A 57671-nucleotide genomic window follows, 5' to 3' on the forward strand; every position below is an offset into this window, starting at 1 on the left:
CAACCCGACCTTACCGGCGAACTGTCGATGACCACCGCAAAGCAGCTCGCTCGCTACAGCGCTGTTGAGGGCGCGCTCGCGAGCGGCTTCGCTACCGCCGAGCTACACCACCTGTGGGGACGCGACCCCGCTTACATCAAAATAGGGGTTGTCCTGATGCCAAGGCGCGCGATTGACTGCTCCTGCCTCGCGCACCATCCAGTTATCGGTAATCAGGGCAACCGATTCTGCGCGCATCGTCTCGCCTGCCAAACGCGCTGCAGGTGAATTAAATATGAAATTCTTCATGTGTTCATTTTCGCGCCAGATCCACATGTCAGCGCAATACGTTCCCGGCTTTGTATCCTTTGAATAATCAAGATACATCGGCCCTGGATTTGCGCGGCCAAAGTTCACCGCTCTACGCACCTCGTCGAGCCAGTCCTTTGAGAAGACATTTCGTAGTACCACTACGCCATCTTCTTCATAAGCTCTGATCTGTTGGTCTGACAACATGACTGCCACCCTCGGTTCATTTTCTGGTGCCATAGGAGTAGCGTATGGCGCTGTGCGACGAGAACACATTTCTCTTGACGCTGAGGTTAGGTTTAACTTAACCATCTGCTATGGCTATCGCTGTTCCGTCACTGAATTGGCTTCGGGTTTTCGAAGCTGCTGCGCGCAGCGAAAGCTTCGCGCGAGCCGCCGAAGATCTGAACATGTCGACTCCGTCTGTCAGCCAACAGATCAGGGCATTAGAGGAGCGCCTGGGGCGGGCGTTGTTCGAGAGACATGCGAGATCTGTCGTACTAACAGACGCGGGTGTGGCCTATCTACCTTTGGTACAGCAGGCGCTGCAGTCTGTTGAAAACGCTACCCTTGGGCTGTTTGGCGCAAATCCAACCCAGCAAGTCTTCATTCAATCCGTGCAGATTTTCGCCCAGGGTCTCCTTGCTCCACGATTAGCCTTGTTTATTGAGAAATATGACAACGTTGCGGTCACGTTGAATACTGGCTTCCGTCGTCTTGATTCTTCCGCCTACTTTAATGACCTGGAAATCGTTTTTGGGAGACAGAGGACGCATGGTTTAGACAGTGATGTGTTGGTGGGCGAGGAATTGTACCCGGTCGCTCGACCAGATATTGCCGATTTGATCAACACTCCGAAAGACCTTCTGAATTTCCGTCTTATTGAAGTTGCTCCCGAGCGGGCCGGTTGGCACTTTCTGTTTGATCATTACAAACTTCACGCTGAGACACCGAAGTTCGTCTATACCGACGATACGTCGACCGCGATGGTGATGGCCCAAGGAGGGATGGGAATTGCAATTGCCCGCGCGCCGGCTAGCAACGAGGCCATGAAGAGCGGGGGACTCGTTCCATGTTTGGGCGGCGACGCCATACACGGCCCTGAATTTTTCCACCTGGTGTATCGAGATTGCACAACACTACGGCCTGCCGCCCGCCTCTTCCGAGATTGGCTACTAAATTGGTGCTCTGAGCTCAGGCGTGCCACGCCTACAACTTGACTCGATCGCCAATAGGCCTGAATCGTCGAAAATCCTTAGTCCTACAGATAGCGCTCGCTCCTGAGGAAGGGTTCAAGCTGGGCGCCGGGCATCTCGGGTGAGGTTTTCACTGCGACCAGGCCGCGGAGCTTGGATGGACGCTGACCAAGAAGTGCCGCGTGCCGCCCAGGTCAGCTCTTCTGTAACCATTTCTTTGCCCGGCTCAAGCGCTCTCTGTTGCTCGAAACATTGCTCCGGGTTTTTAGCAGCACATCGGGCGGCGCCCGTACAAGGTATACCTCTGGAAATCAGATCGCCCCCGATTCCCCTCTACATCCTGCTCATGTGGTGGAATCGGCCGGAGACAAAACATCCTATTGCCAGATCGCCAAGCAAGAGGTATACCTATATCGCCCAACCAATTAACCCAATCACGGGGGAACTCGATGAAATTCACCAAAATTCTCGCAGCAATCGTTGCAACCGCCGCGCTCTTTTCGGCATCCGTTGGGAGCCACGCGGATGCGCTCACCGACCGAGCTAAGAGCGGTCAGCCGATAAGGATCGGATTCGCTCACGAGATCCCTTGGGCATACCCCGGAGATAAGAACGAGCCGTTAGGCTTTGCCAATACTCTTGCTGTCGGCGTTTTGAAATCCATGGGATATACCAACATCCAACCCGTCGTAACTGATTGGGGCGGCTTGATCCCCGGCCTTCAAGCAGACCGCTTCGACATCATAACAGGCGGTATGTATATTACTGGCAAACGTTGCAAAAACGTCGCCTTCGCGGAGCCAATGGGCAAATTTGGAAACGCTTTTATCGTTAAGAAAGGCAACCCTCTGGGGATCCATAACTATAAGGACATCAAGGACAAGGGCGCGACGATGGTGACCGTCGCCGGTTACGTCAACGTTGACGAGGCGCTCAAGGAAGGAGTTCCTGAGAACAAGATAATGCAAGTGCCAAGCAACACTGAACTACTCGCCGCCGTACGCGCGGGTCGTGCGGACGTTGGTGCTGGAACCTACTTCGATATGAGAAACTTTGTGGAAAGTGCCCCGAACGAGATTGAGGCAACCGACTCCGCATCGCTGCCCGATTGGACGAACAACTGGGTGGCGATTGCTTTCAAGAAGGAAGACAATGATTTCCTGAAGGCTTACAATGAGGCGCAGGCAAAATATCTTGGCACACCTGAGATGCTTGAGGCAGTAGGGAAATTTCAATACACGAAGGCTCAGCTTCCGGGTGATACGAAAACCGATTGGATTTGCTCAAACCGATAATAGATTTGAAGCCGACGGGTCGCAATCTGCGGCTCGTCGGCGCGCTGTCGCACACTTTTGTAGCACTGGCAGATTAGTTCTCGTTCGTAGAGCTCGTCGCGACGATTCATCCGTTGGGTTCGGATAGGCTTCGTCCATACGTTTGGGAGCTTTATACATACCGATGTGCCAAAACTGATGGTTCGGTGGCGCCGCATTATGGATCTGCAGGTCAAGCGGCATAGTTCCTTTCTCGAGCCCCAGAGGACGTCGGCTTCGGTTTTGAGCTTTTCGACCAGCTCGGCGACAGACTTGACTTTGATGCCAGCCTTGCGGTCAGACGGTTCCTCGGTCGTCAGAAGCTTCAGGCGCGACGCGGTGGACACGCTGAAAGCGGCCGGGCTCTATTCTTCGCCTTCATGATGTTCGGCAGCGAAGCGTAATCCGGTTCGTTGAGGCAAAGTCGGTCGTGACGACCGCCGGAAGCTTGATCTCGATGGTCCGGAGACCGCCGTCGACTTCCCGGGTCATGGTCGCCTTGTCGGCACCGATTTCTATCTTGCAAGCAACCCTGGGCCCAGCCGAGAAGGGCCGCGAGCATCTGGCCGGTCTGGTTGGCATCGTCGTCGATCACCTGCTTGGCGACGATGATACCGCCCGGCTGTTCGGCCTCTGCCACACCCGTCAGGATCTTGGCGACAACGAGCGGCTCGACCCTATCTTCGGTTTCGACGAGAACCGCGCGGTCGGCACCCATGGCGAGTGCGGTGCGCAGCGTCTCCTCAGCCTTGGCCGTGCCGATGGAGACGACCACGACTTCGGTCACCTTGCCGGCTTCCTTGAACCGCAGCGGTTCCTCGACAGAGAATTTCGTCGAAGGGGTTCATCGACATTTTGAGGTTGGCAAGCTTTAACGCGCGAAGCATCCGGCTTCATGCGCATCTTGATGTTGTAATCAAACCCACGCTTACGGGTACGAGGATTTAAACGGCAGCCCCAAATGTAGTCTGTTCGGATCAACCTTCGGCGCGGAAGCAAGTTACCTCAAGCCATGGCAGGATTGCTCAAACTGCTTCGAAGCACATGGCGATCCCCATGCCGCCGCCGATGCAAAGGGTGGCGAGACCCTTCTTGGCGCCGCGGCGACGCATCTCGAAGACCAGCGTGTTGAAGACGCGGGCGCCCGAGGCGCCGATCGGATGGCCGATGGCGATGGCGCCGCCATTGACGTTGACGATCGAGGGATCCCAGCCCATGTCCTTGTTGACGGCGCAGGCCTGCGCGGCGAAGGCCTCGTTGGCCTCGACAAGGTCGAGGTCGCCTGCCGACCAGCCGGCCCTTTCCAATGCCTTGCGCGAGGCGGGGATGGGTCCGGTGCCCATGATCGCCGGATCGACGCCGGCGGTTGCCCAAGACGCGATCCGCGCCAGCGGGGTGATGCCGCGTCTGGCGGCTTCCGCTTCGCTCATCAGCAGCGCACCGGCGGCGCCGTCATTGATGCCGGAAGCGTTGGCGGCGGTCACTGTGCCGTCCTTGTCGAAGGCCGGCTTCAGCTTGGTCATGGCATCGATGGTGGCGCCGTGACGGATGTATTCGTCCTGGTCGACAATGGTGTCGCCCTTCTTGCCCTTGATGGTGAAGGCGACGATCTCGTCCTTGAACTTGCCGGCCTTCTGCGCGGCCTCGGCCTTGTTCTGGGAGGCCAGCGCGAACTGGTCCTGGTCATCGCGGGTGATCTGGAACTGGCGGGCGACGTTCTCGGCCGTGTTGCCCATGTGGTAGCCGTTGAAGGCGTCCCACAGCCCGTCCTTGATCATGGTGTCGATCATCTTGTAGTCGCCCATCTTGACGCCGGCGCGCAGGTGCTCGGCGTGCGGCGACAGCGACATCGATTCCTGGCCGCCGGCGATGATCACCTTGGCGTCGCCGGTGGCGATCTGCTGCATGCCGAGCGCGATGGCCCGAAGGCCCGAGCCGCAAACCTGGTTGAGGCCCCAGGCGGTGGTTTCCTTGGGCAAGCCGGCTAGGATCGAGGCCTGGCGGGCCGGGTTCTGGCCTTGCGCCGCGGTCAGCACCTGGCCGAGGATAACCTCGTCGACCTCGGCCGCCTCGACGCCGGCACGCGACAGCAATTCCTTGATGACGACGGCGCCGAGTTCATGCGCGGGCGTGGCGGCGAAAGCGCCGTTGAAGGAGCCTACGGCCGTGCGCGCGGCGCTGGCAATGACGATGGATGGGGTGCTCATAACAGCTGCTCCGTTGATGGTTGGACCGACAAGGTTACGACCTTTGGCTCAAACAATGCTCCCGGTCAGTTGACGATGGTGGCTTCGGTTGCCGCGCGCAGCACGCTGTCGGTCACGCCATCGGCGAGCTCCACCAGTTTGAGGCCGCCGTCGACGACGTCGAGCACGCCAAGATTGGTGATGATCCGGTCCACCACGCCTTTGCCCGTGAGCGGAAGCGTGCAGGCCTTTAGCACCTTGGACTCACCGGCCTTGTTAGTGTGGTCCATGACCGCGACGACCCGCTTCACACCAGCGACCAGATCCATGGCGCCGCCCATGCCCTTGACCAGCTTGCCGGGGATCATCCAGTTAGCGAGGTCACCGTTCTCAGCGACTTCCATCGCGCCGAGGATCGCCATGGCGATCTTGCCGCCGCGGATCATCGCAAAGCTTTGCGCTGAATCGAAGAAGGCCGAGTGCGGCAGGGCCGTCACGGTCTGCTTGCCGGCATTGATCAGATCGGCGTCGATCTTGTCTTCGGTCGGGAACGGACCGATGCCGAGCAGGCCGTTCTCCGACTGCAACGTGACATGCACACTGTCGGGTATATAGTTGGCGACCAGCGTCGGAATGCCAATGCCGAGATTTACGTAGGTGCCGTCTTGAAGTTCGCGGGCAGCCCGTGCTGCCATCTGGTTCCTATCCCAAGCCATCTTGTCTCCCCTGCCTTCACGCTGCCGCGCGCGTGGTGCGCTGTTCGATGCGTTTTTCGTGCTCGCCCTGGATCAGGCGATGCACGTAGATTCCCGGCAGGTGGATCTGATCGGGATCGAGGCTACCGGCCGGCACAATCTCCTCGACTTCGGCCACGCAAATCCTGCCGCATGTCGCAGCCGGTGGGTTGAAGTTGCGGGCTGTCTTGCGGAAGACGAGATTGCCAGTCGTGTCACCCTTCCACGCTTTGACGATCGACAGGTCGGCGACGATGCCGGTCTCCAGCACATAGGTCTCGCCGTTGAAGGTCCTTACCTCCTTGCCGTCGGCAACGACCGTGCCAATCCCGGTCTTGGTGTAGAAGCCGGCAATGCCCGCCCCGCCGGCGCGCATGCGCTCGGCGAGCGTGCCTTGTGGATTGAACTCGAGCTCCAGTTCGCCGCTCAGATACTGACGCATGAACTCGGCGTTCTCACCAACGTAGGACGAGATCATCTTCTTGATCTGCTTGGTTTTGAGAAGCACACCCAGACCGAAGTCATCGACTCCGCAGTTGTTGGACGCAATCGTCAGATGCTTGGTACCGGCTTCACGTATTGCGGCGATCAATAGCTCTGGAATACCGCAAAGGCCGAAGCCGCCAGCAGCGATAAACATGCCGTCAAACAGCAACCCGTCGAAGGCGGACCCAGCATGACTATAAATTTTATTCACCTTCAAACCTCCAGCAATTGGTACTTGAAATCGGGTTCGCTTCGCCTCGCAGCTTCGAACTTCAGTGACAAAATGCAGGCCTGTCGTCCGAAGTCATAGATCCCTCCGATCCGCAGCATCGCGGCGGCGTGACGCGAGCAGGATTCATGGCGGGTTTTTCCTGGCTGTCTGGGACACCTTGATCAGCAAAAGTTCTAATTTGCTTGATCTCCGACTTAACCCACCTGCTCGCCGATTAAGCCTCCGAGCGAGGCAAGTCGCGAGAGGTGAAAATTTGCGTCCCCGAACAGCGTATCCAGCATCGTCACATGCCTGAAATAGTGTCCAATGCTGTGCTCCATCGTCATTCCAATACCACCGTGCAATTGGATCGATTGATGGCCGATGGCCTTTGCGGACCGACCAATCTGCACTTTTGCAGCCGAGATCGCCCGTTCCCGTGCTGTTGCATCCTTCTCTCCAGCCATCACCGCGGCATAGATCGCCATCGAACGTGATTGCTCCAGATCGACGAGCATGTCGACCGCCTTGTGCTGCAGCACCTGGAAACCGCCAATTTTCTTGCCGAATTGCTCGCGCGTCTTCAGGTAGTCGAGTGTGATCGCTTGCATTTTTTCGAACGCACCAAGCGCTTCAGCACATATTGCTGCGACAGCCTCGTCCGCTACTCGCAACAGGATCGGCAATCCCCCCGCCGGGTCTCCGATCACGTCAGCCGAGTCAACCCGCACATTCTCAAGCGTTATGTCAGCTGCGCGCGATCCGCTGTGGGTGGGATAGCCGCGGCGACCAAGTCCCGTTACGTCAGCGTCGAGCAGGAAAAGGCCGATGCCTTCCTTTTGTCGTGAGTCCCCGGACGTGCGCGCCGTTACAATGAGCTTATCGGCAGTGTCCCCGTGAAGCACGAGCGCCTTCATCCCATTCAGGATCCATTCGTCCCCAATCCTCTGTGCCTGGGTCTCAACATCGAAAAGATCATAGCGCGACTGGGGCTCCATGTAGCCGAGGGACATTTTCGCCTGACCCTGAGCGATGGCTGAAATGAGTTCCGATTTCTGCACTTCACTGGCGCCGTGCCGAAGAATCCCGCCCGCAAGCACCACAGTCGAAAAATACGGTTCCTGAGCCAAAGCCCCGCCGAGCGCTTCCATGACGATCATCGTGTCGACTGCGCCACCTCCGAAGCCACCATATTCCTCGGGAAATGGTAGCGCGAGAAGTCCAAGATCGGCATAGTTTGCCCACATGGACTCGCTGTAGCCCTGCTCTTCAGCCTGATATCGGCCGCGATCCGCGAAACCATATTTGTCGTGCATCAATCGTTCGATGCTGTCTTTCAACAGCCGTTGCTCTTCCGTTAGATCAAAATTCACTGCCGATCTCCTTTACCGACGCGAAATACCTATAGTCCTTAAGGCCTAGAGACCGAGGATCATCTTCGCGATGATGTTCTTTTGAATTTCACTTGAACCAGAATAGATCGTTGCGGCGCGACTATAGAAATACAACGGGGCGATCGTCTTAGCCCACTCGGGCCCCACCGATTGCCCGTCTTCGGCACCGACTTGTTCGTCGGTCAGATCTGGAAGGGCGTGGGGGCCGACTACATCCATCAGAAGCAATGTAGCCGCCTGCTCAATCTCGGATCCCTTGAGCTTGAGGATGGAGCCGGCGGGATCTTGGGTGCCGTTCTGTTGCGTTGAAACCGACACAGCCCGCAGCTGCGTTATTTCGAAGGCCTTCATTTCGACTTCGACGGCAGCCACCTTCTCGCGGAATGCCTCGTTATCGATCAACCGCTTCCCACCCAGGTAGCATTGCGCAGCAAGATGCTTCGCGCGCAGCACGCGTTCCTTGATGAGGCCTAGGCCTGCATCGACGAAACGTTCGTTGCCGAGCAAAAACTTGGCATAAGTCCAGCCCTTGTTCTCTTCGCCGATGAGGTTCTCGACGGGAACGCGAACATCGGAGAAGAAAACCTCGTTGACCTCATTGCCACCGTCAATCAGCTTGATCGGCCGCACCTCGACGCCAGGTGTCTTCATGTCGATCAGGAGAAATGAGATGCCGTCCTGTTTCTTCACATCCGGATTCGTTCTGACCAGGCAGAAGATCCAGTCCGCATACTGTGCGCCTGTTGTCCAGATTTTCTGACCATTGACAACATAATGATCGCCATCGCGCACAGCCCGGGTCTTCAGGGAAGCGAGATCGGATCCCGCGCCAGGCTCAGAGAATCCCTGGCACCACCAATCCTCAGCGTTGATAATACGCGGCAGGAAGTGCAGTTTTTGCGCCTCATTGCCAAAGGTGTAGATGACCGGCCCGACCAGGGTAACACCATAGCCAAACGCCAACCGTGCAGCGGGGAAGGCCTGCAGCTCTTCCTCATAGATATATTGTTGGAGCGGAGACCACCCAGTACCGCCATACTCCTTCGGCCAGCTTGGCACGCCGCTCTTGTGGAGAGCACGCGTCCCCTCGGCAATTTCGTCTCTAGATAGGTGCCGGCCTTCGGCTAGTTTGCGGCGAGTTTCAGGTGAGATGTTGTCACGAAGAAGCTGACGCATCTCTTCCCGAAACTTGCTCTCATCTTCTGTAAACGCGAGATCCATTGATCCCTCCATGAGCTTTAAGTACGACAACAAGGCCTGTCGCAATCTGGCAACATTAACGGTCGGAGCGCCTGCCTGCGGCGCCGGCGCATTCAGGTGGAGAGGGCTAGATGCCCTTCCACACAGGCTTGCGTTTCTCAACGAAAGCCCTGGCGCCTTCCGATTGATCCTCCGAATTGAAACATTTCTGAACCGATGCCAAAGAGCGGCTGTACTCAAACGCGGCCTGCTCGGGGATATTTTCGGTCCGACGCATCATGTCTTTGATGGCAGCAAAAACGAGCGGCGGTCCGTCCGCCAAAAGGGTTGCCAGTTCACGTGCCCGTGGCATCAAGTCCTCGATCGGGAGCACTTCGTTGACCAATCCCCAACGCTGGGCCTCGAGAGCATCCATCCTGCGTCCGGTAAACATGAATTCCAGCGCGACGTTGCGGGGAACCCGGCGCGGTAGACCAACGACGGCCAGGTTAGGCACGACGCCAACGTTGATTTCGGGGAGTGCAAAGTAGGCGTGTTCCGCAGCCAGAATGATGTCCGCTGACAACGCAGCTTCTAACCCACCACCAATGCAAATCCCATTGACCGCGCAAATCACGGGTTTGTTGAGATTGGGTAGCTCGGTCGCCCCCGCCCAACCTCCTACTCCGTGATCCGAGTCCGCCGCCTCACCATCCGCGGCAGCCTTAAGGTCCCATCCTGCACAAAAGAATTTCTCTCCCGTGCCGGTGAGAATAGCGATCTTCAGATCGGCGCTATCGCGAAATTCTCGGAACGTTTCTCCCATCAAACGCGAGGTGGCAGCGTCGATGGCATTCGCCTTCGGTCGGTCCAATACGATCTCTAGAACGCCGCCTCGTTGTTCAATCTTCAGAGGTCCTGACATCTTCACTCCTCTCCCCTCAATCTAATAAGGCTGTCAACCGCGATTGCGCCGAGACCTTCTGCCCGAACAATGATCGGATTGATCTCGAGCTCGAAAATTCCTGCCGCAGGCTCTCGGATCAGTTCGGCGACGGACATAACGGCTGAGACCAAAGCATCCACGTCGGCGACTGGGCGCCGCCGATAGCCGGACAACAGACGGAATGACCGCAGCGTTTTCAGCGCACTGAGGACGTCCTTTTTCGAAAAAGGCGGAAGCAACACCACCGAATCTTCAAGCAGTTCGGCAAGTACGCCGCCTGCACCAATCAAAACGACCGGGCCGAACGCATCGTCAACGTTGACGCCGACGATGAACTCGGCAATGCCGTCGCGGACCATCTCCTCGACCAGGATTTTTTCGGTAATCGTGCCAAGTCGGGCCGCTTCCTTTTCGGCCTTTTCGACGTTGTCGACGTTTAGGGCGACGCCATTTAGCTCGGTTTTATGCTGAATGGATTGAGAGGATACCTTCATTACGACCGGAAAGCCGATTGTCTCAGCCGTTCGAGATGCATCCTTCGCAAAAACCTCGGCGGTTCGCGGCGTCTTTATGCCGGCCGACGACAGGATTTGCTTTGCGTCGAACTCATTCAAATTGCGTATTGAGCCCCTGAGGGCACGCCGATCGAGACGCGGCGGCTTGAAGTTCGCCCATGAGGCTCCCATTTCCGCAGCGATTTCGAATGCTCTGAAAGTCTCTGACATGCCTTGCATGGGGGCAACGCAAGATTTCAAGGCCATCTCGGCAATAAATCCTGGCGTGGATTCAGGCATCGTGCTTGCGATGAAAGCCTTGGCTCCCGTCTTCCGCGCGGCAGCCAGGAAGGCTCTTATCGGAAGCTCTTCCTTGTGCGCTTGTGCTTCAAGGTTTGGGTGATCCAGGAAGAAACCATAGAGGTCGGCATCGCCATCTTGAAAGGCAGAAAACATTTGGCAAAGCTTTTCCTGATCGTGCCAAATGAAGGTCTGGAAATCCAAAGGGTTGCCGAGGGTTACGTGATCGCCGAGGATTTTGCTCAGTTCGTCCCTGATCTCGGTTTTGATTGGCGGCAATTGCACATCGACCTTCTCGAGCAGATCGGACGCGATGGCCATGTCACCACCTGACCCCCCGCAGATCGCCAAGCGGTTTCCGGCGAACGGGCCGTGCACATGAAGTAGCTTCAGTGTTTCAACGAATTCGGCGATGCTATCACACCGGCCCACACCGATTCTCTGAAAAAGCGCATCCAGATACCGTTCGGTGCCCGCCATCGCGCCCGTATGACTTAAAGCAATGCTGCGGGCAGTCTCCGTACGACCGGGTTTGAGGATCAGGATCGGAACCCGCCTCTCCTGCGCAGCGCACGCCAGATCTCTCAGGTCAGACGGATCGCCCATGGACTCAAGGTACATACCGATAGCCGATACTCTCGGGTCCTCAAGAGCCGCATAAGCGAGATCGACAGATGTCACCGACGATTGATTGCCGACCGAAAAGATCTTTCCGATCGGCAAATGCCGATTGGAAAATAGCACGTCGCAAGCGACCGTCCCGGATTGAGAAATCACGCACACGCCTCGGCCCACAGATCGAGCGACAGCAGGATCCGGAAACAGCGAGATACGGTCGAAGAAGTTGACAAACCCGAGGCAGTTGGGACCCAGGAAGGGAAAATCTCCAGCAGCCTCCAGCAGCCTGGTGTTAAAGTCGGCCCCGCCTTCCCCCGAGCGCTCTGCGAACCCGGACGCCAGGCAAACTGCCCCGCCTGCGCCGAGCTCTCGTAGCAGTCGCACTGCATCAATGGTCGCTTCGCGGTTGATTCCGAGGAATGTGCAGTCAGGTACCGTGGGCAAAGCTTCGAGCGATGGCCAGAAACCCTCCACGCCCGTAGCGGCTTTTTCCGGATGAACCCTGAATATTAAACCTTGAAAGCCGAAATCCCGGCAGTTGTGCTCCACGAGATCGGCCCAGCGCCCACCCAAGATGGCGACCGACTTGGGTGACATGAGCCGCGTCAGATCTTTTCTCATCGGTACCTCCCGCTGCCGACTCTCTAGGCGCGAGCTGGCTTCTCTCCGATGGAACGTCCCGCCGCCTCGGGCGTCGGAAGCGTCGCGTGCGCCTCAAGAAGCGGTTTGAGCTTCTCCATGATCCCGGGCAGCGGCGGCACCGACCGTTTCTCCTTCAAGGAAACGTGCAGCATCACGCTCTCGTATGTCGACAACACCATATCGTCGGAAGCCCTATGTAACGACATGAAACAATGTATCCTCTTGCCGTCCGATGGAAGCAGTTGGGCCTTGACATCCAGGGCGTCGCCAAGCTTTGCCTCAGCAAGCAGCCGGACATGACTTTCGACGGTATAGTAGCTATGGCCGCCCTTTACATACTCAATGTCGACTCCACACTGCTGGAGCAGCACATCGGCAGCGTCAGCAAAGCACTGCGTGTACCGGTATTCCGTCATGTGGCCATTGTAGTCGATCCAGGCAGCTGGTACTCTCACGTCGAGAAGCCGCAAAGCCTGGTTGCGTGAAGCGCTATCGATCTTGGGAGCGATCTTCCAAAGGTGGGTTTCGAAATCAGCCAAAAGCTTTCCGGCGCCCCAGCCGCGGCCCTCATCTCCCACTTTCAATGCCTGCAAAATTCCGACCAGGTTCTGGTCGCGGATTCGCTCGAGGTCTCGTATGCCGTGCTGGCCTGACTGGGCGTCGGACTGGCTCGCGATCTTCTCTACGAGTTCGGGATTGAGATCAACAACGTTCGTTAGCTTGGTCCAGGGCCACTCGAGGCAGGGACCGTACTTGGAAAGGTAGTCGCGCATGCCAGCCTCACCGCCAGCAACGCGGTAGGTCTCGAACAGGCCCATCTGCGCCCAGCGCAAGCCGAACGAGTATCGAATGACGTTGTCGAGCGTTTCGGTGTCGCAGATGTCGTCCTTGATCAACCAGAGGGCTTCACGCCACAATGCCTCCATGAGCCGGTCGGCCACGAAAGCGTCAATCTCTTTGTTGATGATCAACCCGGTCATGCCGATAGTGGTCAACTTGGCTTTGGCATCTTCAAGCGCTGCCCGCTTCGTTTGGTTACCGCCAACGAGCTCTACAAGTGGCAGCAAGTAGACCGGGTTAAACGGGTGTGCGACGAACATCCGCTCTGGATGTTTCATGTCCCTCTGAAGATCGGTAGCCATGAGCCCAGAGGTCGAAGACCCAATCAACGCTTCTGGGTCGGCGGAGCGATCGATCTGGGCGATCACGCTACGCTTGAGGTCGAGTCGCTCGGGTACGCTTTCCTGGACCCAATCGGTGCCCTTAACAGCCTCCTCGAGTGAGGGGCAGAAGGTCAATGCTCCCCTCTTGGGAAGCGGTGCGTTCGTCAGAAGCGAGTAAGCATATTCAGCATTTGCAATTACTTCGCCAACGAGGCGTTTAGCGTCGGGATGGGGATCGTAAACATTGACGTCGATCCCGGCCAGAATGAAGCGAGCGATCCATCCGCCGCCAATGACACCGCCGCCAATGCTGGCCGCCTTCTTGATTTGGACCATTGAAGTTTCCTCTTTCTCAGTTAGATGGCGTGATCGTTCCGGACGATCACTTCAGCAGGCTGCGAAATCCTGCGAAGTGAGGTTTGATGTCCAACCAGATTACCGCTTCGTGAGTTTGAGTTTACGGCGAACTTCCTCCGGACCGATGATCCGGGCGCCCATATTTTCGACGACATTGACAGCCCGCTCGACCAACTGGCCGTTGGTCGCAAACTCACCCTTTCCAACGTAGAGATTGTCTTCAAGGCCGACACGAACATTTCCGCCAGCTAGGACAGCGGCCGCGGGGTATGCCAACGCGTCACGGCCGATCGCGAACGCGGAAAAGGTCCAATGCGACGGGATCGTGTTCACCATTGCCATCAAAGTGCTGAGGTCGTTCGGCGCGCCCCATGGGATGCCCATGCAAAGCTGAACGAGGACGGGATCTTCGATCAGACCTTCCTCGACAAGCTGCTTGGCAAACCACAAGTGTCCGGTATCGAAGACTTCGATTTCGGGGCGAACACCGAAATCGGTCATCATCTTAGCCATTGCGCGAAGTGTCGATGGCGGATTAGCCATTACATAATCGCCGAGGTTGAAGTTCATTGTGCCATTATCAAGCGTGCAAATTTCGGGTGCGCACTCTAGAATGTGCGCAAACCTTTCCGAGGCACCAACGAAGTCACTGTTTGGCGCGACTGGAAACGGTTTCTCAACACTACCGAAGATAAGGTCGCCACCCATACCAGCCGTGATATTCAAAACAACGTCCGTGTCCGCTTGACGGATCCGATCGGTGACTTCCTTATAAAGATCGTTTCGACGAGAAGGTGCACCAGTTTCGGGATCGCGAACATGGATGTGAACCACTGCAGCGCCTGCCTTGGCAGCTTCGATGGAGGCATCTGCAATTTCTTTCGGCGAACGTGGTACATGTCGGGACTTCGATGCGGTGTCGGCCGCACCGGTTACAGCACAAGTAATGAAAACCTCGCGGTTCATGGTCAGGGGCATTGCTCTTCTCCTTGTATGGTCGTGGGGGTATCGCCAATGCTCCGCATCGCCGCGCACCAAACCCGCCAGATGTTCGGTTGTTAAAATTCAGTAGCGTTGGTTTGGCCGTCGATTGCGACGGACTGCCCGGAGATTATTCGTCCGTGAGGACTGCACAAAAACAAGATCATACTGGCGATCTCTTGGACACTCACCAGCCTCCTCATGGACGTTTGATTGAGTACCGCCTGCCTAATTTCTTCAACCGGCACCCCGCGAGACTGGGCAGCCATCACATTAACTCTTTCCGCTCGGGGGGAATCGACATTGCCGGGGCAGATCGCATTTACATTGATGTTCACTGGCCCGAGTTCCCTTGCCAGGACTTCGGTGAGTCCGATAACTCCGTTTTTTGCCGCGCAATAAGGGGATCGAAGCGGGAAAGGAAACAGGCCTGCCACGGAAGACATATTGATGATTGATCCACCTCCGGCGCCCTTGATCAGTGGAATCGCCGATCTCGCGCAATAAAATGAACCATCCAAATTTACGGCGAGGGTGCTCCTCCATTCATCGTCACGCAGAGATTCCACTGGCTTTGCCGGTCCAGAGACTCCCGCATTGTTCACTAGGACGTCGAGGCCATCCAAGTGGCGCTGAACTTCTTCGAAAAGCTGAACCACGGCCTGGGAGCTCGAAACGTCAGCCGCTACCGCCTGCAGTCCGGCCTCTGCTTGAACGCGCTCAATCGCGTCGGGATCGACGTCGCAGACGAGCACCTTTGCTCCTTCGGCAGCAAACCTCTCCGCTACCGCCCTTCCGATACCAGAGGCGCCGGCAGTGACGAGGACGCGCTTATTCTCAAGTTCCAGATCCATGCAGATCAATCCTCCGCCTTAGGAAAATTCGTTCGGCGCCTGGCTCTTCCCGGGCGGGTCGACCTGACGGCGATGATATTGTCTCGATTACATAATACCTATTATATTTCAACGGAGCCTCAGTCAAGGGCGGACGGCATTATCGGAGTTCGGCTTTGGTAGCCGCTAGGGAAGCCGAACTCCGAGATCGGGTCTCGCACCTCTGGTGCCCGTAGATATCCCCTTGATTTGGCTAACCAGTTTGTGCCGTTTCCTTTGCGGTCGGACCTTTTTGCGCTTTCCATATCGAGGATAAAGTCACACAAGGGACGCTGAATTTTCGAGAGCAGAAAATAGAATTCTCTGACCTGCATCATGCAAACTCGGCTGCGCCGCCTAACGCACGATGTTACGGGCGACTGGCGTCCCTTAATTCCGCGCCTGGAGGATACGCCTCTTAGTGTGATGTGCGACGTTTAGAGTTCGCCTCCGCATGGCCGCCCGTCCATATGTCGCTTGGCGTCCTGTATTTCGGCCCAGCTCGCAATCAAGGGAGTTGAACAATGGCGGACCCCTCATGGTTTTATATTATATATTGACCATTATCTCACAATGGCGGAGATTATGGCGCTCTAGGCATGCGCTTCGGTCGCGCGGATGCCGCAGGGAACGTTGAAAACAGATTGGATCGGTTCATAGAGATATGCCAAAGATTATCGATGTTGAGCAAACCCGGCTTCGCATTGCTAGGGCAGCATGCAAGGCAATAGCACAAAAGGGCATCTCGGGTGTAACCATGATCGACATTGCCAATGCCGCCAACGTGACGACGGGAATGATAACTCATTACTTCGGCGGGAAGGCGGACATCATCGCAGCGGCAATGCGAATTCCTTTCCTCAATATAGAACGCAACCTTGCTCGATTGCTAGAAAAAGGGGAGACTGACCTTGCAACGCTGCTTGACGTCGCGATTCCAGCATCAAAGTCTCATTTCGAGGACAGCCTGATTTGGGTGAATTTCTGGGGCGTGATTGCAACCGATCCTGAGTTTCGAAAACTTAACGTGGCACTGCACCGGGAGGGTGGCAATATATACGCTCAACTCATGCGAGCCAGCTGGCCAGAGAGTAAAGATTGGCCGGCTGAGGTTTTCGAAACCGCGCTTCGGTCCATCGTAACATTCATTTTCGGGCTAACTGCGGGCGGTGTCACCAATCGAGCCGTCTGGACGGCTGCTGTTCAGCGCTCTCAACTGCAAACTCATCTGCGGCTGGTACGCCAGTCGGCACGACTGGAAACACTTCAGCAGCGCGGCGACGCCCATGGCTTGATAGCTCCAGACGCTCACGTCTCTGCGAAAACAGATACCCGACAGGCGTCCGAAATCCGACGGATCTGATAAACGCCAGAAGTAATAAAGACGCGGACCGCGGCAATGCCGCTCTGCAGGCGTGCTGCGTCCAGTTGACGCTAGGCTTTGCATCGTTCGGCTAATCCTCTTCCATCCGTAACTAACCCTGACACGTTGCTGCAGGAGCCGCCGTGCAAGGCGGATGACGCATTCTGGAATGCAAGCGGACCTGCCCCGTTGCGCCTCTCTTGTTGACTCTTATTTTCTAATGTGCATTATATCATAGGGCCTTGAAAAAAATAACCAGTCGGTCCGAGAGTGATTTGTAGACCCAGCTATGTACGACTGAAGAGTGCCGTACCGAGCGGCCTCGCGCCGGCTACCAGTCGGGATGAGAGTGGTCTCACAAGTGGGAGGTGGTAAAGAAATCCAATGAAGCCAAGTTCAACATCGGACGGCCAGCCGATTTTGGAGGTTCGCAAGCTCCGCAAGTCATTCGGCCCGCTCGAGGTACTCAAGGGCGTAGAACTCTGTGCCTCTAAAGGAGATATCCTTACGTTGATCGGCAGCTCCGGGTCGGGTAAGAGCACCCTGATCCGCTGCATCAACTTCCTCGAGGAACCATCTCAAGGGGAGATAGTCCTGGACGGCGTCGTCTTTCCAGCCATTCCAGGTCGGCGGAGAACCCGAAAGCAAAACGCCGATCTGGTCATGCTGCGGCGAAAAGTTGGCATGGTCTTTCAATCCTTCAATCTGTGGCCGCATCGTAGTGCCATCGAAAACGTAATGGAGGGCCCACTTCAGGTACTCGGCGTAACTAAGAAAGAAGCGCACGAACGTGCACGGGCTTACCTGGATAAGGTGGGGCTCAGCGACCGACGCAGTCACTATCCAAGCCAACTTTCCGGTGGGCAGCAGCAGCGGGTCGCGATCGCCAGAGCACTCGCGATGGAGCCAGAAATTCTTCTCTTTGATGAACCGACCTCGGCGCTCGATCCAGAGCTGGTAGGCGAGGTCCTGCGCGTCATGCAGCGTCTCGCTGTCGAAGGTCGGACAATGGTCATTGTTACACACGAGATGCAATTCGCCCTCGAAGTGTCAACTGAAGTTATTTATCTTTTGGGAGGAACCATCGAAGAAAGAGGCAAGCCTAACGACGTCCTTAGACAGCCTAAATCGGAGGCGCTCGCCTCCTTCCTACAAAGATATCGATCATAATGAGCGATAAGAAGAGAGGGAACTGGTTATCATGATCAGCAAAGTCACGGCTATACTGTTCGCAACCGCCGCAAGCGCAATAAGTCTATCTCCCGCACATGCACAAGAGGCTATTAAGATCGGCATCGACGCTTCTTACAAACCAAATGCCTGGGTGAGCCCCAATGGTGAATTGACGGGGTTTGAAGTCGATCTCACGAAGGCGGTATGTGCCGAAATCAAGGAAAATTGTGAGATTTCCAACGTCCCTTGGGATGGCATCTGGACCGCGCTCGACACGAGCACGATCGACATGGTGGGCACGACCGTAACCGTTTCGAAAACTCGTCTCGAGAAATACGACGCATCGCGCGTTATTTACAAAGTCGGATACGCGTTTCTGGTGCCCGCCGACGCTGATATTTCCGGCGGCATTCCATCACTGAAAGGTAAGTCGATCGGCACCATCGTCGGCACTGAACCGTACTACGTGTACATCAAGGCTATGCTTGGCGACGACACCGACATCCGCGGCTACGACAGTCCCGACGCTGCGGTACTCGACCTCGATGCGGGCCGCATTGCAGCATTCATGAATGACGGCCAGCAGCTTCAGTATCAGTTCATCAGCACCGGCAAGTATAAACTGGTCGAGAAGCCGAACTTCGACTCCAAGTTTGTCGGAGCCGGCCGTGCCTGGTTTTTCAGAAAGGGTTCCAAGGAGCTCGTCGACAAGTTCAACAAAGGCCTCGACGCGGTGATTGCCTCTGGCAAGCTCGACGAAATCGGTATGAAGTACCTCAATACAAAGTTTACGACTCCATGAAGAACGTGAACAGGAGGGTGAAGTGCGATGATTGAGATCGTTGCACCTTACTTTACCTTTTGGCTGAAGGGCGCAGCGCTAACCCTAGGGTTGGCCGCTGTGTCCTTCCCTATCTGCGTAGCGATCGGACTGGTCGTGGCATTCGCAAGCTTCTCTCCGGTCCGTACAATTTCGACGTTGGCGGCCGCGTTTATCAATCTATTCCGTGGCTTGCCCGAAATTATCGTGATCTTCATTGTCTTCTATGGTTCTACGATTTCACTTGTAGCTCTTGGCAGCAAGCTCGGCCTGGCGGTGGGAGGCATCAACCCAGCGGTCGCAGCGATGTTTGCGATGTCTGTTCAATCTGGATCCTACGCAGCTGTTATCTTCAAGGATTGGATGAGCACCATGCCAAGAGGCTATACCGAAGCGGGGCTCGCTATCGGAATGACGCGCTTTCAGATCCGTCGTCGAATAGTCGTGCCGCTCGTCCTCAGATCCGCGACCCCCGCTCTAGGAAACCTGTTCCTGGTGATGTTGAAGATTTCCGCACTCGCATCGCTCATCGGGGTGCAGGAGCTTAGTCGTTCTACAACGGTAATTGCAGGTTCTACGCGGGAACCCTTGTTCTGCTATATGATCGCCGCGGCGATGTATCTCGCTATCTCCGCGGTGTCGGGTATGGTTCAGCATGGCTTTGAAGCGGCCATCGAAAGGTCTCGCTAATGCTCAATTTAGCGATATTACAAACTCCGTCCTTTTGGTGGACCGTTTTAAACGGGCTTATAACTACCGTTGCGCTGACCGCGCTCAGCATGATTTTTGGTTTCCTGATTGGAGGAGCGCTCGCCACCTTGCACGAATATGGGAGAGCCTCGCTGCGTCTTGCCGCGAAAACCTACATCTTTATTTTTCGCGGCGTGCCACTGCTAATCCTGCTGTTCTTGGTCTATTACGGTATGCCACGAATAGCATGGTTGCGCGGCGGGTTGCTTTGGGAGTTGATTCTTAGCTCACCTTTTCGAACGGCCGTTTTCGTACTCAGCATTAACAATGCTGCCTATCTTGCGGAGATGATCCGCGGCGGTCTCAAAATGGTCCCTCGCGGATTACTTGAGGCAGCGCTGGCTATTGGAATGACGGGGAAACGCGCGTTCTTTCGCGTTCACGCTCCACTGGCGCTTAGGTCTGTCCTGGGGAACCTCGGTAACGAAACCGTCGCCGTGGTCAAGGCGTCGGCGATCACAAGTGCAATCACCGTCCATGACTTAATGGGTGGTCCCACCATATTAGGCAAGGTATATCTTGACCCGCTCACGCCCCTGCTTGTAGTCGGCATGATTTACGTCGTAATTGTCCAGATCATCGACCACGTAGTCAAGCGCTATCAAGCGTACTTGACGGTTGCGAGCACTGGGCACGTAAGTAACATTTAATAGCTTGCCCATCCCTGTCTTGCCTAGTTCGCGCTTCAGCTCTTTGCCCATGCTAATACGCTCGTTTTTTGGACGTGAACTCTTCCTTTTATGGAGGCTCAGGCGTCTGGTGGCTAACCGGACATACATTATCAGCCCCCGCCATGACCGTGTTGTTCATCAGCATCGCTGTCGCCACGGACCCACCCCACCGGCAAAGGGTGTAATGGTCACCACCGCTTCTGCTGCGTCGCGAAAGGCGATGTAGCAGACCGGAGGCGGCTCCCTCACCTCGCTCCGATACTGCCTGGCTTAGTGAAGCGGGCGCCGCCACCAGTGAGATTGGCGCCTATATATAGCTGAACCGTCACGCAGCTCGTTTTCCTTAAAGAACCCCGAATTCTCTCTTGACTGGGCCTCCTTAGTGTGGAGGGTGTGTACATCTTATCGAAGCAGGCAAGGCCTTGTTGAGCAAGTAAGCTTGCTTGCGCAACATGAAGATCGGAGAATTTGACGATGCTCGAAGAAGCACGCGCGAGGACACGCGCCCTGCAGGAACGCCTGAAAGCTCAAAGCATAGGGCTCGCCATTTTCACCGACGAGAGCTCCATCGCCTATCTTGCTGGCTTCTGGGGCTACCTCTCGGTCGAATTCGGCCGACCCACGTTTCTCCTCGTCCGTCCGGACGAGGAGCCCACTGTCATCACGCCGCTGATGGAAAGCGAGATGGTGTCAAAGATGACCTGGGTCGAGAACGTTCGCGGTTGGGCAGATTCCGGTCCGAACCGTTGGGAAGATGTTCTCCGTGACGCTATCGGCAAATCGCCCGATGCGCTTTGGGTTGAAAGTGGGAGCATTCCCGCGATCGTGCGCAACTTCCTCGACGAACAGTTTGGTTCCGTTCCGCTGAACAATATCTGCCCGACGCTCGGAGAGTTGCGGATGATCAAATCGGCGGCAGAAATCGATGTCATGAAGCAAGCCGGGCAAATCGCGGGAGCCATGATGGCCGCCGCGCATCAGTCGCTTGAGATCGGAGCGCCTGAATATGAATCGGCACTTGCAGTCATTGCGGCCGGCACAAGGAAGGCGGCTGGCTTTCTCACTGCGAGGGGTTGGGAGGCGTTCGTCTCGCCATTAATTCACAACTTGCAAATCATGCAGTCAGGCGCCGACACCTCAATGGTCCACCGTCGTTCGAATACAAAGCTGCTCGAAAAGGGTGACCCAGTCTACTTCTGCTTCTGCAATATGGCCCAGTTCAAGCAATACAAGCTTGGCTTCGACCGCATGTTTTTTGTGAAAGAAGCAAGCGACGAAGCCGTAAAAGTGCAGCAAGCGGCAATCGACGCTCAGCAAATCGCCTTGCGCTCCATGCGGGCTGGTGTCACAGCCGAAAGTGTGGCCATGGCGGCAAACGATGCTTACGCCGCAGCCGGATACACGACTGGCTACCGGACCGGGCGATCGATCGGCGTTGCCTACCTAGAGGCTCCTGAATTGAAGATCGGTGACAAAACTGTCCTCAAGGCAGGCATGACTTTTGCCGTAGATGGCGGCATTACCGTCGACGGCAAACTCGGCGGTCGCATCGGCGACTCGATCGTGGTGACCGATACAGGATTCGAGTACCTAACCGATTACCCTCGGACCATCCTTTATTCATGATCCATCAATCCAAAGAATGAAAAGTTAGAATCGCCGTCTACCAATCTGCCCGGGCGAGCCCATCTCCCGAGTCTCCGATCACAGACCTCGAAAAAGCGATAGCAGGTTCGATGGCCCCTTCCGAAAGCGTAGTTGGTCCGAAGCTTTACTTCTGCGGCGGACGCCCTTGCGCGTGCGACACGTCGATCGATGAGGCAGCCGCAGTAGTTTTTTGAAGCACTTCGATCAACGCACCAATCCGCGGCAGATGTGGGCTGGCATCCGCGAGCAATTTCTACATCGATCCTCGCGGAGCTGTTGCGAAACGGAGCGCATATGAGGCTTGACGCTGGCGCAAATAACTTAGGCCAAAAAGGAGACCGCATGGACACGCCTACGATCGGGGTGCTTGGAACTGGGGACTTTGCCGCATACTTCATAGCGGCCCTCCGGAATGGAGGATATACAGGCCACATTCTGCTTTCCCCTCACAGTCCCGCCAAAGCAGAGAGATTGGCGGCTGAGCAAGGCTGTACCGTTGCCTCCGACGATACTGCCATGCTTGCCGAGTCCGATTGGTTGCTCCTGGCTGTTCGGCCAGAACAGTTGCCATCCGCGCTGCCGAAGCTGGCGCTGCGCTCCGGGCAGCTTTTGCTTTCCGCTGTAGCCGGTCTCACTGTTGACGAGCTACGCAGCGCTATTGGAAACGACGTGGCCATCATCCGAATAATGCCATCGAGCTACATTGGCGTTCTCCAAGATGGTTTGCTCCCGATTTATCCAGGCTGCGCCGAGGTCGAAGCAGTGCTGGGTAGAGCCGGCAAGCTTCTGGTGTTCGATACCGAGAAACAAATTGAACTTTCGATGATCGGTGCGTGTCTCTCTGGGTGGATGTACCGTTTCGTCGGATCGTTGGAGGCCTGGTTCGTCGAGCGTGGTCTCACGCCAGCTCAAGCACGTCAGATTGTGGCGGGCAACATTCTCGGCGCGGCCGGCAATGCATTGGCTCGACCGGATATTTCACTGGAGACGGTTTCCGATGAAATCGCAACACCGGGCACCTACACACAACTCGGCCTCGACTATCTTCGGGACAAAAACTCGTTTCATCCTTGGAACGAAGCGCTCACTTTGGTGAGCGACCGATTGAATCTGAAACGCTAGGGCTATCGTAACCGTCGCAAAGCCGAGGGTGAAGGGTTGAAGCGGGGTGGAAAGCATTAGGAAAAGAGCATGGTAATGGCTGACGAGAACGAAGGTAGAAGGATAGCTGCCGCCGATATTCACGACTTGCTAAGAGACCGCATATGCCTGCTGGAGTATCGGCCGGGCGCCATCCTGCGGGAAAATGAAATCGCAGCCGAATTCAGCGTGAGCCGGACACCGGTGCGCGAAGCTCTACAGCGCCTTTCGATTGAAGGTCTGGTAGAGGTGAGGAACGGTATCGGAACGTTCGTGACGACGTTGGATCCCGCACAATTGCGCGAGGTCTTCGAACTGCGGATCGAGATGGCTCAACTGTTTGGCCGTATGCGACGAAGAGACGTTACCTCGGAGGACGTTGCCGTCCTTGAAACACTACTTCAGAGATCGCAAGGCCTGATCGACATCTTTGACCTGCACGAACATTGGCAAATAAATCATGTGTTACATTTTGCCATCAGCGACATCGTGAGCAACAGAACGTTTCTGGAAATGTGGCATAACCTCTATTTCAAAGCTGCGAGGGCTTGGTACGACATTTCCCGCGACATTTGGGTAGATGCAGTACGTCTCTTACAGCTAGAAATAACCGACTTGTTGACGGCATCTCGTGAAAACGACGTTGACGCTATAGGCTACATCAAACGCAATTACATCAAGTTCTGCTGGAAGCGTATAGCGGCAGCGGGTCAAGCTCAGACTGCGCCCCCTTAACATTTTTATGACCGCGAGGTTCATGGCGCAATTTGATTAGACTCGCGGCGCTTGCGTGGCGCCGGCTGCTGTCCTTGACCCGATAATTCGGCGGAAGCGCGGGTGACCGCGCGAGATCACACGCATCACACTGCTTCCATAGGCAAACCCAATTACTTAATGTTGGTCACTAACTTCGTTGGCAAAACGGTGGAACGCCTTGAACAATGCATAGCCTGGATGGCGAAACGGCTCTGACATCGCGCCACTCCGATCCGTTGAAACCGTTCGCAACTTTTGGCGATGCCGGCAGGTTCACCGCAATCTGAGGCCGCGAAGAGATGGCAGTTCTCGGCAAATTCCAGTGTGCCGTTCAGAATTATCTGTCGCTGTCCAGAATTAAGCCGGGCGTCGGGGTCGTCTCGGCGCTCGTGCAGAGCCGTCTTGTCGGGTTGGCCATGCGCAGTGCGGACGGGCATCTGCTAACCGCAGCAGAACTGAAACGAACCCGCCGAGAGGTGCGAGCGGCGCTCACTCGTTGAGGGTTACCAACCTGTCGCTGAGGGGTTACCAATCCGCATGTTGGGTAGCCGTAGGTTCCCAATCGGGGGCGCATAAGCTCAATGAAAAACATCTCCTTAAGGCCAGTCGGGAATTGATTGTCGTTGGGGCACATTGGTAAACCTGTTGTCCGAAGGGCATTGGTAACCTCTTCGGGCGAAAGCGGAGGGATATCATCCACTTAGCAGCCCGGTCGACGACAGATAATTCTGGACTCGGACCCCCACGAGGACAAATAATTCCGGACGTCACACCAGACTGCCAATTATGCGACTTTCGAGGCACGAAGCGTGAACGTTGACGCATGGGAGTCTGGTTTCTCACCGCCTTGAGCTTCGCGCTAGAAGGGATCATGCGGCTGCGGTCCAGGCCGATTTAGACAGTCCTTTCAATAGCTTGTCTTTGCACGCCATGCTTCGCTAAGCTACTACGACGACTGATCTTTTGTCGATCCTAAGACCGAAGCCAGTATCCTACCGTAGCCCGGTATTTTTATTAGCGAGGAAGCGGGTGTCTCGGACAGCCCGTTTCAACCAGCAGAAGACAGCTGTCTGACGTAATCAGCCGCCGCTTCAACATCTGAGAATACGCGGCAGCCATTGACGGCCTCTAAATTCACCTGTGGGCGCGTCACCAAGTCGTGGAGCGGTCCTTCGGTCAGAAACGAATCGCAATAGCCCAGCGCGGCAGTGGCGTGCTCGAAATCGTAGTAGTCGTTAGGCTTGAACTTGCGGTCCTTGTCCCAACGCATAGCGGCGTGGAGCGACGTGCCGATATGAAGGCAGCGCAGCGCGTCTTTAGTCTGCGGCTTCTTGAACGCGTGGTAGAGCAGGTTGCGGCACATATTGACCGAATTCGCGCGTTCTTCTGGCGTGGCTCGTAACTCGCGTCTGGCCTCCTTTTCGGCAAGCTGATGGACAGCATCCGCTGCCACATCGCCCGCGATCTCGATGGCTCCCCTCAACTCGATGTCATAGGTTTGGGCGAAGCTGCGAAGCTCATTCCTGTGCTCTGCGTTCTTCTCATTCGTCTCCCGGCTCAGTTCGGCAAAGCCGTCTGCTGGCGGGATGTTGTCGCCCATTGTCTTCACCATATCGCTGAGCGAATGAGCCCACAAATAGTCGAAGAATGATTTCTGAATAGTCAGCTCCTCGGCAGGGGAAAACTCCGCCAACGAAGGATATATGTCACCAAGGACGTACGCGACCTTGGTCCATATCAGTTCCTGCATGGGATAAAGCTCGGTGTCCCCTTTGGCGCGCAGCAGAAACGAGTGAATCTCGGTACCCATCACGATCCGCGACGGGATCATGCTGATACCAAGGCTAAGCTCGTCGATGAGCTGCGCGGTTCCGATCCGGCGACCCGGGCTGTAAGGCTGCTTCATCAGTTCAATGAACATGCTGGCGCTGATTGGACAGATCAAACAGCCGTTAGCAACACCCCGGCGAAGATGATGGAGTAATTTGCGAGCGGCAGGTTCCGTGCGAACACCAAGCGCTGTGTCCCGCGCGATGATCCAAAAGCGCATATCGAGATAGATCTTTCGCCGGCTCGTCAATGACCGGCCAAGCTCGATCTGCCGCGCTCGGCTATGCCGTTCGATGCTCATAGAGCTTAGAATATCCAAGAGAAAGGAAAGGGCTGGACGCGTCGGCAACCAGCGCAACGATAGGATTCAGTAAGGACAAGCCGTGCTGCATTGTGCGGCGTAATCTTCAATGCCGAATGGCAATCAGGGCATTTCACGCATGTCAGGCCAGCCAAACGCTTCGTGGCATGGGACTGATTCTCCTCTCCTTGTACCAGATAAAATCCAAGGATAGATCGAACATAGAAGGCATTCTTGCCACCGTCATCGGGAAGGGCTATCCGCTCAAACAGACCGAAGATGACATGTGAAAGGTAAAGAAGGACTTGCGGGAGCACGTCATAGATCAGCTCGTACAAATCGTCGTCGGTGTGGCGTTTGAAGATAAAATTGAAGTTTTCGGGCGTGGTCTCAAGCTCAATTCGCTGCACAGTGACGAGATGCACTGCGTGCTGGAACAGCTTCTGAAAGCCTGATGGATTCGCCTGTGTGAAGAGCGCCCGATCAATAAACTCGGCATCGAGAACCTCAGCCACCTCAGTCATAGCTAGTGCCCTCGACAGAATTTCAACTCTTTTTCTTTTCAATATACTCGATGTAATTCCTCGGGGGCTGTTTGTTGTGAAGGAATGATAGAAACCGTTCTCGTCGCCAAGCATCCACGAGAGATATAGAAGATTATCGGTAAGCGGCTTTCGTAGCAGGTTGAGTGCCACTATTATCTTTCGCTTTTCAAGGCATCGAAGCGACTCATAGATATGATGCAGGCAATCAGACACCATCGCCATTGTGATCTGATTTAACACGGCTTTTCGCGCTTCGGCCTCATATCCGCCCGCTCGCATCGCTGCGATAGTGTCGGCTTTAGCTGCGTGTTTCTTGAATGCTTTCGCTTCCGCTCTGTTGCGGAACTTGAAGCTTACGACATGTGCCTCCTCGCCTTCATACTCCACCATGAGGCGGGCACTCTCGTCATGAAGGAAGAAGCAATACTCGTGGGCCAATCGCAAGTCGTTTGGTATCCAACAGAGACGGTTGCGGGGAATGAGGTGGACGCTGTTCGGCATTGGCGAATCCTAACATGCGATTGGTTTCCACCTTTTCGTGGCGCGGGTCTGGATCGTCGGTGGGAAATGGGTCGGACGTGGCCGAAGATGCTTTCCAATCGACTTTCATTCCGTATGATCCCGCACACAAGAATCAAGGCCCCCAGGCACGCGATACTCGAATTGCTATCCGAAACCAGTCAAATTGAGATCATGCGCGCGCTATATGGCGACGGAGCGGCATGTGGGCCGGGACTAAACAATTGAGCACGATGGACCAGGTGCCGACGGAACCAGCGAAGGAGGAGGAAAGCGGCTCCAGCCCGGTCGGGCGCGGGGGTGCCGGAACCTATATTGAGGGCGAACTGGGCGCCTATTATCTCCTTCAAATGCTGGCCGGCAGCGAAGCGCGCGGACTGCCGGACGCCCGGATCGAACGGGTGCAGTTCCAGGGGGTCGACGAAGGTTACGCACTGGACGATCTGATCGTTCATGGGGCATCGGATAAAGGCGACTCGCTGCTTGAGATCCAGTCGAAGCGCACGATCAGTTTTGCGCCGAAGGACAGCGTTTTCCAGAGCGTCTGCGGCCAGGTCGCGCGGAGCGCTCCCGAAAGCCAGCCGACCGACCGCCATCTATTCGCCGTGGCAACCCAGCGCACCAGCTTTGCAATTTCCGGTCCTTATCAGGACGTGCTCGAATGGGCGCGCACGGCCAAGACGGGGGCCCAGTTCTTCGCGCGGCTAGCCCTCAAGGGCGTCAGCAGCGATGCAATGCGCGGCTTCGCGGAGACCTTTCGCTTCAATCTTGTCGCCCAAGCCGTGGCGGACGACGCCGAAGACGTTTGGAACGTTATCCGGCGATTTCTAATCCTGGAGTTCGACTTCGAGTCCGGCGCCCCGCAGGCCCGGACGCATGCGCTCACGGTCGCGGGGCAGGTGCTCGCGCCTGAGGACGCGTCGCGCGCCAAGGCGCTTTGGAGCAATCTCATCGAATTTGTCATCCTGACCGGCAAGACCGGAGGTTCAATCACCCGCGATGAACTGCCCGCAGCGCTGGCGGCGCGTGGTTTCCGACTGGCCGGCGCACGCAACTATGCCTTGGCGCGCGCCCGGCTGGCGGAAATGTCTCGCTTCGCGCTGATGGACATCGGCACGTCGGTCGGCGGCATAAATCTGCCGCGCATGAGCGCGCTGGCGGCAGTCGAAGCGGCCCGTGACAAGCACCGGTTCATCGAGATCACGGGCAAACCTGGTGCCGGCAAATCCTATGTGCTGCGCCATCTTGCCGAGCGGCAAGGACGGGAGGCGCATGTCATTGTCCTTGATCCGATCGGAACGCCCGATGGCGGCTGGGCGGCGCTCGCGCAACGGCTCGACGTCCCAGGAACTGCCAGGGATTTCCTCGGCGACCTTGCCGCCGGCGGCGGCGGAACCCTTTTCATCGACGGGCTCGAAATGTTCGCCTCGGAGGAGCGGCGCCGCACTGTCAATGACGTCCTTCGCGAGATCGCCGGGATAGACGGTTTCTCGGTCGTCGTGTCTACCCGGCCCACTGTCGGTGTCGAGGGGAGTAGCTGGCTCGCCGAAGACGCGCTCGCTGTGCTCGGCGCGCCACATCAGGTGTTAGTGGGCGAACTCGACGACGAGGAAGTTGCGGCTCTGAGCGCGGCCGCACCGGAACTGAGCGCGCTCCTCTCACGGGGCCATCCAGCCGCCAGCATTGCCCGCAACCTCTATCGCCTGACCCAGTTGCTCAAGGTGCCGAGCACGGTTGAGATTCGCACCGAGGCGGCACTCGCCGACCATTGGTGGCAAAGCGCGGATGGCGCGAAGCCGGAGCTCGTGCGCGCAGGCCAACGCCTTCTAGCCGAGCTTGCTGCGGCAACGCTTGCCGGCCTCGATACAATCGAGGCGTCCATCGATTCACCGGCCCGCAACTATTTGCTACGCAGCCTGACGTTGAGCGAACCGAAGCGCGACCGCCTCGGCTTCTATCATGACGTGCTACGCGACTGGGCGATCGGCGCACGCTTGCACGAAGACTTGGCGCTCCTTGCCGGTCTGGACCTCACGGTTCCGCCCTCGCCGCGCTTGGCGCGCGGTATCGAGTTCGCGGGCCGGTTCGCGCTCGAAAAAGAGCAAGACGGCTCGGCCTGGCAGGCTCTCCTGGTCGCACTGTCGCCTCCAGGCGCGCACGGTGCGTGGCGGCGCCAGGCGCTCATGGCGATCGTTAGATCCGAGCTTTCCCCGGAGCTTCTGAACCGCTGGAGCGCGGCGTTGCTTGCTCAAGGCGGTGCCCTGCTGATCGAGCTTTGCACGGCGATCACCGCAGTGGAGACGGTCTCGGCCGCCGAGCTATTTTCGCGAGCCGCCGCAAAGAGCGCCGAGCTTCCGGCCGTGCCGCCAAGTTCGTTGCGAGCGGCAGCGACCCCATCGGCACCAACCGTGCTGATGTGGTGCTTCGCCCATGCCGTCGAGATACCGATCCAGGCGATCGGGGCCGTCGTCAAACTCATCGAGATTCAGTTCTTCCTCGCGTTGAGTGTCTCCGAATACGGGCAGGCAGCAGCTAAGATGCTGTTCAAATGGCTGATGCAGCTCGACTTGCACATGACCCAGATCAGTATCCCATCTCAATCAGATGCCGTGGAACTTGAAGGGCAAGCACGCCAGCGGATGATCGAGGATCTTCGCGCCATGGCGCTATTGCTGGCGGCCAACGCGCCGGACGAGGCAAGAGCCTATCTCACGGCGGTGGCGGCCGAAAACGATCGCTATAAGGTCAAGGAGATCCGGCCATTCAGCCGAACGCTGGCGGGCGTCGCGCCCGCCGAGCTTGCCGCGCTCGTCGAGGCCAGCCTGATCGAACCGCCGCGCCGTGGCAAATCGAGACGCGATTCCATGGACCGCGCCCTGAGTTTCGCCGATACCGACTATATGCCGCCCTCGCCGGCACAGCCGCCTTTCCTCGATCTGCTCGATGTGACGCCGGACATCGGGCTGGCGCTCATTCGAAAGCTCGTCGAGGCGGCCGTGGTCTTCCATGCCGACGGGAAGACAAGGGAAACGAACGGCTACACGATCGTCGTCGACGGCAAGCCGCGCTTCTTTCCCTGGGTTCAAACCTATTTCTGGGCCCGCGATCAGGCACAGGAATATTCCGCGGCCTCGGGACTCATGACGCTTGAAGCATGGTCGCAGGAGCGGCTCGACAAGGGCGAAGACATTCAGGCCGTTCTGAGTGATATCCTTGGGCCGGAGGGCAGCTGTGCGGCTTATCTTCTGATCGCGATTGATGCGCTCGTATCCCATTGGCCTGGCACGAGGGACGCGCTCGTCCCTTTCATGGCCAACCCGGATTTGCTCGCCAACGATCGCGCGCGCGCCACCCATGAGGCGTTCGGACACATGATGTTGAGACAGAAGGAGCCTAACGGCCGGGTGAAGCTGGCCGATCTGGCGAAGCGTCCATCGCGCCGGCTGATGCTCGAACAACTCGTTCCGTACTATCTGGTCGATGACGATGCTGGACGCGGCCTTCGTGCGTTGCTTGGGAAGGCTGTCGAGGAGATCGGGCCCTATGCCGATCATGCCAGCTTTGGAGACGCCGCGTTCATGGGGGCCTATGCCCTCAACATGCTCGACCAGGCCAATTGGGTCGAGGTCGATGGCGGACTCGGATACCAGTCCCCGCCATCTGAAGCCGAACATCTGGCGAAGCTCGAAGAGAGCCGGCTGAAGCTCGTCCATTCGAGTACGGTCGAAGCGAAGGTTCACCTTGCGACGAATGATCCCGCCAACGGTTCGGCGGAGGTCGCGCGCGAGGCGGTGGACTATGCCGCCGGCGATCTGCCCGACGACAGCGACACCGACCATCTCAAGTCGCGATCGACAGGTCTGATCGCGACGGCCATGCTAGTCGCACGCGATGGTGATGATACCCTTCTGGACCAGCATGAAGGGTGGGTCCGGGCTGTCATTGCCAAGGCGCTCGAAGAAGAGACAGATCCCTATGGCTCCAGAGAGATGCTGCAGTTCAACCGGCCTGGGATGGGAATCTGCGCGCTGATCCACCTTTGGCATCGGCGCAGGCTCCCAGCAGATCGCAATCTGCTTGTGGAAGCAGCTGCCCGCTGCGATCGCGCCGCCGTGCCAGCCTTCATGGCCGCGCTTGCGCGCATCAATGAGACTGATCCGCGACTTCTCAAATCGACCGTCCGGATCGCGTTCGCATGCCGCCGCTGGCGTTGGCAACCTTATGATGAGGATCCAGCGGACCGCGAAATTTATGATGTCGAGAAGGCGCGTCTCAATCGAGACGCGGTCGCAGCGGAGATCGCCTGGCTCGACGGCGGACCCGAACCCTCTTGGCCTGTCCTTCCGGAAGAGAAGCCGTCTTTGCGAAACAGGCCGCGGGTGAGGGTCTCCGCCAACCCAGCGCACAAGCTTGAATGCAATGAGGATGGTGTCGAGCCGAAGTCAGAGAAGGCGTCGATCCACGTCGACACACAGGGTATCGCTGAGTGGCTGAGCCTCCTGAACGCCGAGAGAAGTGCGACGCCGGATTGGTACGTGGAGGTAATCGACGCCTATGCTTCGTGGTCCGCACGTTCGAATGCCCATGGCTATCCGGCGAACGCGGAGTTGGACCGGGCGCCGGACCGTTGGAACCACCAATTCTATATCCTAGTCGCATCAGCGCTACTGGATGCGGATCATGACTGTTTCGAGCAGCATCTGCTGCCTCTTCTTGAGCTTCCCGACCGCTCGTTCTGCGATGTTGCGGACACGCTCATCCACGCCGCCGACGTCTGCTATTTTAACGACAGGAGCCGCTCTGCCGATCGCGCACGCGAGCTGCGCGGGCGCCTAGTTACGCGCACGAAGGCACTTGTGCGCTGGTCATGGGACAACCGGCCTGGGGATTTACAGATCGATCACAACACAGGGCCGGTTATCGCGAAGCTGCTGATGAACCTCTACAACCCATTCGCCGGCACCCAGAGCTATCTGGTCCCAGCAGTATTCGATCGGGTCGATCCAATTCTCGACACGCTACGACCGCTGCTGCCGGGCGGCCCGACTGCGTTCGTTGCGCTTTGCACGATGAACAGCCTGTCGGTCGCACCCACGGCGCGGCACCTGGATTTCCTCCTGTTCGCGGTCGAGACCTGGCTCCATGCCACCAGAAACGACCCTTCCATGTGGCACTCGCTCGGCGTCGGGCGAAAGGTTGCGCAATGGTTTGAGCTGGCGGCGGTGGCAGATCCATCTCTGCTCGGCCGCGATCATCCGGAACGGGGACGGGTCGACGTCATGCTCGGCCGACTAGTCAGCTTGGGAGTGTCGGAGGCGCATGAAATTGAAATGCGGATCGAAGCCGAACAGGCAACCACTGGCGTCGGACGATGAGGATTGCTTTTCAACACTGCCGATCGGAAGGGGGCCATGCTGATCGTGAATGTACGACAGCGTCCAAGGATGCCATTTGCGGTCTCAAGGGGCGGCTTTATCACTCTGCCTTTCGAAACCTGCCACACCGGCTTCGGGTCCCAATAGAGACATTCCACATCTTTACTCGCAGCATCGACTGCTGGCCCAACGCGGGCGGCGCTACGCTGCTCGGGACTTCGCGCCGCCCGCCACTCGCGCCGACCACCGCCACGATCGCTGGCACATTTGCTCCTCATGCTGTTCCGCATTGAAAACTTGCGTTCCCTTCCCGGTCCATAGGTTGCGAGCATGCTCGCCTTGATGGCTCCGAAGCTTGGCCGCGATCCAAAGCAGCGCGCCGTGGATGGTAGCGCGATCGTCGTTGGTCAGATCAACGATGCCTGCCTTAACGACGAGACCGCCAAGTTCGATGAGCTGCCGGGTGCGCCTGCGGCGCTCGACTTGCCAGGTGCGCATGTCATTGCGAGCCAGAGCCGCTTGCCGGCGATTGCGCGCTGCCCGGTTGCGCTGTTGCGCTCAGATGCCGGAGCAGTTCGCCGGGACCGGCTCTCGAAAAACATCACTCCACGCTTGGCCCATGCTTCACGCTTTGAGGTGTCTTTCGTTTCAGTGATTGCGACCAGCGCGCCGGCCAGTTCGTCGGTGCTGAGTTGATCGGCGCCGGCGGCAATCACCAGCTCGCCAAGTTGCTGCACCTTTCGCGTTTTGAGCTCGCGCGCTTTTTCTTCCGGCGCCTTCAGTTCGGCGTCGAAGTCCCGTGGGTTGCGCATGGCTGTCTCCATTGATTATCGATGCTGTGATGATAGGGCAGCGGCCGCCGGAAGGCTTCCATGTTGCCGAGACAGCCCGGGACGGGCTGATCCATCCCGAGATTTTTTCGAGGGAGGGCGCGCTTAACTAGCATCGTTCCATGAGGGCGTGTGCGTTTCGACATCAATAGTCCTACCCATTCCGCAGTTCCGGCAAGCATCAGCAGTGGCTGAAACAGAGCAGAAAGAAGACTCGCACCTTCAGACCTCTGACTGCGCAAAGTCGACTTTCGGATCGCAGGTTCGTGCCTCCGACGAGCTGCGCTAGGCCTATCAGTGTCGTTGGAAAAGGGTTGAGTTCGGGCCCAAACGCCCACTCTAGAGGATTGGTCGCGCCAAAAAACAATGCCATACTTGAGCTATGAAACGGACTGGCGACTCACTGCAATTGAATGGACGGCACAAGCGTCAGGCCGACCCTGCGCTTCCAGATCGGGGCCTGATGATACGCGAGCCGTGGATCTCGCAGATCCTCATGGGTCGCAAGACGTGGGAACTCCGCGGCACGTCTACCAAGATACGTGGGCGGCTGGCGCTTATCCGTTCCGGGTCGGGATTGATCATTGGCGAATGTGACCTCAAGGACTCCATCGGTCCCATTGATTTCGACACGTTGATTGAAACCGGTGCGCTGTCCTGTGAGGAGCGGGACGAGATCGAACATAAAGGACACGCTCCATATGTTGCAGCAGACGGCGTGACCTCCAAGACATTCGCATGGGTTGTCTCGAACCCCATTCTCTATTCACAGCCAGTCGCATACAACCATCCCTCGGGTGCGATCACTTTCGTTGATCTGACGAAGCGGGGGGTTATTCAGTGTATCGAAGCATCGTCATCGACGAGCAGGGGAAGTCAGGCAGCGTCTCGGCAGTTGCAGCTTTTGTAGACGCCCTCGCATCCGACCTCAAAGCCTTCGGCCGCGACGATGTCGCGCGGATCTCGGTCGGCGGTCTCAAGGTATTCGTCTGGGATCCAGTGGTCGCGTCGCCAGGTTCGGCTGAACTACGCGAAGCGGCCATGGCCAACCGTTTGAAAGGGCAAAAGGCGCTCCTTGCGCAGCTCGAGGCCAAACTCCCCCAAGGGTTCTTCGACTCATTCGACGTCAATCTCTCCGACGTGCTGCCAGAAATCGTCGTCTGTACGAGAGCCGATGACACGCGGCTCTTCGACTACATCGTCTGGGGACAGTCGATGTCCGCCGACACCAGGAACTTTCGCAACACCAAAGTTCTCGTCTTCGACGGCACGCCACGGCCCAGACGTCTGATGGGCGCGATCCTCTTCAAGTCGCCCATGTATTTCGGCGGCGCTCGCGATGCTTACCTCGGCTGGCCCGAGCTTTTTGAGACCATCGAGGGGCAACGCCGCAAGAACCAAGTTGCGATCGATCTGCGCAACAAAGCGCTCAAGTCGATCTACAATATCAGCGTGTGCATGCTTCTCCCGCCCTACGCAGCACATGGGATGGGCAAGCTGATCGCTTCGCTGTGCTTCTCCCCCGAGATCATTGAACATCTCGAAGGGACCTTCGGCCAGCCAGTTCTCGGCATGACGACCACCGGCGGATGGGGCGGCAACGCGACGCAATATGACCGGCTCAACCTGGCCCACCGCGCCGGGGGCGGCAAGCGAGCGCTGTTCACACGAGTGCATGGCTCAAGGCCGTCGCTGCACTTTCCAACGCAACTCTTCTCCGGCACAGTATTTCAGCGCGCCATCGACGTGATCCGGGCGGACAATACGGTCCGTGTCAGGGACTTCGCCGGTTACGATACCGACCCGGCAGTTGCGATCCGGGCTTTTCGCCAAGCCTGCAAGCTGATTGGAATCCCGTTCCGCGCCACGGCCGCCAATTGTGTGGCCCACTATTTCGGCTCCGTCTCGGACGCCTGCACTGATGCGCTGCGCACGAGCGCCGGTATCGACGTGCCTCCTCCTGCCCGCTCCATCCCAGTCGCTGACGCGCTTGCCGAATGGCGCAGGCGGCAGCGCATCGTCAATCCCGACCTGCGCGGCGTGTCGACGATCCCGCTGTCGAAGATGGCGAGCTAGTCTTTGCCGCCCCCCGGCAGCTTGATCCGGCCCGAGAACAAAGCGACGCTGAAAAACACCAGCAGTACGCCGGCTGCGCCCACCAGCATACCCCATGGGATATTGCCAGCCCTGAATAAGGCCGCTGCCCAGATTCCGAGCACCACGCCGGGGACTGCAAGACCCAGAAGGCCTGCGACGCGATATCCTCCAATGGACGTTACTAGGCTGATTTCAGCAAGAGAGCCCGGCGTGTAGGGCGATTTAAGGTCAGGAACCTCGGTTTTGAGTGAGAGCTTGATATAGCGCGGTGCGATGTCCGTCACCGACTTGACGCCTATCTTGAACTGGCTTGAGGCGTTGCGCCGGAATTCCTGTTTCGGCTCAGGGATCGTCAGATGCTCGGCGTCATCCGCCTTGATCGTTACCACCGCTCCGTCCGGAAGGTCCTTGCCTTCGACCGCAGGAACGAAGCTCGATAGCGTCACCCGATAGCTGGACAACGGATTAAGTTGATAGTCAGAGGCGTAGTCCTGCTGGCCGAAACGATTGCTAGCACGAGGCTGTGGCAGGATGGCTTTCCGCCCCAAATAGGTTTCCTTCTCTAGGTGGTCAATGCGCCAGAACACGTCCCCATGGAACTGCGACGGCGTATCCGCTAATCGGTCGACCACTTTGCCCCAGAGCTCCACGCCTTCCCGGCGGAAAGCCGAGAGATCGGCCCCCTCCGGTGCCAGGGCGACCCATTTATCGAAGGGCAATTCCTTCTTGTCCGCCAGCATGTCCAGCAACGGCCGAATAGCTGGGGAATCAGGGTCTGGAAAACCGGAAAGCTCCATATGGAAATAGACGATGGTGCGTGACCCACCATCGCCGCCAATGCGCTCTTCCACGGCGACATTGCGCAGTCTGGCATATCGCGTCGGGATAAGAACGGAGTTGGCGGGATCGAGGAGCTTTCCTTTTGGGTCGGCGGCCCCTTTCGCATAGTCGTTGAACTGTCCATAGAACAGGATGATGTCGATGGGGCAGTCTGTCTCTTTCAGCTCACGCAAATATGCGAATGCCTCGGGGCTGAAATACTTCTCCTGATAGTCGTAGCGCAGGATCGTGCCCGACGGTAGCGCTAGGAGTTGATGCACGTCTGCGTAGTATTGCGATCTTGTGCAAGTATCGAAGACAACAAGCGCGGTCATACAAACTCCTGAGGCGCGAAAAGTGAGCCGTGATACACTGGCTGCGGATCGCGGGGTAGCCGTCTCGTTGTTCCAGCGAGCCGCGCCAGCCGAGAGTTTTACCCGGTCATTGCGACCAGGCGCGTCAACACCGAGTATCTCCAGACGGCCTCAAAATCGCACCAATGCTCAACTGTGCCTCGCACGGAGGATGAATTGGCCCGAGATCAGTGGAGGACAAGGTTATCCTTCGTGTTTTTCTTTCTTGTCCACAGGGTGATAGGACTCGCCCCCCCCTGGACTTGATATGAACCGAGGTCGCTTAGTATTTTTCGTAAGTCGCTCTGCGCGTCGGATATAGTCCAATGACGCCGCTCGTTGGGCTTCACGATGTAGATCGCGTCTCCCGCGTATACTCTCATGCTTCGGCCAGTCCTGCACTGCCGTGCGGCAGGGTCGGCTAAGCCCTCGCCAAAGAGCTGCAGCTCAAAGAGATCTGGCTCGGCTATGGCGAATGGTCCGAGCGGCCGGACAGGACCGCTTTCCAGCACCAACCTGAGCGCAACGACGTCACGCGAAACGCGCACCCCTCGGCTTACTACGGTCCTCGCTGAACTGCTCTCGCGCAGAGCTGTGTCAAGCCAGTGGGCAATCTCGCTGCCGTATTCCTGAAGCAGATGAACCGAAATCTCGCTCGCCTCAATCTGGCGTTCCTCTCGGGAGTCGAGGAGTACTGGTCTGCTGCGGGCCAGCGTTCCCTCGACGACTCGTCGATCGTGGCTGGAAAGCCCATAAGCGTCCATCACAGCTTCATCCGCGGCCTCGAGTATCGGGTCGTTGTGTTTTCCAGTCAGCGACCTGAAAATCGCGCTCATTCGATGAAGTTGATCAGGAGGCAACCCCGAAAGATTTGGTATTGCGAGCGCCTCAAGGTCGATTTTCTCGATCTTCGGCTGCTTTAAACCGATATTTGATCCTCCAAAGGTCAGAAGAAATGCGGTTACTTTAGAATTTAGGATCAGCGCCAATGCTTCGGCTAGCAGTCGATCGCGGCCCACAAAGGAGATGCCCACGAAGGAGTCCGTGTAGACCAAGTCATTGTCCGCGACCGCGGCAGAGTATCGGCCCTTCTGTATCGAGCGAGCAAACGCCGCTTCCGGGCAGATTACAAGAGGCGCCCGATAGATTCGGCGTTCTCTTGGTCGATGAGCCTGCTTGAGGGCGAAAAGGGGGGCGCGCGGCGCCAACTTAATCGGCCTGTAAGCCCCTGCGTCCAAGAATGGCAAGCCAACCAGTGTGCTTGTGTTACCCTCGTCACCACCGCCAATCTGAAGGCCCTGCTCCATCCCAATGCCATTCGCGGCGGTCCACTGACCTAGACGGGTGAGTCGCGGAGTAGTCTGGAACCACTCCATAACCTCATATTCTCGATCGTTGCAGAAGACTGCCGCTTTGAAAAGCACGGGATCGGCCGATACGGCCGCGGCCCGAAACTGACAGAAGTCGTCTATCGACAAGCCGAGTACCCCGTGGCGGCGGAAATTGGCCGTCCACGGCACATTGGCTATGGTGATGGTCTCATCGTTCGACGCCGGTTTGGAAGTGCCTCGGAAAAGGAGAGCGGGACCTGCATTACTCTTCCTTGGGCCATCGGTCGTCGCGGCCAAGGCTGGGAATAAACCCTCTCCCCGCAGGTGGGACAGGTTGATTAGAGTGACGTCGCTGAAACTGGACAGCAGCAGTCGGCGCGCCTCAACAGCGAGGCGTTCCTTGCTGAAGAACGGGGTCGCCTTCATGAGAAGCGCCATCCGGGCGCCGGGCGCCGCGATTTGGCGGGCGTGCCATAGGAAGCTCCAGTCGGGCGAGCGACGCGGCTGCACGAAGGATGACTGTCCCGGTCGTTCTCTTGCTGCAGCTGCGCCGCCATAAGTCCATGGTGGGTTTCCGACTACGACGTCGAAATGGTGTTCCCAAAGACCTTTCACCTCAAAGAAGCTCGAGTTGATCAGGTTGCGTCCGATTAGGTGGTCAAACTTCAGCCAGCTGAGATCCTCCGCTTGCAGGTCCGGATCGAGCTCCAGGGACGGATCAAGCTCCAGGGCCGCCAGATAGAGACTAAAAGCGGCTACCTGTAACGCGCCGGCGTTAATGTCCACTCCAAAAATCTGGTTGTGCAGGACGTCACGCACGAGCCGACGCGAATTGGGTTCCTCGCGCGTGCGCAGCCAGACCAGTCGCCGCATGGCTTCTACGAGAAAGACCCCCGACCCGCATGCCGGATCAAGGACCTTCGCCGTGCCGGGAAGATCAGCCATAACGTTGTCAAGGGTTAGATCGACGAGATTAACTGGAGTGTAATGCAGCCCTTGGGTGATCGCAGAGCTGCCCGCGATTGAGTGAGCAAATTGTTCGTAGATCGACGAGATCAACTCGACCGGTATGTAGTCGAAGCGGAAGGGGAAGGCGCTAAGCTGACCAGTGGCAGCCTCATGACCGTCCAGGAAATCTGCGAGCGTGGTGAGATGCTCCGCACGCACTTGAGCGCACTCGTTCTCGACGTCGGGCGGAAACAGGTCTCCATTAAATGTGGCGCGCAACCAGTCAAAGAGGCCAGCTGCTGCCTCCGGATCACGGAGCGTCTCGCTCAAGTTTTTGTGCCCGAACAGGCTTCTAAGTTTTTTGACCTGAAAGAGCCCCCGATCAACTAGGTATTGCGAGAAGATGGTGCGGCCGATCAGTTTTTGAGCGAGTAGCGGCTCAAGATCGGCGCCGAGCAGCTTACGCTCCACGGCAATTAGCTCGCGCAGAAGCGTCGCGTCCACCCTCTGCTGGCGGTCGATGCGACGAGCAAGGTCGGAAGACCAGAATGCCCCCGTATCGAAGGCGAGCCGGCCGCAGCAGGACACTAACTCGGATATCCCCGATGGCGTTTCTGTCCTGAACTCTGCGACCACGACGTCAGCGAGGCGGCCCGAGGGCTTGCGATAGTTGTCGAGAATTACAACTCGGCCCGGTAGGCTGATCCACAGAAGGGGTGCCAGCCCAACGTTCCACGCAACACGATGCCAGCCAATAGCCGCCTGGTCATCGAAGGCACCGACGCTACCATCAACGAAGATCATAACCGGTGCGCCTCCGCTCTTAAAGACGCCCTCGACAGCAAATGGAAAGCGCTTTCTATCGAAGAGAAATGCGTACCGGCCGGCGCGTGGGTCGGATCGGAGGTGGGTGCCGGGTGTGATCATGCCCTCTACCGGGACACCGCCGTGCAGAAATCCCGCACGTGTCAGCACGTCGAGATGGGCGGATGCGCCGATCATGCGATCTCGTTCTCCAAGCGCTTGACATGCCCGGGGTACGTGGCGGCCAACCACTCGACAAACAAAGTGCGCTCGGCGGCTCCCATCCGCTCGACTTTGCGTTGGATAGTGGATAGGCGCCGCTTGGAGCGCTCACGATCGCGAAAGGTCGCTCCAGCTTTTGCGGGTTCGTGCAGCGTCAATGGTTCCGAGAAGTTTGCCCAGAGCAGTTCGCGCCGTCCGCCGCGCCGTCCACCTGAGCCGAACTCCATGCATCTCCACGCGATAAGTTTTTCATTGTAGAGCCTGGATGGCTGCCCGGATATCAGCACGTGACAGCTGAGGCTGGCCAGCAATTCCAGCAACTCGGCGTGGTCCTCCTCCCGATAGTCGTGCCGGTATCGATAGCTCCCGCTGCGGACCTCGGCGGGATAGGGCGGGTCCGCGTAGACCAACTCACCCCCGGTGAACTGGAACTGCTTCAAGAAGGCGATGGCATCGCCATGAACCAGTTCACATGGGGCACCCCGCTCGCGCCAACACGCGATCACCCGCTCGTCGGCATCGATGCCAATCTGGCGGGGTGCCGGTCGCTTGGCGCGCATGACTGCGCCGCCGCCGAGGTGCGTCTCGATATAGACAGTATGCCTCGGCATGGCGCCAATCACGCGCGTGAAACAGTTCCCCTTGCCGCCAACATATGCCATGTAGAGACTATCGCATTTTTCTGCGAGGCGCGATAGCCTGTTCTGGTTCCAACCACGCAAAGTTCTGCGCGCCGGAGGGCCATTGCGCGATCACCTGCTCCAGCACGGCCTCACTGACGAGGACCAGGCGCTCGCCGGCCGTCGGGCGGCCGGCCAGGATGATACCGTCCCAGGTGCCAGTAGCCTGCAGATCGAGCCAATTTGTTGCAAGTCCGAGGTGCCTTAGCCGGAAGAGTCTACGTTCGACCAGCGACAGGTCCCGAGTCGGCAGATTGAACATTATCACGGCTTCGGGCGGTAGTTGGCCGAATAATGCCAGTTCCTCAGCCTCTATGGCGAACTGCATACTAAACAGTGCGACGACCATGTCGACCTGCAGGTCCTCCGGACATACTTCGTCGACTGAAGCGGCGACACGGAGGCCGCGGGCCTGCAGATGAAGAACAGCCTCGGGATCGGTCTCCAGCCCAGTCCATGACCGGCACTCGACGTCATCTAGGAGCGGAAACTTGCCGCAGCCTATCTCCAGAACTTGTCGACTTACCGGCAGCGCGCGAACCGCCGCCGCCGCTAGACGTCGTACCCGCGAATTATATTGTAGTGGCCTATCTGCCAGTCGGCGCTCGCGCCACCGGTTGACCGCAAACATCGCCTCGCGTGGTAACTCGTCGGTTCGAGTAGGTAGGTAAAGGACGTCCATGAACCGGTGACGCGTAGCGCCGGCGATGACCTCCTGCTCGTCCCCGCCGCCGAGCACGTCGTGGAAAACCCCGCCGCCGATATCAACGAATCGATCGCGGACGGTGTTTTTAGGATGGCTTATACTGTCACGGTAACGCTTGATCAGAGTATCCACCTGTCCACGGCGGGGCTCAGCATGTTCAAGCACCCCCGACCTAATAATGGCCATGGCCGAACCCAGGTCGTCGACAACGTGGTTGGATAGACCGAAAACGAAGGGATGAGTCCAATCGTGCAGATCCTCACCGAACAGGTCAGCAACCTTAAGCCTTCGGTAGTGCATGTCAGGTGGCGACCACGTGATAACCGGAATTCCATGTTGGACCGCGAACATCATCTCGGCGCCTACACCAATCCCCTTCTCCAGTCTGGCATCGACCAGCACAACATCACTGATCGAGACAAGATGCAGGTCGCAGCCGAAATTCATCGCGAAATCCTGGCGGCGTATGTCAGTTTTGGAAGGATTGAGAAGCTCGACTGGCCGGCCGGCGTTCTGGCGAATAAACTCCTCGTCTTCCCTCGTCCAGAAGTGGTCGCTCGAGCGCGTGTCGGCCGCGCCCTTCTTGATGCTACCCGAGAGGTAAATTCGAAGGGGATCTGTCATCAGCCAACAGCGTGCTGAATGGCGTGAACGAGCTTTTCGCCTCCCTCGACAGCGTCAGCTGCCATCCCGGGCAGGCCCATCATGCCGCGCACCACTGCCATCAGCGTTTGGAGCCGGTTCTTCTTGTCCTCGCCCGTGGCTTTCGCCACGTCCTCGATCGCCCTGACGGCTGACCCCTTTTCATCTTCCGCGACCTTGCTTGAGGCAAGTGCCCGCATGAATGTCTCAATTAGTGGCGTCAGCTCCTTGAAGTTAGCATCAGCCTGCCGGTTGAGCGCGCTTATCGTGGATTCGACAATGTCACCGCCGGCAACACCAGCCATCGAATTGCCTGTTCCCGATTGTGTTATCTTGGTACCCATGTTGAACTCCATTTTCTCGACGTGGTTGACGATGATGACCTGCTGCGAGCTGGATTGGAAGAGGTCCGGCGCAGACGACACGAGTGGCGGGTTTTGCGTGTTAAGTTGGATTCTTGCCAATCCCCACTCCGGCCGGGCGATGGATAGGATTTTGGCGCCGACCAGAGTCCGCGGGCCGTAGCGAGTGTATTCCGCGATCAGCACGTCGCGCGCCGTACTGTCCTGGTACTTGCTGGCCAAGAGGGCCAGATGGTCTACCAGGGCAAGACGCACCCTGGGACTGGGTTCACCTCCAAACCAGTCGAATGTCTGGACCCGCCGCTCGAAAAGGTGGAGGTCAGCCAGACCTAGCGCAAGGCCCTCACGGGCCACCTCGGACGTCTCGTTTGAGGGGACCATCCTTTCAGTAAGGAGATCGAGGTTGCTGAGCGCTGCTGTCTCGTCCTTCGTGAGCAGCCGATATAGCCAGCGCCGAACATTGGGGAAGGCAAGCAGTTCGTCGGGGCGCCGTAACAGGTGCCGGAACGAGCCGTCCGGGTGCCGGTGCTCTGCCCAGATGCTATATTCCACCACTTCTATGTCGTCATCTCCTACCGAGTTGCGGACGAGGTCTAGATCGGCGAAGCGCTGGTCAATAGTGCGCGGGTTCTCGCGAGCGTAGCCGCATAGAAGGCAAAGCCACTTGCGAGCTAGCGGCTCGCGCTCCCAACCCGCGAGGTTGAGGTCGTCTCTTGCCGGTTCGCCTCTTGCGTAAAGCTTGGCTGCGAGTTCGAGCGAGGTCCCCTTGTAGTCGGTGAGGCGGGCCGTTAGCTGCGATTTACGAGTCTCATCCGCCAAACCGGAATAGGCGGCAGACGCCCAGCCACGGTTCTCCAGGTCTGCTTCGAAGCCAAGTAGCGCGTTCTCGAGCTGCGAGAGGTATCGACGGTCCTTGAGCAGGGCGACCAGCTTGTAGGACCAACGTCGAACGCGGATTTCGGGCGAAACGAGGTGTGCAAGCAGACTAGAGTTGAGGAAGGTGTAATCTAAAAAGGCCTGACCGCCTTCAAGGATCTCGCAGGCGCGTTGCAGGCCGGTCTTGACCTGCTCGTGCTCCGGCGACATGAGCATCATCTCAATCACACGCGACGTCTCGACTGAGGCCGGGCCCCTCCTCGGTATCTTGGCCATTTAGGCAGTCGAGGTCGTCGCATTGAGGCCCAGCGCGTGCCGGACCTCAGTGAAAAGCTCACTAGTCGGCCGCGAGGCGTCGAGGTCCAGACGCCGTACCCGGTTCGGCAGCAGGTTCAGCAGCGGGCGTTGCACCAATTCGAACTCGCGGTCTCGAAGTGGAATGCGTCCGTCGTCGTCTGCCCTCCCTCTGCTATGGAGGCGCGGGTGGCTAACATCTACAGAGCAATCAAGAACGATTGCGCTCACAATACGGGACGTCGGCAAGGAACGCACGAGACGATCAAACGAAGAGATCGAATTCCTCGCACGCGGGTAGCCGTCTATCACAACCCTGTCGGTTCCACGAATCTGCGCATCCAGCCATGGGTAAAGTCTGCGGTTGGTAACAGTGCGTCCGCTCGCCCTCGCGCGCTCCATCTCCTCGGGCTCGATCCCAATCTGCTTAAGGACGTCAACGTCCCGCAACATGGCGCCTAGTGCCATATGTGTGAAGCCGAGCCGCACCGCCACCTCGTTGCCTAGCGTCGTTTTGCCAGCGCCTGGTCGGCCGAAAATTGTGATGAGTGTCAGATAATGTCCCCAAGATTCTGCATGTATACCCCCACTATCTTCCGCCAGCAATTCAATAATTTCGTATACGAGCTAATGTCAAGATACCTCACCCTAGCCATCGTTACATCGGGCGATTTACACCAGTTCAAGCAGAGCCTACAACGAGCGTATAGATTTTAGAAGAGCCGGGCTTCACGGCACCCTGTTCCGGTCCCTTCGTCCCGACCCGCAGCACCAATCTGGTGATCTTTCCGACCAATTTTCTCGACGGCGATCATGTCGCGGTTCACGATCACGATCACCGGTTGCCGCAGAACGAGTCTTCCTGGTCCTGACTGATCGCCTGTTCGGGTCGGCAACGCCGGCCTCACGACGCTTGGTCCTCAACTATATCGTCCTCGCCATCGCCATTAGCCAAACCTGCAGGGACACCGCCGGCCAGCAGCTTTTCCTTCGACAGCAGCCCGGCGTCCTCGAGCGCCTCGAAATCCGGCAGCTGGCGCAGCGTGTCGAGCCCGAACTGCGACAGGAAGTTCTTCGTCGTCACATAGGTGTAGGGCGCGCCTTGAGTGGGACTGCGCGGCCCCGAGGCGATGAGGTCCTGCGCCCGCAGCACGCCGATCAGGTCGCGCGACACCTCCTTGCCGAAGAAGGAAGACAGCTCGCCGCGGGTGATCGGCTGGAAATAGGCAATGCACATCAGCACGAGCGCCTCCGCTTGCGACAGGTCTTTTGTCCCCTGCCCCGCCGGGGTGCCGAAGGCGGCGTGGATGACGTCGCCAAAGAGTTTCTTGGTGCGGTGCTGCCAGCCGCCGGCGACGGAAACCAGCTCGTAGGGGCGCCCGGCGAGCTCGGCGCGGATGTCGTCGATGATCAGATCGATGTTGCAATTCTTCCCCACCACCCGCGCCAGCACCTCGCGCGGCACCGGTTCGCTGGCGGCAAAGATCACCGCCTCGACCCGGCCCATCCACTCGCGCCAGCGCAGTTCTGGCGGCAGGTGCTCAAGCTCGGTGTCGACCAGCATTCGCTGGACATTTTTTTTCACCTTTTCGTCGCTCGCCGTCTCGGCCATCGCTAAAGCCCGAACAGCCGGAAGCTGGTGCGCCCCGACAGCTCGCGCACCGCCTCGAGCTGTTGCAGGCGCTCGAACAGGCGCCGCGCCGCAAAGCGCGACAGGTTCTTTGTCACCAGCGAGCCGGAAACGGCGTCTTCATTCAGCAGCAAAAAAATCACATCGCCGGCGCCTTTGGCGCGCAGTTTTGGCGCAACCGCCAGGAGCTTTTCGGCACGGCGCGACAACTCGGCGGCCAGCCGGCAGGCCTCCGCCACCGCTTGAACCAGCGCAACGCAGACTGCCCGCTCAAAATTCTTTTCGCCTGGCCGGATTCTTTTGCCGCCAACTTCAGCGCGGAAGGCTGGCGAAAAAACCTGGGTCATGAGCAGCGGCAGCGGCCGCGGCCACCGAAAACTTTGCGCCAGCACCAGGTCGGCGAGCCACCAGGCCAAAAGCTCGCAGTCGGGGCGTACGGCGACGATGTGAGCGGCAATCGCCGCGGCTGCGAACGGCGCCGAGCGACGCGACGTAGCCAGATTTTCGATTTCCGTGCAGAGGTCGGCGAGCGCCGCGCCGTCCCAGTGGAGACCAAGCTGGTCGACGATCTTTTCGAGCCTGTCGGCGTTGGCGATGGGCGGCTGCGCGGCCAACTGCCGCCAGGCGCCCAAAATGGCGCCGGCGGGGCCGGGATCGGCGCCGGCCGGGCAAAGCTGCCAGGCGTCACGCAGGGCGGCCGCGTCCTCTGGTCGGCCGGCGAGCCGCATGCTGGCGGCGGCACTGCGAAGCGCCAGCCGCTGGCGCCAGGCACCAGCCCAGGAATGCTCTGCCCGGGCAAGTGTGTCGAGGGCGCCCAAGGCGGCGCCGGCCTGGAAAGCGGCGTCCGCGTCATTGGGCGCGCCGCGTGGTGAGAGCGCCCAGACCGGGACGGTTGGCGGCGCGGCGGGATTGGCGGTCGCGGGATCGAGGCGAATCATGCTTTAGAGCGTAGAGCCGCAGTGCGCTTTGTGCCATCAGTTTCGCACCAAAACGCACAGCCTGTCGGACGCACAAAACGAACGATAATGTTGCCTTCTATTTGGAGGGTACAGCTTGACCAGTCCTGCAGAAATTGCTGCGAACAACCCTGCGGCACGTGCTCGCAAGTGACGTCGGCTTTCTGCCGACCAGCATGCTGGTGCCGGCACTGCTGTTCCAGGTCGTCGCGCTTTGACGATTTACGATTGCCTGTCACGGTTGCGTGGCCATTGGAGTTCTCGCGTTCACAGCCATGAGGTACGCTGTGAACAACTTGCATGGCTGATTGCACTGGCTGCGGCTTCGCGCACAGTTTGCACATGGCGTCAGACATTGACCTAGATGCTCTGTTGTTCGAAATGGCGGCCGCAAGCGTTCGGATGCTGGCCCTGAGCTTTGGCGACAAGGCAGCCAGGATAGCCCGACAGACTTCAGGGCGGTTTCTCTTTGAGGTTCGGATCGACGGTGATCCTCAATTTCAGCGCATTGCCGCCATCCGCTATACGACCGGAACAACCGGACTCCTTGCATTGAGCAAGGACGGGCTGGCGGTCGTGTCCTTCACGGCCAATAGCGAGCTCGCCAGCTTTATCGATCCATTGGAAAACTGGGACAGTCTGCCGCTGCGCGAAAAGGCGCACAATGAGGTCCAAGGGCACATCGATCTGCTCGTTGCGGCGCTTCGAAACGCCGGTTGCGTGCCATACCATTAGGCTTTGTCTCAAAGGCCGCTGTGGATCTCTCCATTCAGCGCATATCACGATGGTGCGTCCGCTTTGTTGTAACTTCGACGGCCGCACCTTTCTCCGGGCTGCCTCTCGTCCAGCAGCGTACCTGGGTGGCGACCGTCTGGGCTGTCGGCGGTTTCACTGCCGCGCTCGATTGCCGGCGCGACTACCTCTTCCGCCTTTCAGCCGCACCCTCGACGATGGAAAAACCCTCGAACTGCGGATGACCGAGGTAGAGAACTTTCGTCGTGCCGACATTCCGGTGGGCGGCGCGGAAGTTGTCTGATCTGGTCCAAGCGACGAAATCGTCGTGGCTTGCCCACACTGTGTGCGAGACAAATAGGGTGTAACCTTCGGTCTCGTCGATCGCGCCACGCAGCAAATGGAACTCTCGGAATCCCTTCATATCCGAAAGGCTGGAATCTCGGTTTCTCCAGACCTCCTCGAAATCGGATTCCGCGCCGTTCTGGACTTTGAAGCGGTTCATGGCGATGTACATGGCGATTCCCTATGCGTTGATCGTTGGACTCGTAGTTACGTCATGAGCTTGGGATCGGGTGGCATGAACCGTTCAAGCTCGGGAGCAGTCTCTTATCGCGTTCGCACTGCAGCGTCTGATGGTCCGCCCTCTTCCAATGCTCCAACTACGCTTTCGGCCCGCTTGCGTCGTCGAACTCCGAACGACCCTGTCCGAACCGGTTGATTTCCAGCCAAGCAACTCCGCATCGGCTGTTCCCTTCCCGTTTGTCATGTTCCTTCGCCTGCATTTTTGTTTGATCGGCGAGCCTTCACATGTCCCGTGCAATCCACGTGCCACCGCGGAGGTGGTGGGAGCAAAAGGAGAGGACCAGATGGTTGTGGCGCGCGGAGGGAATACAAGCGGGCGATGTGTCGGGTCTTGAACAAAGACGATGTCAGAGTACGGAACGGACTCGGAGCGCCTCGATGCCACATTGCGCCGTTCAATTCCGAGAGCCTGAGATCGGCGTCCGGCTGATGGACGGAAAGCAAAGCAGCGGGCAGGGATTCGTAAGACTGGCGTTTACTGGTTTCAAAAGCCGTCCCAGCCGAGGCTGTGTTCACCGGTCGCAAAGAAGTTAACACGATCGCGTGGTTATCGTCGCAAATGTTCGGCCAATTGGCAGTCGGTCACGGAAGTTCCTCCGGGCTCCTCTGCTCGTTCTAAGCCCCTCGTTCAATCCTCTGCAGCGCAGCTCACCATTTCTGCGACGAGGCGGGACAGATCAGAAGCTTGCGGCCGGCGTTTCACCCCCTGTCGGTCGCTCGGCACTTCTATCTGGCCGATGTGGTGCGATGTTGGCCGAGGCTGGCAATAAGATGGATGTAGTGTGGACGTTTAAGCCGGGAACGCAGAGTGCATCGGCGCCGGCCACAGCGAATCTGATCTGCAAGCTCACCTATTCGAACGTGAGTCTAGCGATACCGTCGGGCGACTGGAGTTTCGATGCAATTGCGCGAGGGCCAATAGCGCCTGGCAAAACGGCTGACTGACGTTCGTCCTGGAGAATTCCACCAGTTCGTTCAGTCCAGTCGCACTGGAGAGGCGCAAGGCTTCGTAACGGCAGACGGGGATCTGACGATTGTTCTTGAACCGTCTATCCGGCCCACCGCTTTTGTTGGGGTGCGCCCAGGTGTGCCCAACCACCTCAGCGTCAGACGGGACCTTTCCCGCCTCGATGAAATTGGTCGGCGCAAACTGTGTACGAAGATCGGCATATGCAACGGCGCCATACCGGTTTGCGTCTTTCACAAGGACCAGATCTGGCATGAAATAGAGCACCTGCCGGCCTACCTGGATCGAGGGCGGTATAACATTGCTGCGAACAACGGCGGGTAATATGCTGGTGAGCGCCGTGGGCTTTTTGTCGACCAGCATGCTGGCGCCGGCATTGCGCTTCCAAGTCGTCAGATCCTCAATCTTGCCCCCGGCCGCAACGTGCCATGTTCCTGCGCAACGAGTAAGCGTTTCGAACGCGGCAACCAGCCTGCCATAGGCAGCTTCGGCATCTTGCTCGAGGTCGTAATAGAGCACGCTCACCCGGCGATAGCCGTCAAACCATTTGCCGAGCAGCATGCCCGGTAGAAATGCGGCGCCCCCAAGCACAGGCGCCGCGCCTCCGAGTGCTTTCCAAACAAGGAAACCGGCTATCCCGAACAGCACTCCCAGCACCACGGCGAGGCGTGGTTGCGACTGTCTGGCGTTGATTTCATCAATGAGCTTGCTGCTTGTAAGGGGGTGACTGTTGCACACCCTTTTTTGTGCCGGCCTTTCCGAGTGTGCCGCGATAGCAGAGACCACCTCTGCCTGCGTGGATGTAGTGGCCTCGCGGACCCGTGCCTATCCGAAGGCCTTTGACGCCAACCGAGACCCCAACCCCACCCGACGAAAAATTGAAGCGGAACGGCCCCGCGCTGATCGATTTTCGAACGTAAAACCCCATCCCTTGAGTCCCCCAACTCAATGCTGTGAGCTAACTCACCAGCATTTTTTTGCGCTCATGACTTCGATCCGACACCCGCCGCGAGGTCGGTTTCGCGGGAGCGCTGCCTCACCCTGATTTCAATTCGTCGCCTTGCCTTCACGTCGCCAGCCTGCGCTCCGTTGGTCAGATGGTCACCAGGAAGTATCAACTGGCCACCCGACATCGGCAGAATGGTGAACCCTTTCAGCTCAGGCATCTCGCGAAGTATGCTCGTGACCGAGATTGCTCGCGCCAGTCCAAGGCCGGCGTTATCGGCGGGGTGAAGCGTACCAATTTCCACCTTGCCAGCCAGGACGGGTTGAAGACCCTTGTCCATGTTCGACGACTGACCGGACATGGCCTGCTCATCCGTGTGTCCAATCACCTCGATGACGTCGACGCCGTACGACGTTGCAATGCCCGCAATCGTCTTGGACAGATCGCGCAGCCGCGTCCTGAAACGATCGGAAAGCTCCGCACTTCCGATATCGAAATTATAGCCGTCGAGTTCGCTGAGGCTGATGATCGGTGGCCAATCGTGCGGCTTGGCGGCCATCACAGGCGCGTCTGCCTTCTTCAGGGCATCTGACAGGTCCTTCAAGGTCTTGGCCGTACCGACGTAACCAAACTCCGTCAACACCTTCGTGCGCTCGATCATCGCCCGGGCTTGCTCGGCGTCGACATCATTGTCGGACAGGATCTTGGTGACCGGGGCGTTTTTCACCAGTTCTTGGACCGAAACTCCTGCGTTTTTGATTGTTTCGATGGTCTCCTTCGCCAACACCAATTCGCGCCACTGCTGGTCGGGCACGTTGCGCCCTGTCGCGGGCTTGACCATCTCATTCAGCTGGGCAAGGAGCCGCTTGTTTTCCTCGCCGAGCTTACGCGATTCCTGCTTGAGGGATTGGGCAATCTTCTGCGCCTCTGCGGTCTGTTTCTGCTTCTTGGCGATGATTGCGCCGGCTGCAAGCAAAAGGCAGAACACCAGAAGCAGCATCGTCTCGGCCATCGTCAGGCCCAGGATCAGCCCGCGGCCGTAGCCCTTGCGCTCATAAGCGACCGCTGTTGCGCCCGTCTCGCTCACCTGCCCCACCAACCGCTTTTTCGCGGCGGCTCAGCCTTCTCTGGGACAGCGCCCAAGGATTGGAAGGAATCGCCTTGCTGATCTTCGGAGATCTTGATTATCGCCTCTTCACCATCAGCGCCGGCAGGTGTAACTGCGCGTGCTGGATCGATCGCTATTGCGTCGTTGGCAGCATGGCTGCCGCGAGCCGCCTGGAGACTCTTTTCTGCAATCGTGGCAATGAGTTCGCTCGTGTCCCTACTTTGCTTTTGCACCACTGCCGCAAGCGCCTCGGTTAGGCGCTGCTGGGCTTGAACACTCCCTGCTGTCCTCTCTGCCGCGGCTGCGGCGCGCTCTACACCACTCGCCACCTTCGCCACTGCGTCAGCGAGACCGATCATACGAGCTTGTTGCTCCTGCGAGGCGGACTCGGTCTTGACCGCGTATTGAGCGACAGCGCTGCCAAGAAGCTTTACCATCGGCGCCAGATCGTTCTTCAACACCTCCTCAGGAACGACAACTTTTTCCAGCTTGGTGGCCACGGTGTCAGCCTGTTCGCCGAGCTTGCTAACTGACGAGGACATCGAGCTGTTGGCTTTGTCGAGCAAATCAGCGGCAGCTTCGACACGCTTAGCAATCGAAGAGAACTGACTTTCGACCTGCCCGAAATTGTCTTTCAACGCGTCACTGAGCTTTCCAGACGCCTCTTGGACCGGTTTGATCGATTCCATGGCGATCTTGTCCAAGGCGAATCTGATATGCTCGCCGTTTCGCTCGGCTTGGACGGCAATCTCAGCAAAGCCTTCCTCGAGCATCTGATGGCTAACACGGCGAAAGTCGGCAAACTCTCTTGTGACGCTCTCCATCTCAGCTCTTACTCGCCGAGTCATGTCGGCGAGTTCGTGCCTGGCCGTCCGCTCGATATCCGCAGGGTCGCGCCGCATCTGGTTGTAGAAGATCCTGAGCGCGATGCCGGTGATCGTGGACGTAATCGCGATACCGAAGTTCCTGACGATGGCATCGGTCGAGCCTTCCGACCCGAACTGGAACAACGACACTCCAAGGCTCGTCAGCGTGAAAAGGAAGCCCATATAGTAGAGATTGTCGCCGGTTTGCTCATCGCTAAGGCGCAGCTTCCCGGTGAAGATCGATACACCGAGATAAAAAAGCATCAGGCAGACAGGTGCACCCGCCGCCACGATCGGGTTTACGCCCGAGAGCTTGGCGATGGCGATAAAGACGCAGCCGCCGAGCGTCAATATCGCAAACACGAGGAGTGGGAAGCCTCGATGCCCCAGTAGGGAATTGTCGCGGTTCCTCGCCATCAGTTTAACCCCTCCAAGCCAACCAGCTTTTCGAACTCGCCGTGATGGTTTTGGACCCATTGCGTCCAGAATTCAGCGTGATCCAGCGACTGAAACGGCTTCTTTTTCCGGTCGATATAGAGGATCGTGACTGCCACCCCGTCGAGCGACGTCCCGTAGGTCCGATCGGCGGCGCTACTGAGGTATTTCTGGTAATCCAGACCAGACCGGTACTGCGAATAAAGCGCCGTATGCTCGATCATGTCGGAGGCGACCACCAACCGCTTTGCGCCCCCCGGTTTCGCCAAGCTGCTATCAAACAGCGACAGTTTGATTTTCTGGATGCCGGCCATGATCGGAGACTGGCTGGCGGAGTCAGCGTTCGGAATTTGGTCAGGAAGCTTTTTCAAGGGGTCGCCGAAGGCGTTTTCCCACTTCTTCTGACGGCGCGCCGGATTGTTCGTCCAATTGTCTACCGTGGACCCGTCGCCTGGATTGCATCCATCGAACATCACCGTCAGGTCGCCGGGGGCCGAATTCAGCGTATAGATCCTCACATAGCCGCCCGGCTCGACCCGCCCGATGGTTTTGCGGAACTCGTTCTTCAGATCCGCCATGGTCGTTGCCGAAACCGGATCCGTGGCGTCAATGAGAACCGCCGTCAGGCTAACGGGACCGTCCATCGGGCAATTTGTGTTTGCGTCGATCTGGCCCTTGCCAGACCTTGACCACATCCAGGCAAAGCCGCCCAACATTGCAACCGAGAGCACCCCAAGAGCGAGAGCCGCAACGATTGAGCCGGCTTGGCCCTTCTTGCGCCTGCGAACCCGCCTAGCCATTCACACTGTCCGGATGAAGCTTGTCGAGGTCGCGATACTGCTCAATTCCGCGCTCGCATTCCTGTCCAATCAGGCGGACTTGAGCGTTGAGCTCCTCCTGCGCTTGGCGGATCGATGCTCCAACGTCGCCCTCGCTCCATTCCCCGTCGGCCGAGATGTGAGGCTTGATGCGTTCAAGCTTGTAAGGTGCTCCGAAATGCTTGGGCGCAGGCTCCGTTCTGGCCTGGATATTCGCCTCCCTGTATTTGGAGAGAAGCTGATTGCAGGCTCGCTCGAGCTGGTCCTGATGCTGCGCAAAGAGCGCCACAAGCCTCGAGCGATGATCGACAATAGCACGATGCTCCCTGCGACTGCCGAGTTCCTTGACGATGTCCTCAACCTTTTCGTTGTGGTCGTCGCGAACGTCTTGCAGCTCTTCGATCAACTCCCGCTTGCGCTCGATATAGTCCTCCCGCTTACGAACCAAGCGATTTTCGACGCCCGCGTAACCGGGATAAGGGTCGAGTACGAACCAGCCGTCGATAAATGCGAAAATCGAAAACATGAGGCCGATAGCAAACAGTAGCCATGACTTCACATCTGTGAGCCCGGCCGGATTGCCGACCATGTTTCGGATGACCTCTGCACCGGCACCGTCCGCGAGCGAGCCACTCACCTCGCGATAGTGCGCCAGCGCCAGGTTTAAGGTCACGGCCAGACCGATATAGACAAGGATCGAGAACATCCCGACTAGCTTCCCAAAAATCGATCGGTGGGTGACAAGGCGGGCGCAGAAAAGCGCCAGGAGCAAAGCGGCGCCGATGTTGATGAAGGAGAATGCTGCAGCCTCAAGGATGCCGCCAAAAAACCCCTGTTCGTTTCCCTTGGCAAGGAAACTGCCATTCATTGCTGTCTCGATGAGAAACAGGAACAGCAGCAGCGAAATGCGCAAAAGGTGAGCCGCGCCATGCTGAACGCGCGCCGCGCGAACCAATTCGTGCTTCGCCTTGAACCAGGCGTGCTCTTTCTCAGCGTCGCTAAGAGCGCGCCTCAACCCGTGGAGTTCATCCAGGCCGACAGCAACCGAAGCTTTGAAATCCGACACGCTGGCTGCGTTCGCCTGACGGATGAGACCAAATTGTTCTTCGAAATCGAGTCCGGCAAGACGCCCGCTGAGAAGATGCAGGTTGTCCTCAAGAGTATGATAGGATGCCTTTTTCTCGTCCTCGACGCGTTCGATGACGGCATGTTCAACATCGTCGAGATTTTTGGCGCTCTTAGGGGGCTGGTTTGCCTCGCCACGCTCCTTGCCGCGACCGGCGAGATTCATGTCCCGATCAATCTTGGTGACATCCAAGCTGCTGAAAAGCTGGGTGCTCGCTCGGAAATCATGGTTGGACTCGCGCAGAGACTCGCGCAACCTATTTAGCTTTTCGAATTTAGAGCTCACGCCCTTCGTATCCCAATTTTTTTCGGCCCCAAGCAGAATGCTTTCTATGCACAGTAGCGCTAAAGGGCAACCATGGGCGTGCGACCGTGGTCGGTCCTGCACTGGTAAAATCGGCAAGGCCGGCCACACGATCGGGCCACCGCATTCGCCTCAAAGGGATCAATGCGCCTGAGATCTGTTTGGATGATGCCAAGGCGGTCGCGGCGCGCCGAACCTGGTCGGATTGCCTGAGCGAATTGCACTCCTGCGCCCATTCCGGCTCGACCGCACAGCAACCCCGGATCGTCCAGAGTGTGCGACCAGATGCGAGAGGCTGACGCCGCCAGGCAGCTTTTCTCCCATCAAAAAAAGCAGGAGGAGTATGATCTCACGACCCCGAAGAGCGCGCGCAACCTGCTGGGCAGGACCAACGGCGGCTTTCAGTCCTGCGCAGGAAGCAGGCCGGGGCTCTCCGCTTGTTCATGCCCAGCCTCTACATCACTTCCGACTTTAGCTCTACGCCAGCGACGTCGATCAAATGGGAACAAAATGTAATCGCGCGCGGTGAGCGGCTCGGGCTGGTCTCGGAGGCCAACTTCCGGCCACTCATTCTTTTTTGGCCAGTATGCCGTTAGAAAAACCGTGTCCCAGATGGTTGTAAAGAACCCATAGTTTCGGCGCCGGTGATGCGGTTCCAGCGAGTGGTGAATGCGGTGGAACTTATTGTCGCCAATAATATATCGAAGCGGCCCAAGATTGATCCGGGTGCTCGAATGCGAAAGATGGGCCTGAAAGGTAATCAGTGTCACGGCAACAACGGGCACTACGCCAGATTCGAAATGGAACAGCGTGAGTGGTAGGGCTACAAATCCAGCGTAAACGAGTGGCTCGGAAACGTGATGATGGCAATTCCATGCCGTCAATTCGCGGATCGAGTGGTGAGTAGCATGCATGCGCCAGAGGAATGGAACAGCATGCTGAGCGCGGTGCATCCAGTAGTAGAAGAAGTCACCAGCAATCGCGACCAAGACGCCTGAAAAGACGGCCAATCCGCTGTCGACGATGGCATTGTCAAAGTGAAGCATCGTACCGAAATTGATCGTTACGAGCGGCTTTATCCCTAACCAGTCCAGGCTCACGGCGTAGAGGTGCCAGATAACGGCACCGCATCCGAGCCGAATAATCCAATTCCGCACGCCGCGAAGATATGAGGCAAAACTGTATCGATAAGCCGGAAACATCAGCTCCAGCGCGGCGCAAAAGGTAGCGAAAATCACAACCAGCTCAAGCGACTTCACGAATATCTGAGTCATCTGGTTAACGTCGAAAACGTGCATTTGTTTGCTCCGGCGAATCGTTCAATGCTCCAACCTCAGGTCGGAGTGACTGTCATCAACGCAGTCGTCTTCGTCAGGCGAGACCAATATTGTGAGTCTCAGCGCCGCCGTAAACTCGGCATCGAAGTCACGAATTGCATGTAGTCAGGTGATGCAGATTTCCTTTTAGGGCATTCAAACGGCGATTGTTCCGCCGGCAGAGCGGCGCGCTTCGAGGACGTGCAATGCAGCATTTTCGTAGATTGGTAAAATTGGTTGTTTGGATAAGACCCATCGGTGTCCCAAATGATCGGAGGAGCCCAGTAGACCACCGGGGTTTGCGCGAAGCGACCAACCATAGGGCAAAGTCCGTTGCGGCAACTGGGCAGGCATAAAGCCTGCGAAGCGCAAGGCAAAGCGTCCGGTTCCAGCGTCTTCACGACGATCCTTGCCTTGTCGCCCATCGACCAGGGCGGGCCGCCAGCACCGTTGATCACTTTGAAGCGCCGCGGTTGCCGCTCCGGGTCAAGCGTTAGGTCACTCCCGGACACAGCCTAGTGGCCACCACAGGACCGACAACCTCACAGATCGCGATCACTCCCGAAAGCTGGCTCCGAAACACCGCGTACCAATCAGAGAAGCCTGCTAGATGGCAAATGTAACGCGAAATCAGTTCGGCGGATCGCACCCAGGCGGTACGATTAGAAATCAAAGGAGCCCTGAACAATGGATCGCTATACAAGTAGACATAGACCTGAAGACCGCGATCGCGGTGCGACCCGATCGACTCACATGCCCAATGAGGTGCTGGACCTTAGGGAGGCGAGCCGCTCAGTCGATTCCATCTTTGACAGGGTCCGGGGAGAGTCAGTCAGGTTGAACAGGACAATCGATTACATCGGCGGTTCCCGCAATATTTCTTTCTTCTCTGACGTTGACCAAACCGAGATGGGGACTTTGACCATTGCTCAGCAGGATGGCAGCATGCGAATTGGCTGGATACACAATAAGCAGCGGTCGAGGTACAAAGGGCTCGGGACGGTCATGATCAATATCGCCGATCGGTTCAGAGCGTTAGATAACCTTCGCAGTCTGACTCTTCGTTCTCAATCTGAAGAAGCTTCAGTGTTTTTCTACAAGAGCGGATTTCGATTTACAGGAGAAGGAATGGAAGCCAAGAATTCAGCGATGCGGAGGCAAATTTCCAGCCCGGACTTTCAACCTCCGGATGATATTATCTTCCTTGGTGAAATGGAGCGTGCGTAACTCGCTGCGGCACCCATACCGATTGAGCGCGCCAGGATGAAATACCGACTCATCTCTTGATTCCAGTGGCCGAAAGGGGTGGAAGCCGCCCGCGATAGGGGGCGTTAGGTGGAGCACAACGTGTGCGCCCGGGCGCCGATTCGAAAGTGGCAACTCTAGCGTCCACGCTGCGGGCAAGCGCAAAAGCTGTCGGAGCGCCAGCTGCTGTTGCGGGGGAGAGTTCGCGCCGACAAGGCCTGTGTTGCTGTTGTCCGCTAGCATACAATGGCGCAGGCCCCAATTTCGTCCGTTGGTGACCTGGCTCATCGCGGTTCTTCGCTGCAAGCCTTTGTGCTCGGGCCGTCCGAGACTCCGCAAAGTGTCCTGAGGATCGCAAGCCTAACCTTAGCCGATCTCCGCACCGAGGCGTGAGAACTGTGACGAGCAGACTGCAGGACAAAGACGAAGGTCATTAGGTCAAGCAGGAACTGATGGATAGCGTCGGCAGTCAGGGCGGACTCGAACTGACGCAGCATCGCACGGGCCTCATCGACGGCTTCGGCGCTGGGCGCATCGATCAACGCTTCTAGTCTCTCGAAAGTTTCCAATTCGACAAATCCCCTGACCGCAAGTTAAAATGCCATGCGCCGCTGAAAATTACACAACCAAAGTTACGACGTGCCGCGCTTTCTTGGCCCAAACTGGTGCTCTGAGGGTTGTTCCAGAACCCCGGTTCGGGCCGCAAGCGAGCCCGTTCGACGGTCCACCAAGGCCGGATTGAAAGAAGGCGTGCTTGGCTCCGAAAAGCTCGCGCCCCAAATAGCGCCCCGACGCCACGCACAGGAATTCCAGGGTGAAAATAGAATTGCCGGCGTCGCCGGTGGTTCTTCCTCGATCCGTTCGCGGTCCGTCATGGCGTCTCCAGCTGTTCTGTTCCGAGGCTCGGGCTCCGGCTCACCCGGGCAAACCGCCGCGATGAGTACGAGGAGGCGGCTAGCCGCCGCGCGTGCGACTGAACGCGTTCTCCCGCAGGCCCGACTGCACCGGCGTTCCACCACTCCACTTATCGGGCACCCAGACGACCAGTCGGTTAAGTCGATTGCCACGCGCTCGCAGAGTCGACTGGACGAGGCAGCTTTCGAGAAATGAGGAGTCTCAGAGAGTCTGAATGAGCGTCATTGTCGGTGGGTCCCGTGTTACGGATCACCAGGTGCATTAAGCGTGCCAAAGGATAACCGCTTTAATCACAATTGGGTCACCGGACTGGCTACATCCGATGTCCGACATTGTTGCACTTTCGCGCCATGCTGCCCGGCCCGCGCCGTCAAGGAGGTTTTCTATACGCTACACGCGCGCGTCGAAACGATCGGCTTTGATTATAGGCAGCGGCATCGGATCGAATTAGACGTCCGCCCGCGCGTGTTCGACAAATGCGGAGGAACTTTTCGGATTGGAGTGGTGTA

45 protein-coding genes and 2 pseudogenes are annotated in these 57671 nt (G+C 57.8%); 15 read left to right on the forward strand and 32 right to left on the reverse strand.

All coding sequences use genetic code 11. The features are described from left to right. Positions 1-102: 102 nt before the first annotated feature. Positions 103-495 carry a phytanoyl-CoA dioxygenase family protein gene (locus O7A61_RS05805; protein WP_337128938.1) on the reverse strand — a complete coding sequence of 131 codons (393 nt, stop codon included), beginning with the start codon at positions 493-495 and terminating at the stop codon, positions 103-105. Between the two features lie 110 nt (positions 496-605). On the opposite strand from O7A61_RS05805, the gene O7A61_RS05810 reads away from it, so the two are divergent. Together O7A61_RS05810 and ehuB are read left to right on the forward strand one after the other, a co-directional pair. Then, positions 606-1508 (forward strand): LysR family transcriptional regulator, encoded by a 903-nt coding sequence (locus O7A61_RS05810; protein ID WP_337128939.1) that lies wholly within the window; start codon positions 606-608, stop codon positions 1506-1508. Between the two features lie 425 nt (positions 1509-1933). Next, entirely contained in the window at positions 1934-2779 is an 846-nt protein-coding gene (ehuB, locus tag O7A61_RS05815) for an ectoine/hydroxyectoine ABC transporter substrate-binding protein EhuB (RefSeq protein WP_337128940.1), read from the forward strand. 242 nt (positions 2780-3021) lie between these two features. On the opposite strand, the pseudogene O7A61_RS05820 reads toward ehuB, so the two are convergent. From O7A61_RS05820 to O7A61_RS05870, 11 genes and pseudogenes are all read right to left on the reverse strand, one after another. After that, positions 3022-3700: pseudogene (locus O7A61_RS05820) on the reverse strand (electron transfer flavoprotein subunit beta/FixA family protein); the annotation flags it as partial. Between the two features lie 122 nt (positions 3701-3822). Further along, positions 3823-5004 (reverse strand): acetyl-CoA C-acetyltransferase, encoded by a 1182-nt coding sequence (locus O7A61_RS05825; protein ID WP_337128941.1) that lies wholly within the window; start codon positions 5002-5004, stop codon positions 3823-3825. Between the two features lie 65 nt (positions 5005-5069). Continuing rightward, entirely contained in the window at positions 5070-5699 is a 630-nt protein-coding gene (locus O7A61_RS05830; protein ID WP_337128942.1) for a CoA transferase subunit B, read from the reverse strand. A gap of 16 nt (positions 5700-5715) precedes the next feature. Then, positions 5716-6414: a CoA transferase subunit A gene (locus O7A61_RS05835; protein WP_337128989.1), complete on the reverse strand. Its 699-nt coding sequence runs from the start codon at positions 6412-6414 to the stop codon at positions 5716-5718. Positions 6415-6629: 215 nt separating this feature from the next. Further along, positions 6630-7787, reverse strand: coding sequence for an acyl-CoA dehydrogenase family protein (locus tag O7A61_RS05840; protein WP_337128943.1), 1158 nt, complete (start codon positions 7785-7787; stop codon positions 6630-6632). A gap of 45 nt (positions 7788-7832) precedes the next feature. Continuing rightward, entirely contained in the window at positions 7833-9029 is a 1197-nt protein-coding gene (locus tag O7A61_RS05845) for an acyl-CoA dehydrogenase family protein (RefSeq protein WP_337128944.1), read from the reverse strand. A gap of 106 nt (positions 9030-9135) precedes the next feature. Further along, positions 9136-9912 carry an enoyl-CoA hydratase-related protein gene (locus O7A61_RS05850; RefSeq protein WP_337128945.1) on the reverse strand — a complete coding sequence of 259 codons (777 nt, stop codon included), beginning with the start codon at positions 9910-9912 and terminating at the stop codon, positions 9136-9138. Positions 9913-9914: 2 nt separating this feature from the next. Next, on the reverse strand, positions 9915-11966 hold the full coding sequence (locus O7A61_RS05855) for an acetate--CoA ligase family protein (RefSeq protein ID WP_337128946.1): 2052 nt from the start codon (positions 11964-11966) through the stop codon (positions 9915-9917). Between the two features lie 23 nt (positions 11967-11989). Continuing rightward, the gene (locus O7A61_RS05860) at positions 11990-13486 is read right to left on the reverse strand and encodes a carnitine 3-dehydrogenase (RefSeq protein WP_337128947.1); all 1497 of its coding nucleotides are present in this window, start codon (positions 13484-13486) and stop codon (positions 11990-11992) included. Between the two features lie 99 nt (positions 13487-13585). Then, positions 13586-14485: a 3-keto-5-aminohexanoate cleavage protein gene (locus O7A61_RS05865; RefSeq protein WP_337128948.1), complete on the reverse strand. Its 900-nt coding sequence runs from the start codon at positions 14483-14485 to the stop codon at positions 13586-13588. Positions 14486-14565: 80 nt separating this feature from the next. Then, the gene (locus O7A61_RS05870; RefSeq protein WP_337128949.1) at positions 14566-15342 is read right to left on the reverse strand and encodes an SDR family oxidoreductase; all 777 of its coding nucleotides are present in this window, start codon (positions 15340-15342) and stop codon (positions 14566-14568) included. Between the two features lie 682 nt (positions 15343-16024). Here O7A61_RS05870 and O7A61_RS05875 point away from each other — a divergent pair. The 8 genes from O7A61_RS05875 (at position 16025) to O7A61_RS05910 (ending at position 23659) form a co-directional block, all read left to right on the forward strand. Then, positions 16025-16723, forward strand: a complete 699-nt coding sequence (locus O7A61_RS05875; RefSeq protein WP_337128950.1) for a TetR/AcrR family transcriptional regulator — start codon at positions 16025-16027, stop codon at positions 16721-16723. A 384-nt stretch (positions 16724-17107) separates the two neighbouring features. After that, positions 17108-17893 (forward strand): amino acid ABC transporter ATP-binding protein, encoded by a 786-nt coding sequence (locus O7A61_RS05880; RefSeq protein ID WP_337128951.1) that lies wholly within the window; start codon positions 17108-17110, stop codon positions 17891-17893. 31 nt (positions 17894-17924) lie between these two features. Then, the gene (locus O7A61_RS05885; protein WP_337128952.1) at positions 17925-18698 is read left to right on the forward strand and encodes a substrate-binding periplasmic protein; all 774 of its coding nucleotides are present in this window, start codon (positions 17925-17927) and stop codon (positions 18696-18698) included. Between the two features lie 27 nt (positions 18699-18725). After that, positions 18726-19406 carry an amino acid ABC transporter permease gene (locus O7A61_RS05890; protein ID WP_337128953.1) on the forward strand — a complete coding sequence of 227 codons (681 nt, stop codon included), beginning with the start codon at positions 18726-18728 and terminating at the stop codon, positions 19404-19406. After that, complete coding sequence (locus O7A61_RS05895; protein ID WP_337128954.1) at positions 19406-20116, forward strand: amino acid ABC transporter permease; 711 nt, start codon at positions 19406-19408, stop codon at positions 20114-20116. Before O7A61_RS05890 ends, O7A61_RS05895 begins: the two co-directional genes overlap by 1 nt. Before the next feature lie 495 nt (positions 20117-20611). Continuing rightward, positions 20612-21763 (forward strand): M24 family metallopeptidase, encoded by a 1152-nt coding sequence (locus tag O7A61_RS05900; protein ID WP_337128955.1) that lies wholly within the window; start codon positions 20612-20614, stop codon positions 21761-21763. A 363-nt stretch (positions 21764-22126) separates the two neighbouring features. After that, positions 22127-22906 carry an NAD(P)-binding domain-containing protein gene (locus tag O7A61_RS05905; protein WP_337128956.1) on the forward strand — a complete coding sequence of 260 codons (780 nt, stop codon included), beginning with the start codon at positions 22127-22129 and terminating at the stop codon, positions 22904-22906. A 75-nt stretch (positions 22907-22981) separates the two neighbouring features. Further along, positions 22982-23659, forward strand: coding sequence for a GntR family transcriptional regulator (locus tag O7A61_RS05910; protein WP_337128957.1), 678 nt, complete (start codon positions 22982-22984; stop codon positions 23657-23659). 1069 nt (positions 23660-24728) lie between these two features. Here O7A61_RS05910 and O7A61_RS05915 read toward each other — a convergent pair. Together O7A61_RS05915 and O7A61_RS05920 are read right to left on the reverse strand one after the other, a co-directional pair. Then, on the reverse strand, positions 24729-25811 hold the full coding sequence (locus O7A61_RS05915) for a hypothetical protein (protein ID WP_337128958.1): 1083 nt from the start codon (positions 25809-25811) through the stop codon (positions 24729-24731). A gap of 5 nt (positions 25812-25816) precedes the next feature. Next, positions 25817-26857, reverse strand: coding sequence for a hypothetical protein (locus O7A61_RS05920; RefSeq protein WP_337128959.1), 1041 nt, complete (start codon positions 26855-26857; stop codon positions 25817-25819). 242 nt (positions 26858-27099) lie between these two features. On the opposite strand from O7A61_RS05920, the gene O7A61_RS05925 reads away from it, so the two are divergent. Continuing rightward, positions 27100-32250: a hypothetical protein gene (locus O7A61_RS05925; RefSeq protein WP_337128960.1), complete on the forward strand. Its 5151-nt coding sequence runs from the start codon at positions 27100-27102 to the stop codon at positions 32248-32250. 201 nt (positions 32251-32451) lie between these two features. On the opposite strand, the gene O7A61_RS05930 is transcribed toward O7A61_RS05925, so the two are convergent. Together O7A61_RS05930 and O7A61_RS05935 are read right to left on the reverse strand one after the other, a co-directional pair. Further along, on the reverse strand, positions 32452-32748 hold the full coding sequence (locus O7A61_RS05930) for a conjugal transfer protein TraD (protein WP_337128961.1): 297 nt from the start codon (positions 32746-32748) through the stop codon (positions 32452-32454). Position 32749: 1 nt separating this feature from the next. Then, a pseudogene (locus O7A61_RS05935) lies at positions 32750-33062 on the reverse strand (conjugal transfer protein TraD). Between the two features lie 481 nt (positions 33063-33543). Between O7A61_RS05935 and O7A61_RS05940 the strand changes: the two are divergent. Continuing rightward, on the forward strand, positions 33544-33990 hold the full coding sequence (locus tag O7A61_RS05940) for an ASCH domain-containing protein (RefSeq protein ID WP_337128962.1): 447 nt from the start codon (positions 33544-33546) through the stop codon (positions 33988-33990). Continuing rightward, positions 33921-35156: a Druantia anti-phage system protein DruA gene (locus tag O7A61_RS05945; RefSeq protein WP_337128963.1), complete on the forward strand. Its 1236-nt coding sequence runs from the start codon at positions 33921-33923 to the stop codon at positions 35154-35156. Before O7A61_RS05940 ends, O7A61_RS05945 begins: the two co-directional genes overlap by 70 nt. On the opposite strand, the gene O7A61_RS05950 is transcribed toward O7A61_RS05945, so the two are convergent. From O7A61_RS05950 to O7A61_RS05980, 8 genes are all read right to left on the reverse strand, one after another. Continuing rightward, positions 35153-36331, reverse strand: coding sequence for a hypothetical protein (locus tag O7A61_RS05950; RefSeq protein WP_337128964.1), 1179 nt, complete (start codon positions 36329-36331; stop codon positions 35153-35155). The genes O7A61_RS05945 and O7A61_RS05950 overlap by 4 nt on opposite strands. Positions 36332-36537: 206 nt before the next feature. Continuing rightward, positions 36538-39630, reverse strand: coding sequence for an HsdM family class I SAM-dependent methyltransferase (locus tag O7A61_RS05955; protein ID WP_337128965.1), 3093 nt, complete (start codon positions 39628-39630; stop codon positions 36538-36540). Further along, positions 39627-40316 carry a DNA adenine methylase gene (locus O7A61_RS05960; RefSeq protein ID WP_337128966.1) on the reverse strand — a complete coding sequence of 230 codons (690 nt, stop codon included), beginning with the start codon at positions 40314-40316 and terminating at the stop codon, positions 39627-39629. The genes O7A61_RS05955 and O7A61_RS05960 overlap by 4 nt, the downstream gene beginning before the upstream one ends. A gap of 7 nt (positions 40317-40323) precedes the next feature. Further along, the gene (locus O7A61_RS05965) at positions 40324-41664 is read right to left on the reverse strand and encodes a class I SAM-dependent methyltransferase (RefSeq protein ID WP_337128967.1); all 1341 of its coding nucleotides are present in this window, start codon (positions 41662-41664) and stop codon (positions 40324-40326) included. Next, entirely contained in the window at positions 41664-43148 is a 1485-nt protein-coding gene (locus O7A61_RS05970) for a hypothetical protein (RefSeq protein ID WP_337128968.1), read from the reverse strand. The genes O7A61_RS05965 and O7A61_RS05970 overlap by 1 nt, the downstream gene beginning before the upstream one ends. A gap of 48 nt (positions 43149-43196) precedes the next feature. After that, entirely contained in the window at positions 43197-43820 is a 624-nt protein-coding gene (locus O7A61_RS32555; RefSeq protein WP_442921049.1) for an ATP-binding protein, read from the reverse strand. Positions 43821-44118: 298 nt separating this feature from the next. Further along, positions 44119-44826 carry an SMC-Scp complex subunit ScpB gene (scpB, locus tag O7A61_RS05975; protein ID WP_337128969.1) on the reverse strand — a complete coding sequence of 236 codons (708 nt, stop codon included), beginning with the start codon at positions 44824-44826 and terminating at the stop codon, positions 44119-44121. Positions 44827-44828: 2 nt separating this feature from the next. Beyond that, positions 44829-45782, reverse strand: a complete 954-nt coding sequence (locus O7A61_RS05980) for a DUF1403 family protein (protein WP_337128970.1) — start codon at positions 45780-45782, stop codon at positions 44829-44831. Between the two features lie 390 nt (positions 45783-46172). Here O7A61_RS05980 and O7A61_RS05985 point away from each other — a divergent pair, with 390 nt between their 5' ends. After that, positions 46173-46535 (forward strand): hypothetical protein, encoded by a 363-nt coding sequence (locus O7A61_RS05985; RefSeq protein ID WP_337128971.1) that lies wholly within the window; start codon positions 46173-46175, stop codon positions 46533-46535. A 181-nt stretch (positions 46536-46716) separates the two neighbouring features. Here the strand turns inward: O7A61_RS05985 and O7A61_RS05990 are convergent, their stop codons facing one another. From O7A61_RS05990 to O7A61_RS06020, 8 genes are all read right to left on the reverse strand, one after another. Beyond that, a complete protein-coding gene (locus tag O7A61_RS05990; protein WP_337128972.1) occupies positions 46717-47049 on the reverse strand; it encodes an antibiotic biosynthesis monooxygenase family protein in 333 nt (110 codons plus the stop codon). A gap of 915 nt (positions 47050-47964) precedes the next feature. After that, positions 47965-48870: a hypothetical protein gene (locus tag O7A61_RS05995; RefSeq protein ID WP_337128973.1), complete on the reverse strand. Its 906-nt coding sequence runs from the start codon at positions 48868-48870 to the stop codon at positions 47965-47967. After that, positions 48782-49012 (reverse strand): DUF4236 domain-containing protein, encoded by a 231-nt coding sequence (locus tag O7A61_RS32560; RefSeq protein ID WP_442921050.1) that lies wholly within the window; start codon positions 49010-49012, stop codon positions 48782-48784. The genes O7A61_RS05995 and O7A61_RS32560 overlap by 89 nt, the downstream gene beginning before the upstream one ends. Positions 49013-49067: 55 nt before the next feature. Continuing rightward, positions 49068-50117 carry a hypothetical protein gene (locus tag O7A61_RS06000; RefSeq protein ID WP_337128974.1) on the reverse strand — a complete coding sequence of 350 codons (1050 nt, stop codon included), beginning with the start codon at positions 50115-50117 and terminating at the stop codon, positions 49068-49070. After that, positions 50114-51421: a hypothetical protein gene (locus O7A61_RS06005; protein WP_337128975.1), complete on the reverse strand. Its 1308-nt coding sequence runs from the start codon at positions 51419-51421 to the stop codon at positions 50114-50116. Before O7A61_RS06005 ends, O7A61_RS06000 begins: the two co-directional genes overlap by 4 nt. Next, positions 51421-52239: a hypothetical protein gene (locus tag O7A61_RS06010; RefSeq protein WP_337128976.1), complete on the reverse strand. Its 819-nt coding sequence runs from the start codon at positions 52237-52239 to the stop codon at positions 51421-51423. Before O7A61_RS06010 ends, O7A61_RS06005 begins: the two co-directional genes overlap by 1 nt. Continuing rightward, positions 52232-53668 carry a hypothetical protein gene (locus O7A61_RS06015; protein ID WP_337128977.1) on the reverse strand — a complete coding sequence of 479 codons (1437 nt, stop codon included), beginning with the start codon at positions 53666-53668 and terminating at the stop codon, positions 52232-52234. The genes O7A61_RS06010 and O7A61_RS06015 overlap by 8 nt, the downstream gene beginning before the upstream one ends. A gap of 419 nt (positions 53669-54087) precedes the next feature. Continuing rightward, complete coding sequence (locus O7A61_RS06020) at positions 54088-54984, reverse strand: sterol desaturase family protein (RefSeq protein ID WP_337128978.1); 897 nt, start codon at positions 54982-54984, stop codon at positions 54088-54090. An 855-nt stretch (positions 54985-55839) separates the two neighbouring features. Here O7A61_RS06020 and O7A61_RS06025 point away from each other — a divergent pair. Then, positions 55840-56229, forward strand: a complete 390-nt coding sequence (locus O7A61_RS06025; RefSeq protein ID WP_337128979.1) for a hypothetical protein — start codon at positions 55840-55842, stop codon at positions 56227-56229. The last annotated feature ends 1442 nt before the right edge of the window (positions 56230-57671 follow it).

Source organism: Mesorhizobium sp. Cs1321R2N1 (assembly GCF_037179725.1).
GTDB lineage: Bacteria > Pseudomonadota > Alphaproteobacteria > Rhizobiales > Rhizobiaceae > Mesorhizobium > Mesorhizobium salmacidum.

Excerpts from the sequence above, each read along its gene's own strand:
- scpB (WP_337128969.1), bottom strand. The coding sequence starts at position 44,826 with ATGGCCGAGACGGCGAGCGACGAAAAGGTGAAAAAAAATGTCCAGCGA.
- O7A61_RS06020 (WP_337128978.1), bottom strand. The coding sequence starts at position 54,984 with ATGCACGTTTTCGACGTTAACCAGATGACTCAGATATTCGTGAAGTCG.
- O7A61_RS05915 (WP_337128958.1), bottom strand. The coding sequence starts at position 25,811 with ATGAGCATCGAACGGCATAGCCGAGCGCGGCAGATCGAGCTTGGCCGG.
- O7A61_RS06010 (WP_337128976.1), bottom strand. The coding sequence starts at position 52,239 with ATGGCTAGGCGGGTTCGCAGGCGCAAGAAGGGCCAAGCCGGCTCAATC.
- O7A61_RS05895 (WP_337128954.1), top strand. The coding sequence starts at position 19,406 with ATGCTCAATTTAGCGATATTACAAACTCCGTCCTTTTGGTGGACCGTT.
- O7A61_RS32560 (WP_442921050.1), bottom strand. The coding sequence starts at position 49,012 with ATGGGGTTTTACGTTCGAAAATCGATCAGCGCGGGGCCGTTCCGCTTC.
- O7A61_RS05900 (WP_337128955.1), top strand. The coding sequence starts at position 20,612 with ATGCTCGAAGAAGCACGCGCGAGGACACGCGCCCTGCAGGAACGCCTG.
- O7A61_RS05950 (WP_337128964.1), bottom strand. The coding sequence starts at position 36,331 with ATGACCGCGCTTGTTGTCTTCGATACTTGCACAAGATCGCAATACTAC.
- O7A61_RS05845 (WP_337128944.1), bottom strand. The coding sequence starts at position 9,029 with ATGGATCTCGCGTTTACAGAAGATGAGAGCAAGTTTCGGGAAGAGATG.
- O7A61_RS05880 (WP_337128951.1), top strand. The coding sequence starts at position 17,108 with ATGAAGCCAAGTTCAACATCGGACGGCCAGCCGATTTTGGAGGTTCGC.
- O7A61_RS05960 (WP_337128966.1), bottom strand. The coding sequence starts at position 40,316 with ATGGCATATGTTGGCGGCAAGGGGAACTGTTTCACGCGCGTGATTGGC.
- ehuB (WP_337128940.1), top strand. The coding sequence starts at position 1,934 with ATGAAATTCACCAAAATTCTCGCAGCAATCGTTGCAACCGCCGCGCTC.
- O7A61_RS05930 (WP_337128961.1), bottom strand. The coding sequence starts at position 32,748 with ATGCGCACCTGGCAAGTCGAGCGCCGCAGGCGCACCCGGCAGCTCATC.
- O7A61_RS05920 (WP_337128959.1), bottom strand. The coding sequence starts at position 26,857 with ATGCCGAACAGCGTCCACCTCATTCCCCGCAACCGTCTCTGTTGGATA.
- O7A61_RS05965 (WP_337128967.1), bottom strand. The coding sequence starts at position 41,664 with ATGACAGATCCCCTTCGAATTTACCTCTCGGGTAGCATCAAGAAGGGC.
- O7A61_RS05990 (WP_337128972.1), bottom strand. The coding sequence starts at position 47,049 with ATGTACATCGCCATGAACCGCTTCAAAGTCCAGAACGGCGCGGAATCC.
- O7A61_RS05905 (WP_337128956.1), top strand. The coding sequence starts at position 22,127 with ATGGACACGCCTACGATCGGGGTGCTTGGAACTGGGGACTTTGCCGCA.
- O7A61_RS05850 (WP_337128945.1), bottom strand. The coding sequence starts at position 9,912 with ATGTCAGGACCTCTGAAGATTGAACAACGAGGCGGCGTTCTAGAGATC.
- O7A61_RS05830 (WP_337128942.1), bottom strand. The coding sequence starts at position 5,699 with ATGGCTTGGGATAGGAACCAGATGGCAGCACGGGCTGCCCGCGAACTT.
- O7A61_RS05855 (WP_337128946.1), bottom strand. The coding sequence starts at position 11,966 with ATGAGAAAAGATCTGACGCGGCTCATGTCACCCAAGTCGGTCGCCATC.
- O7A61_RS05870 (WP_337128949.1), bottom strand. The coding sequence starts at position 15,342 with ATGGATCTGGAACTTGAGAATAAGCGCGTCCTCGTCACTGCCGGCGCC.
- O7A61_RS05875 (WP_337128950.1), top strand. The coding sequence starts at position 16,025 with ATGCCAAAGATTATCGATGTTGAGCAAACCCGGCTTCGCATTGCTAGG.
- O7A61_RS05890 (WP_337128953.1), top strand. The coding sequence starts at position 18,726 with ATGATTGAGATCGTTGCACCTTACTTTACCTTTTGGCTGAAGGGCGCA.
- O7A61_RS05910 (WP_337128957.1), top strand. The coding sequence starts at position 22,982 with ATGGCTGACGAGAACGAAGGTAGAAGGATAGCTGCCGCCGATATTCAC.
- O7A61_RS05810 (WP_337128939.1), top strand. The coding sequence starts at position 606 with ATGGCTATCGCTGTTCCGTCACTGAATTGGCTTCGGGTTTTCGAAGCT.
- O7A61_RS05955 (WP_337128965.1), bottom strand. The coding sequence starts at position 39,630 with ATGATCGGCGCATCCGCCCATCTCGACGTGCTGACACGTGCGGGATTT.
- O7A61_RS05805 (WP_337128938.1), bottom strand. The coding sequence starts at position 495 with ATGTTGTCAGACCAACAGATCAGAGCTTATGAAGAAGATGGCGTAGTG.
- O7A61_RS05825 (WP_337128941.1), bottom strand. The coding sequence starts at position 5,004 with ATGAGCACCCCATCCATCGTCATTGCCAGCGCCGCGCGCACGGCCGTA.
- O7A61_RS05865 (WP_337128948.1), bottom strand. The coding sequence starts at position 14,485 with ATGCCCCTGACCATGAACCGCGAGGTTTTCATTACTTGTGCTGTAACC.
- O7A61_RS05980 (WP_337128970.1), bottom strand. The coding sequence starts at position 45,782 with ATGATTCGCCTCGATCCCGCGACCGCCAATCCCGCCGCGCCGCCAACC.
- O7A61_RS05885 (WP_337128952.1), top strand. The coding sequence starts at position 17,925 with ATGATCAGCAAAGTCACGGCTATACTGTTCGCAACCGCCGCAAGCGCA.
- O7A61_RS05860 (WP_337128947.1), bottom strand. The coding sequence starts at position 13,486 with ATGGTCCAAATCAAGAAGGCGGCCAGCATTGGCGGCGGTGTCATTGGC.
- O7A61_RS06005 (WP_337128975.1), bottom strand. The coding sequence starts at position 51,421 with ATGGCGAGGAACCGCGACAATTCCCTACTGGGGCATCGAGGCTTCCCA.
- O7A61_RS05940 (WP_337128962.1), top strand. The coding sequence starts at position 33,544 with ATGATACGCGAGCCGTGGATCTCGCAGATCCTCATGGGTCGCAAGACG.